This is a genomic window from Streptomyces hygroscopicus subsp. hygroscopicus (assembly GCF_001553455.1).
Taxonomy (GTDB): Bacteria; Actinomycetota; Actinomycetes; order Streptomycetales; family Streptomycetaceae; genus Streptomyces; species Streptomyces hygroscopicus.
The window spans coordinates 1-57410 of record NZ_BBOX01000139.1; the positions used below are offsets into that span (position 1 = coordinate 1).

The following is a 57410-nucleotide window of genomic DNA, read 5'->3' on the forward strand; positions in this document are numbered from 1 at the left end:
GCAGCTGGCTGGGCGACGACCCCGACGCCCCGCCGTCCACCGCCGACACCTACGCCCACGCCCGCGCCGCCTGGCACAGCGTCCCGGTGGACGGCCTCTTCCCGCGCACCCTGCGCGGCAAGGGCGAGGGCCCCGGCGGCGCCGACCGGGTCTGGACCCGGATAGCGGTCGCCCCGGACAGCAGTTGCGGCGGCGGCTTCGACCCACTGCTCACCAAGGCGCTGGCCCCGGTGGGCTGCGAGCGCCTGATGCGCGCCACGTACACCGACGCCACCAGCACCAGCGTCACCACCGTCGGGATACTGATCACCACCTCCGGCCCCACCGCGATGCGGGCGCTGCACCAGCGCTTCGTGACCGAGAAGCTCGACGAGCGCACCGATCTGATGCCCCGCCCGTACGCCGCCGAGGGCACCGCGGCGGCCGGCTTCGGCGACGACCAGCGCGCCAGCTGGCGGATCCGGATCCTCACCGACACCCCCGCCGTCGTCTACACCGTCAGCGGCTTCGCCGACGGCCGTAAGGTCACCGACCCGCAGTCGGCGGGCGAGGCCACCCAGCGGGGCGCCACCTCGGCGCCCGCCCAGTCGGGCCTCGGCAACGACGCCCGGGGCATCGCCGACGCGATCGAGGCCGGATTCCGCCGGGCCCTGTCCGCGGTCGGGGAGGTCGCGTCATGACCGGGGCGGCCGGAGTTGCCGGGTTCGCCGGAGTCGCTGGGTTCGTCGGGCTGTGGTGGTGTCTCGCTGTGGCTCTCGCCGACGTGATTGGGGCCGGGTTCCGTCGGGCTCTGTCTGCGGTCGGGGAGGTCGCGTCATGACCGGGGCAGCCGGAGTTGCCGGGTTCGCTGGGTTTGCGGGGTTGTTGTGGTGTCTCGCTGTGGCTCTCGCCGACGTGATTGGGGCCGGGTTCCGTCGGGCTCTGTCTGCGGTCGGGGAGGTCGCGTCATGACCGGGGCGGTCGGAGCTGCCGGGTTCGCCGGAGCCGCCGGGTTCGCCGGGCTGGGGCGGCGCCTCGCCGTGGCCCTCGCCGCCGCCGGGCTGACCCTGGTGCCCGCCGCGCCCGCGAACGCGGACGGCATACAGGCCCAGGAGTGGGCGCTGGACGCCCTCCACGTCCGCGAGGCATGGCAGACGACCAAGGGCTCCGGGATCACTGTCGCCGTCCTGGACACCGGCGTCGACGAGGGCCACCCCGACCTCGAGGGCCAGGTGCTGCCCGGCAAGGACCTGATCGGTTTCGGCGCCCGGCGCGGTGAGCGGGCCTGGGCCCGCCACGGCACCGCCATGGCCGGGATCATCGCCGGGCACGGCCACGGCGCCGCCGGCGGCGAGGGCGTGCTCGGTATCGCTCCCAAGGCGCGGATCCTGCCGGTGCGGGTGATCCTCGAAGACTCCGACCCCGCCCGCAAGAAGGCCCGTTCCGGCCGCGGTGGCGCGCTCGCCGCCGGTATCCGCTGGGCGGCCGACCACGGCGCCGACGTCATCAACCTCTCGCTCGGCGACGACAGCGCCTCCGCCCACCCCGAGGCCGCCGAGGACGCCGCCGTGCAGTACGCGCTGCGCAAGGGCGTGGTCGTCGTCGCCTCCGCGGGCAACGGGGGCGAGAAGGGGGACCGGGTCTCCTACCCGGCCGCCTACCCCGGTGTGATCGCCGTGACCGCCGTGGACCGCTACGGCTCCCGCGCGGCCTTCTCCACCCGCCGCTGGTACGCCACCGTCTGCGCGCCCGGGGTCGACGTGGTCATCGCCGACCCGGACAAGCGCTACTACGAGGGCTGGGGAACCAGCGCGGCCGCCGCCTTCGTCTCCGGCTCCGTCGCCCTCGTCCGCGCCGCCCACCCCGAGCTGAGCCCGCGCCAGATCCGGCAGCTCCTCACCGAGACCGCCCAGGACGTCCCGGAGGGCGGCCACAGCGATGAACTCGGCGCGGGCCTGGTGGACCCGGCGGCGGCGATCACCGCGGGGGGCAAGGTGGAGCCGGAGGCCCAGCGGCCCGCCGTGGCCGCCTCGCCACGACGCTTCTTCGGCAAGGGCCCGGACCACGCCCAGGGCGCGCACGAGGAGTCCGGCCCCAACCAACTGGCCCTGCTCGCCGGAGCCGCCGGGGCGGCCCTGGTCGTCGCCGCGGTCGCGCTGTGGCGCGGTTCGGGCCCGCTGCGGGTGCCACCGAGGGTGCGCACCCTGCTCACCGGGGGCCGCCCGCGCTGAGCCGACCCCGGACAACGGCACCCGCCGGCCGGGCCCCGGCCTCGCCGATGTCCGCCTTGACGAGGTCCGCCTCGACGATGTCCGTCGTGGCGTAGCTCGCGGTGGTGTACGAGCCGTCGCCGTGGACCCCGCTCGTCCCCGGCCGGGCGTCCAGGACGGCGACCGAGAAGTCCGCCCCGGAGCTGTTGGCCACGGGGGTGAGCGCACCGGCCGGCGCGTCGGCGAACACCGCGCTCACCCTTGGCTTCTGCCCCTCCGCTCTCTGTTCCTGCCCCTGTCCCGGCTCCTGCCTCCGCTCCCGCTCTTGCTCCTGCCTGGAGCTGTTGGCCATGAGAGGCAGCGCACCGGCGGCGCGTCGGCGAGCGCCGCGCTCACCCCTGGCTCCTGCTCCTGCCCCCGCCCCTGGCTCCTGCCCCGCCCCTGTCCCTGACCGGCCGCGTCGTCCGCTGCCCGCTCCGTGTCGCCGCCTTGGCCCCGCCCGCCGCGTCGGGGTCGCGCCGCTCTCGATACCCTCATGGCGTGGCGCTCAAGAACATTCCCGACCCAGGTTTCTCCGGCGACGACGGCTCCGCCGATCCCCGTCTGGCCGCGGCGCTCGCCGCCTGGGCCGATGACCGCTCCGCCGAACCGGAGGTGCTGGCCGCGCTCACCGGCGCCCGCCTCCTCGTCCCGGTGGTGGCGATCCTCGGCGAGGTCGAGGAGGGACCCGATGGGCTGCGCCGCGAGAAGACCAGCGACATGGCCGTGCCCACGCTGGAAGCCCCCGGGGGCCGGCGCGCGCTGCCCGCCTTCACCTCGCTCGAGACGCTGGCCCGCTGGCGCCCGGACGCCCGGCCCGTGGCCGTACCGCTGCGCCAGGCGCTGGAGGCCGCCGCGCATGAGAAGGCGGACACCCTGGTCCTGGACCTCGCTGGCCCGGTGCCGTACCAGCTGACCGGTCCCGCGCTGCTGGCCCTCGCCGAGGGGCGGACCAGCGCCGATCCACTCGCCGACCCCGCCGTCACCGAAGCCGTGCGCACCGTGCTGGCCGCCGCGCCGGAGGTGGTCCGGGCCCATCTGACCCCGGCGGCGGACGCCGACGGGATGCTCGCGCTCGCCCTGGCGCCCGAGGCACCGGCGCGGGAGACGGCGCACCGGGTGGCGGGCGCGCTGGCCGCCGATGAGGTGCTGCGGGCGCGGCTGGTGCGCGGGCTGACCCTGGCGTTGCTGCCACCGGACGCGAAGGTCCCCGGCGAACCGCTCTTCAGCCGCTGAGCGGCGGTGCCCGGCCGCCCCGGCCCGGCGCCGCCCTGCTCGGCTCGTCCCTTTCCGTTCGGCCCGGCGCCGTCCTGCTCGGTCTTGCCGCCGTGTTCCGGCTTGCCGCCCTGCTCGGCCCGGCGCTACCTGTTTGACCCGGCGCCGCCCTGTTCGGGCTTGCCGCCCTATTCGGCTCGGCGCCCCCTGCTCGGGCTCGTCCCTTCCCGTTCGGCCCGGCGCTGCCCTGCTCGGTCTTGCCGCCGTGTTCCGGCTTGCCGCCCTGTTCGGTCGTGCCGCTCTGTTCGGCCCGCCCCGCCCTGTTCGGCTTGGTGCCGCCCTGTTCGGGCTGGCCACCCTGTTCGGCCAGCCCCCGCCCTGTTCGGCCCGGCGCCCCCTGCTCGGCTCGTCCCTTTCCGTTCGGCCCGGCCCTCCTCGCGGATCCCGTTCGGACCAACAGGCGAATGGTCCCGATTCCCCCCACAATGCTTAGGCGACTGGCGGTCGGAATCTGCGTGAGGAGAGCGCCATGGAGACGAGAACGGTCGTAGCGGAGTTCATCGGGACCGCGATGCTGGTCCTCTTCGGAGTCGGTTCCCTGGTCCTGGCCGGCGACTACATCAACGCCCTCGGCATCTCGCTCGCCTTCGGCTTCACGCTGATCGCGATCGCCTACGCGTTCGGACGCGTCTCGGGCTGCCACATCAACCCGGCGGTGACCCTGGGTGTGCTGCTGGCCAAGCGCATCGACATCCGTACGGCCGTCGAGTACTGGATCGCGCAGTTCGTGGGCGCGATCGTTGGTGCGGCGGTGCTCTTCCTGGTCGCCAAGCAGGTGCCCCGGCTCCAGACGGCCGGTGCCTTCGGGAGCAACGGGTACGGCGTCCGCTCACCGGTGGGCCTGGGCGCGGGCGGGGCCTTCCTCGTCGAGGTGCTGCTCACCTTCCTGCTGGTGTTCGTCTTTCTCACGGTGACCCGCTCGGTGGTGCTGGTCGGTGTCGAACCGGTCCCGGTGGGTCTCGCCTATGCCGCGGCCAATCTGGTCGGCATCCCGCTGACCTGGGCCTCGGTCAATCCGGCGCGCAGCTTCGGCCCCGCGATCTTCGCGGGTGGTGACGCGCTGGGCCAGCTGTGGCTGTTCATCGTCGCGCCGCTGGTCGGCGGGGTGCTCGCCGCCGTGGTTCACCGGTTCACCCATCTCCGTCCGGAGGGGCAGGTCGAGCGGGAGCAGGCGCATCCGCCCCCGGAGGCCGGGCCGTGGGGACGGCTGCGCGGCGGCCACCGCCCCGAGGCGGGCGGCCCGGAGACCAAGGGCCCGGAGGCGGCCTGAGCCGCCCCGGGGCCCGGCCATGCCCCGAGGGGCGGCCGAGGACCGGGGGCCCGCCCAGGGCAGGAGGTTCACCCGAAACCCGAGCCGAAACCCGCGAAACCCGAAGCCCGAAGCCCGAAGCCCGAAGCGAAGAGCGAACGCCGAACCCCGAGGACCCGAGGACCGGGCCCGCCCTCGGGCCGGGGGCCGGCCGAGGACCGGGCCCCGCCCACAGCGGGGGGCCGGCCAAGGCCGGCCGAGGTCAGCCGAAGACCGGGCCGGTGAACTTCTCGCCGGGGCCCTGCCCCGGCTCGTCCGGCACCACCGACGCCTCGCGGAAGGCGAGCTGCAGGGACTTCAGGCCGTCCCGCAGCGGGGCGGCGTGGAAGGAGCTGATCTCCGTGGCGCTCGCCGTGACCAGCCCCGCCAGGGCGTTGATCAGCTTCCGTGCCTCGTCCAGGTCCTTGTGCTCGGGACCCTCCTCGGCCAGGCCCAGGTTGACCGCGGCGGCGCTCATCAGGTGCACCGCGACCGTGGTGATCACCTCGACCGCGGGTACGTCCGCGATGTCCCGGGTCATACGGTCGAAGTCGGGGGCCGGCGGCTGCCCGGCGTTGGCGTCGCTCATGGTGGTCGGGGCTCACTTCCTGATGGATGGTGCGCTCCAGCCTAGGCGGCGGCCCGGCGCTGTACGCACGGGGCGGGTGGGTTCCCGGGAACGCGGGGGCGGGCGAGGGTGACGACGGGGCGGGCGAGGGGACGACAGCGAGGGCCGCACGAATCGACGGCGAGGGCCGCGCGAATCGACGGCGAGGACCGCGCGACCGCGCGAATACCGGCGAAGGCCGCACGGACACAGAGGACGTCCCACCACGGACACAGAGAGACAGCCCCGCGGACACCACCGCACAGCCCCGCGGCACCACCGCACATCACCGCGCACATCACCGCGGATGAGCATCCCGCCCGGGTGCTGGTATCGTAGATAAACGACCGGCCGGTCACGTGCGTGTCCGGCCCACAAGTGGAGGCTCCGCACTCCCACCTTTCGACCCCACGGGCCGGTAGGTCATCGGTCAGGCTGCGCCCCGCGGTGATATCGCGGCGGTGCTCCCGGTCAGTGAGGAGCCCCGCCTGTGTACCGTCCGGGGCGTTTTGTGCGCCACGGCGCGGTGGTCTCAACCGATACAGACTTACGCGGCAGTCCGCCAGGCGGTCGCGTGGTGCAACCGAGGAGGATCCATCAGCGCCGAGCCCCGCATCAACGACCGGATTCGCGTCCCCGAGGTGCGACTCGTCGGTCCCAGTGGCGAGCAGGTCGGCATCGTGCCGCTTGCCAAGGCCCTGGAGCTTGCGCAGGAGTACGACCTCGACCTGGTCGAGGTGGCGGCGAACGCCCGTCCGCCGGTCTGCAAGCTCATGGACTACGGAAAGTTCAAGTACGAGTCGGCCATGAAGGCCCGTGAGGCGCGCAAGAACCAGGCGCACACGGTCATCAAGGAGATGAAGCTCCGGCCGAAGATCGACCCGCACGACTATGACACCAAAAAGGGTCACGTCGTCCGGTTCCTCAAGCAGGGCGACAAGGTCAAGATCACGATCATGTTCCGCGGCCGTGAGCAGTCCCGGCCCGAACTCGGCTACCGGCTGTTGCAGCGGCTCGCCGAGGACGTCCAGGAGCTGGGCTTCGTCGAGTCCAACCCCAAGCAGGACGGGCGAAACATGATCATGGTTCTCGGTCCGCACAAGAAGAAGACCGAGGCGATGGCCGAAGCCCGTGAGGCGCAGGCCGCCCGCAAGGCGGAGCGCCAGCAGGGCGGCAGCCCCGCTGAGGAGCCCGCCGAGGAGCCCGCCGAGGCGTGATTGAGAGGCGCGAGCCTCGATCGCCCGTCCGGGGCCGCACGGCCTTGGACACCAACCGAAACACATGACGCCTCCGGTCGCGCGGATCGCGGTCACCCCCGCGCCCGCGCCGCCCGGACAGCGCCCCGACGAGGAGAGAACGGCGACATGCCGAAGAACAAGACGCACAGCGGTGCCAGCAAGCGCTTCAAGCTCACCGGCTCCGGCAAGGTGGTGCGCCAGCGCGCCGGTCGCCGCCACCTTCTCGAGCACAAGCCGTCCACGTTGACGCGCCGCCTGGCCGGCAAGGTCGAGATGGCCCCGGCCGACGCCAAGAAGATCAAGAAGCTTCTCGGCAAGTGACGCCCCGCCCCGCTCCGGCGGGGCGAGCGTCAGACCGGGACCCATTCGTTTCCGGGCCGCGTGAGTCACCCGCGGCCCCGTACAAGGAGTTAACCAAGTGGCACGCGTCAAGCGGGCAGTCAACGCCCACAAGAAGCGCCGGGCGATCCTCGAGCAGGCCAGCGGCTACCGGGGCCAGCGCTCCCGCCTGTACCGCAAGGCCAAGGAGCAGGTCACCCACTCTCTGGTCTACAACTACAACGACCGCAAGAAGCGCAAGGGCGACTTCCGGCAGCTGTGGATCCAGCGCATCAACGCCGCTGCCCGCGCCAACGGCATGACGTACAACCGCTTCATCCAGGGCCTGAAGGCCGCCAACATCGAGGTGGACCGCAAGATCCTGGCCGACCTCGCGGTCAACGACGCCAACGCGTTCGCCGCGCTGGTCGAGGCGGCGCAGAAGGCGCTGCCGAGCGACGTCAACGCGCCGAAGGCCGCCTGACCGCCGCGTCGAGCCTCACGCCGTACCGGCGACGGACCCGCAGGTGATCGCTCACCTGCGGGTCCGCGCGTGTCGGTGCCCCTTTGGGTTTCGTCGCCGGGCGCGGGCCGGTGGCCCGGCCGTGCCCACCCGTCGCCGGGTGCGGGCCGGTGGCCGGGCCGTGCCCACCCGTTCCTCCCCGGCCCCCACCGGGTGGTGCCCCGGGCGGAACGACCGCCCACAACCTGGAGTCGAGTAGCCATGCCCTCCCCCGAGCTGACCCCCGACCTGACCTCCCTCAAATCGCCACGCGTCACCGCGGCCCGCCGGCTCGCCAAGCGCAGCTTCCGGGGGAAGGAGCGGCGGTTCATCGTCGAGGGGCCGCAGGCCGTACGGGAGGCCGTCGCGCACCTCGTCGAGGTGTACGCGACCCCGGAGGCGGCCGAGCGCCACGCCGATATCGCCGAGGCCGCCCGGAGCGCGGGAGTGCCCGTCCTGACCGCGTCCGACGCCGTGATCGCGGAGATGTCCGACACCGTCACCCCCCAGGGCATCGTCGGGCTGTGCCGCTTCCTGGACTCGCCGTTCGAGGAGATCCTGCGCGCCCGGCCGAGGCTCGTCGCCGTCCTCGCCAACGTCCGCGACCCCGGCAACGCCGGGACCGTGCTGCGGTGCGCCGACGCGGCCGGGGCGGACGCCGTGGTGCTGACGGACGCCTCCGTGGACCCCTACAACCCCAAGGCCGTGCGCGCCTCCGTCGGCTCCCTCTTCCACCTCCCGGTCGCCGTCGGGGTGCCCGTCGAGCGCGCGGTGAGCGGGCTGCGGGAGGCCGGGGCGCGGGTGCTGGCCGCGGACGGGGCGGGGGAGCGGGACCTGGACGCCGAACTGGACGACGGGCTGCTGGGCGCCCCCACCGCCTGGATCTTCGGCAATGAGGCGTGGGGGCTGCCGGAGGCTACCCGCGCACTCGCGGACGACGTGGTGCGCGTTCCGATTCACGGCAGGGCCGAGAGCCTCAACCTCGCCACGGCCGCCGCCGTGTGCCTCTATGCCTCCGCTCGTGCGCAGCGCGCTCCCGCAGGGTGCCGCTCCGTCACATCGACCTAGTAGGGTTGCCCCCTCCGGGAGGGACCGAGAGGGGGTGTGGGGATGGACGTCAGGACCTCCGGCGCCAGGGCGGCCGATGCCCATGCGCCCGGAGCGGAGCCGCCCGGCGGGGGCCACGGGCGTCGGCCATCCGGCGGGACGGGCCCCGGTGTGCCCGGCGGCGCGCCGGACGGGCTCGGGCTGCACCCCGACGACCTGCCCGACGGCCTGGTGGTGGCCGATGAGACCGGCCTGGTCACCTGCTTCAACGCGGCGGCGGCCCGGATCACCGCCACCGACCCCTCGGACGCGATCGGCCGCCGGCTCGAGGTGGCCCTGCCGTTAGAGGACCTGGACGGCCGGCGCTGGTGGGCGCTGACCGATCCTTACGGAGGGCTGGCCATCCGGGCCGGTCAGCCCGAGCGGAACCTGCTGCTGCCGGGCGGCCGCGAGGTCCTGGTCTCGGTCCGCTATGTGCGCGAGCGGCCGACCGGGCCGGTGCGCCGGGTGGTGGTCTGTCTGCGCGGCACCGAGGCCCGCCGCCGTACCGAGCGCAGCCATGCCGAGCTGATCGCGACCGTCGCCCATGAGCTGCGCTCGCCGCTGACCTCCGTGAAGGGGTTCACGGCCACGCTGCTGGCGAAATGGGAGCGCTTCACCGACGACCAGAAGCGGCTGATGCTGGAGACGGTCGACGCCGACGCCAACCGGGTCACCCGGCTGATCGCCGAGCTGCTGGACATCTCCCGGATCGACTCCGGCCGGCTGGAGGTGCGCCGCCAGCCGGTGGACCTCGCCGCCGCCGTCCGCCGCCATGTGCAGGCGCTCACCGCGGCCGGGCAGACCGCCGAGCGCTTCCTGATCAGGGTCAGGGGGCCGCTGCCCCGGCTGTGGGCCGATCCGGACAAGATCGATCAGGTGCTGGGCAATCTGCTGGAAAACGCGGTGCGCCACGGTGAGGGAACGGTCACTATTGATATCGCGCCCGCACCGGCCAAACCGGTCGCGGACAGCCCCCCTGTCGAAAGGACCGCCGTCACCGTGAGCGACGAGGGCCCCGGTATCCCGGAGGAGTCGATGAACCGCGTCTTCACCCGCTTCTGGCGGGGCAGCAAGCGCGGCGGCACCGGCCTGGGGCTCTACATCGTCAAGGGCATCGTCGAGGCGCACGGCGGGACGATCACCGTGGACCGGGCCCGCGGCGGCGGCGCGGAGTTCCGATTTACCCTGCCCGTGGGCACCCCGGCCTATCTGGCCTGACCCCCACGGGCTCCTCCCGACGGGGCGGACGCGTCGGCGCGGCGGATGCCGCGCGGCGTCCCCAGGAACAGCGCCCCCCTCGCGCCCCTTAGACTCGGGCTTTGGCACCTTGGCGTCCCCATTGGTGGTCGCAGCGGTCGCAGCGGTCGGGCCGGGGTCGCGCAGCCGGGGGCACCTCCCAGCGGTAGCTGGGGGACAATCGGAAGCACGGGAAGAGATGTCGGCACCCAATAAGTCGTACGACCCTGTCGAGGTCGAGGCACTGAAACCGGAAGAGATCGCCCGCAGGCGGGACGAGGCGCTCGCCGCCATCGCCGCCGCCGGGGATCTCGAGGCGCTGCGCGAGGTGAAGGTCGCCCACACCGGCGACCGCTCGCCGCTCGCGCTCGCCAACCGCGAGATCGGCGCCCTGCCGCCGCACGCCAAGGCGGACGCGGGCAAGCGCGTCGGCCAGGCCCGCGGCCAGGTGGGCCAGGCGCTGAAGGCCCGGCAGGAGGAGCTGGAGGCGGAGCGGGACGCCCGGGTGCTGGTCGAGGAGGCGGTGGACGTCACACTGCCCTACGACCGCGTCCCGGCCGGGGCCCGCCACCCCATCACCACGCTCTCCGAGCGCATCGAGGACGTCTTCGTCGCGATGGGCTACGAGGTCGCCGAGGGCCCCGAGGTGGAGGCCGAGTGGTTCAACTTCGACGCGCTCAACTTCCCGCCCGACCACCCGGCCCGCGAGATGCAGGACACCTTCTTCGTGCGGGGCGCGAAGGACGACGAGCCGTCCGGCGTGGTGCTGCGCACCCACACCTCGCCGGTGCAGATCCGGTCGATGATCGACCGCGAGCCGCCCATCTACGTGATCTGCCCGGGCCGCACCTTCCGCACCGATGAGCTGGACGCCACCCACACCCCCGTCTTCCACCAGGTCGAGCTGCTCGCCATCGACGAGGGCCTGACCATGGCCGACCTCAAGGGGACGCTCGACCACATGGTGCGGGCGCTGTTCGGCGAGGGGATGTCCACCCGGCTGCGGCCGAACTTCTTCCCGTTCACCGAGCCGTCCGCCGAGATGGACATGTTGTGCTACGTGTGCCGCGGCGAGTCCGTCGGCAACCCGGACCGGCCCTGCCGCACCTGCTCCAGCGAGGGCTGGATCGAGCTGGGCGGCTGCGGGATGGTCAACCCGCGGGTGCTCGTCGCCTGCGGTGTCGACCCGGAGAAGTACAGCGGGTTCGCCTTCGGCTTCGGCATCGAGCGGATGCTGATGTTCCGGCACAACGTGGAAGACATGCGAGACATGGTCGAGGGTGATGTGCGCTTCACCCGGCCCTTCGGGATGGAGATCTGATGCGGGTCCCGCTTTCTTGGCTGCGGGAGTACGTCGACCTGCCCGCCGGTGAGACCGGCCGTGACGTACAGGCCAAACTCGTCGCCGCCGGGCTCGAGGTGGAGACGGTCGAGCAGCTCGGCGCCGGCCTCAAGGGGCCCCTGGTCGTCGGACAGGTGCTGGCCATCGAGGAGCTGGAGGGGTTCAAGAAGCCCATCCGCTACTGCCAGGTCGACGTCGGCCGGGCCAACGGCACCGGCGAGCCGCAGAACATCGTCTGCGGCGCCCGGAACTTCCGGGTCGGCGACAAGGTCGTGGTCGTGCTGCCCGGCGCCGAGCTGCCCGGCGGCTTCGCGATCTCCGCGCGCAAGACCTACGGCAAGGTCTCCGAGGGCATGATCTGCTCCGCCAGCGAGCTGGGCATGTCCGACGACCACGACGGCATCATCGTGCTGCCGCCGGAGCACGAGGCCGGCAGCGACGCCATCGAGCTGCTGGAGCTGGTCGACGAGGTCCTCGACATCGCCGTCACCCCGGACCGGGGCTACTGCCTGTCGATGCGCGGGATCGCCCGCGAGACCGCGATCGCCTACGAGCTGCCGCTGCGCGACCCGGCCCTCCTCGACGTGCCCGCGCCCAACAGCCACGGCTACCCGGTGAAGGTCGCCGACCCGATCGGCTGCGACCGCTTCACCGCCCGCACCGTCACCGGGCTCGACCCCGAGGCGCACTCCCCGATCTGGCTCCAGCGCCGGCTCCAGAAGGCCGGGATGCGCCCGGTCTCGCTCGCGGTCGACATCACCAACTACGTGATGCTCGAACTCGGCCAGCCGCTGCACGCCTACGACCGCTCCCGGGTCAACGGGGCGATCGGGGTGCGCCGCGCCGAGCCGGGCGAGAAGCTCACCACCCTCGACGGCACCCAGCGGGTCCTGGACGGCGAGGACCTCGTCATCACCGACGAGAGCGGCCCCATCGGCCTCGCCGGCGTCATGGGCGGTGCCAACACCGAGATCGCGGACGCCACCGCCGACCCCGGTACCGGCCAGATGGTGGGGACCACCGAGGTCGTCATCGAGGCGGCCCACTTCGCCCCGGTCTCGGTCGCCCGCACCGCCCGCCGCCACAAGCTGTCCTCCGAGGCATCCCGGCGGTTCGAGCGCGGTGTCGACCCCCAGGCCGCCTCCGCGGCGGCGCAGCGCACCGTCGATCTGCTGGTGCTGCTCGCGGGCGGCACCGCCGAGGTGGGCGTCACCGAGATCATCGCGCCCAGCGCACCGCACACCATCACCCTGCCCGCCGACCACCCGGACAAGGTCGCGGGGGTGCACTACGGCCGGGAGACCGTGGTCCGCCGGCTGCAGCAGATCGGCTGCGACGTCTACGGGGCCGACGACCTCACCGTCACCGTCCCCAGCTGGCGGCCCGACCTCACCGACCCCAACGACCTGGCCGAGGAGGTCATCCGGCTCGAGGGGTACGAGAACCTCCCCTCGACACTGCCGCTGCCCCCCGCCGGGCGCGGGCTGACCGAGCGTCAGCGGCTGCACCGCCGGGTCGGCCGCGCGCTGGCCGGAGCCGGATACGTCGAGGCGCTGAACTACCCGTTCATCGGCGAGGAGGTCCTCGACCAGTTCGGGCTGGCCGCCGACGATCCGCGGCGCGATGTGGTGCGGCTGGTCAACCCGCTGTCGGACGCCGAGCCCGCGCTCCGCACCACCCTGCTGCCCGGACTGCTCGGCGCGCTGCGCCGCAACCACGGCCGTGGCGAGCACGACCTCGCGCTCTTCGAGACGGGGCTGGTCTTCCGCGCCACCGGTGACGAGCCGCCCGCGGCCGTCCTGCCCGTCGACCGCCGTCCCACCGACGAGCAGATCGCCGCGCTCGACGCCGCGCTGCCGCACCAGCCGCGCCGCGCCGCCGCCGTCCTCGCGGGCGACCGCGAACAGGCCGGCTGGTGGGGCCAGGGCACCCCGGTGAGCTGGGCCGACGCCGTCGAGGCGGGCCGGATCGTGGCCCGCGAGGCGGGCGTGGAGCTGATCGTCCGCCAGGACCAGCAGGACCCCTGGCACCCGGGCCGCTGCGCCGCGCTCCTCGCCGTCGTCGACGGCGAGGAGATCCTCGTCGGCAACGCCGGTGAGCTCCACCCGCGGGTCACCAAGGCCCTGGGCCTGCCCGAGCGCACCTGCGCGATGGAGATCGAGCTCGACCGCCTGGAGCGGGCCGGTACCGGCCGCGTGGAGGCCCCCCACGTGTCCACCTTCCCGGTGGCCACCCAGGACATCGCGCTGGTCGTCGGCGCGTCGGTGCCCGCGGCCGAGGTCGAGACGGCGCTGCGGGAGGGCGCGGGCGAGCTGCTGGAGTCGCTCCGGCTGTTCGACGTCTTCACCGGTGAACAGCTCGGCGAGGGCAAGAAGTCGCTGGCCTACGCGCTGCGCTTCCGCGCCCCGGACCGCACGCTGACCGCCGAGGAGATCGCCGCCTCCCGCGACGCCGCGGTGGCGGTGGCCGCCGACCGCACGGGCGCCACGCTGCGCGGAGCCTGACGGCGCCCGGCTCGCGCCGGTCCGCCGTAACCCGGCCGATGGGGCCGCACCCGCGACGCGGGGGTGCGGCCCCATCGCCGTCCCCCGGCGACCCCCGCGGCTCCCGACGCGCGCCCGCCCGCCCCTCCCGGCGGACGGCCGACAGGCGTGGAGGCGTTCGGGGCTGCCCGGGGAAGGCGGTCGTGTCCGGCTGGCGGCCGGTGGTGATGGGGTGTGGCACCGGCGCGGGGCGGCCCCTCACCGTTTCGCGGGGTCTCCGGGCGGGCAGCACGGTCGCGGGGTGGGCCGCGACCTCGGCCGTCCGGCCACCCGGTGAACGGCGGGCAGCCGATACCGTGTCCGCGGCCCGGCGGGATGTTCGGAGACCGCCCCCGCACGCGGTCACCCGATCAGGTGAGATCCGGAAGCGGCTGGTCCTTTTGGCAGAAGCTGTCGCAAGAATCGTCCCGGTCGTACGGCCCACGCGAGACCGACCGTCCAGGGGTCGGCCGACCGCCTCATTGGCCGGCGTTGGGGGCGACACATGATCGGGACATCGGCAGTCGGCGGTGCGTTCGTTCGGGGAGCGCGGAGCCTGCGGGCGGTCACCCGCGTGATCCCCTGTCTGTGGGTGCTCGGCGTCGTCTGCTGGGAGCTGCTGACCCCGCACCACACCGAACTCGTCCCGCTCCTCGCCGCGTCACCCGCCATCGCCTGCGCCAGCAGCGGCCGCCGCCGGTGCATCCTGCTGCTCGGCGGCGCGAGCCTGCTGTGCGCCCTCGCCCCGCCGACCGCCCTGGAACCCGACGGTGACGTGGAGGAGCCGGACGCGGCCCTGGTGACCTGCTGCGCCATCCTCGCGGTGGTCGTCGCCAGCTATCTCGTCAACGGCCGCAGGCTGCGGCTGGTCCGCGAACTGGAACAGCTCCGGGCGGTGGCCACCGCGGCGCAGGACGTGGTGCTGCGGCCGCTCCCGGCCCGGCTGGAGGGCATCGAGTTGGCGGGCGGCCATCTGTCGGCCAGCCGGGGCGCCGCCCTCGGCGGGGATCTGTACGAGGCGCTGGCCACCCCGTACGGCCTCCGCGTGATCATCGGTGATGTGCGCGGCCACGGCCTGTCCGCGATCGGCACCGTCGCCGCCGTCCTCGGCAGCTTCCGCGAGGCCGCCCACGAGGAGCCCCGGCTCACCGGTGTGCTGCGCCGGCTCGACCGCGCCCTGGAGCGCCATCTGCGGTACCGCGCGAGCGGCGAGGGCCCGCCGGACGGCCCCCTGGACGAGGAGTTCGTGACCGTCCTGCTGCTGGAGGTGGGTCCGGACGGCGAGGTCACCGCGGTCAACTGCGGCCACCCCTGGCCGTACCGCCTCCACGAACAGCCGGTGGGCCCGGCCACGGCCCGGCAGACCGAGGCCGGTGAGGTGCTGCCCCCGCTCGGTCTCTTCCCGCTCCCCGCCGAGCTGTCCGCCGCCCGCTGGAGCGCCCTGGAGGCCGGTGACACGCTGGTGCTGCACACCGACGGCGCCGAGGACGCACGCGATGCCCGCGGCACGTTCTTCCCCCTGCGCCGCGCCCTGTCCGAGGCCGCGGGGCCCGGACCGCTCGTCCCGGCGGCGGTCGTCGCGGGGGTGCGCTCGGCGCTGCTGGGCCACACCGGCGGACGGCTCGCCGACGACGCCGCGTTCGTCGTGCTGCGCTACGACCGCTGCCCGCTGCCCGCCCCCACGGTCCTCACCCTCCCGGCCGCCGACGCCGGCCGCGGATAGCCCGCTTCCCGGCGTTCACACCCCGTGCGAACCGCCCTCCACTACGCTGGCGCCACCGAGCGCTTCGGGAGGGCGAGATGGAGCCCAACACACTGCTCGACTCCGTGCTCGACGAGGCCGGAGTCTCCCATGCGGGACTGGCCGCGCATGTCAACGAGGCGGGCCGGGCCCGGGGTATGAAGCTGCGGTACGAACACACCGCGGTGGCCCGGTGGCTGAAGGGCCAGCGGCCCCGCGGCCAGGTGCCGGACCTCATCTGCGAGGTGCTGGGGGAGCGGCTGCACCGCGCCCTGACCCTGGACGACATCGGCCTCGGCACCCCCGGCAGCCCCCGTGGCCCCGCCACCTCGCTCTCCGGTTTCGTCGAGCGGGCCACCGCGCTGTGGCGCTCCGACGAACAGCAGCGCCCGCATGTCGTGGAGGCCCCGGCGGTCACCGGCACCCCGGCCGTCATCCCGGTGTGGGAGTGGGAGAACCCGCCCGAGGACTCCGATGTCTCCCGGCGAGGTCTGACCCGGGTCAGCATGACCGACATCGAGACGCTGCGCGCCGCCCGCGCCCACTACGAGCAGATGTACCGCAAGGCCGGCGGCGTCGCGACCCGGACCCGGGTGGTGGGGTTCCTCAACTCCGAGGCCGCGCCGCTGCTGCGCGGCGCTTACGCCGACGACACCGGCCGCCAGCTCCACCGGGCGACCGGCGGCCTGGTGGCCATCGCCGGGATCTGCGCCTACGACTCCAACGCGCACGGTCTGGCCCAGCGCTACTTCCACCAGGCGCTGCGGCTGGCCAAGGCCAGCGGCGACCGGGGCCTGGGCGCCTATGTGATAGCGCTGCTGGTCAACCAGTGCCTGTTCATGAAGGAGTACCGGCAGGCGGTCGCCTTCGCCGAATCGGCGCTGCGCGCCACGGGTTCCCGGATCACCCCCGCGCTCGCCGCCGACCTCTACGCGATGCAGGCCAAGGCGTACGCCCGGCTCGGCGACGGCGCCGGGGCGCTGTCCTGCATCCGGCGTGCCGAGACCGCCGCCGACCGGATCAGACCCGGTCAGGAGCCCGACGAGACCGGCTATGTCCAGCCGGGTCTGGTGAACGTCCAGGTGGCCGAGGCGCTGCTGAGCCTCGGCGACCTCGGCGGCGCCCGGGAGCACGCCACCGCCGCGGTCGGCACCCCCGCGCACGACCGGGGGCGGGTGCACCGGCTCGCCATGCTCACCCACATCGAGCTGCGCCAGGGCGACGCGGACCGGGCGGGCGCCACGGCGGTGGAGATGACCGAGCGGGCGCGCGGCATGGAGTCCCAGCGGTTACGCGACCGGCTGCGGGCGGTACGGGAACACCTCGCGGCCAGCGGAAGCGCCGCGACGGCCGAAGCCGCCGAACTCATCGACGGGGCACTGCGCGTTCCGCTGTGACCGCGGTTCCGCTCGCGGGTCCGCACTCTCGTCAGCGGGTGGCCCAGGATTGGCCTCCCGTCCGACGAAAGGTGGCTGACAGTGCGCTGGAAGAACCTCAAGGAGCGGACCGTGTACGAGAACCGATGGTTCCGGGTCAACCTCGCCGACGTCCGACTTCCCGACGGGCGCCATCTGGACCACTATCTGATCCGGCTCCGCCCGGTGGCCGTGGCCACCGCGGTGAACGCGGCCAACGAGGTGCTGCTGCTGTGGCGCCACCGGTTCATCACCGATGCCTGGGGCTGGGAGCTGGCCGCGGGCGTCGTCGAGGACGGTGAGGACATCGCCGACGCCGCGGCCCGGGAGATGGAGGAGGAGACCGGCTGGCGTCCCGGCCCGCTGCACCATCTGCTCTCCGTCGAGCCGTCCAACGGGCTCACCGACGCACGGCACCACATCTACTGGGCCGAGGAGGCGACGTACGTCGGGCACCCGGAGGACGACTTCGAGTCGGACCGCCGTGCATGGGTGCCGCTCAAGACGGTGCCCGACCTGGTCGCACGCGGTGAGGTGCCCGCGGCCAACATGGCGGCGGCGCTGCTGCTGCTCCACCACATCAGGCTCGGATAGGCCGGGCCGGCATCGGTCCGGGCGGGTCCGGGGCGAGCGCGCGGGCCGGGTGCCGCGGGGCAGGTGGGACTTTCGCCCGGCGTCCTACCGTCCCGCCGCCTGCCATACCGCGAGGGCCAGGGCGGACACCCCGGTCAGGGCGGCGATGGAGGGCAGCGGCCAGCGCCCGTGCTCCAGTATCCGGATCCGCCCGGTCAGTTGGTCCACGTCCTCCTCGGCCTGTTCGCCACGGTGGTCGAGCAGGGCGAGCCGGCCGTCGACGCGGGCGAAGCCCACTTCGACGGTCCGGCGCATTTCCGCGAGCTCCACGGCTAAGGCGGCGTGCTCGGGCTCGGTGGTCACGGGTTGATCCCCTTCCGGATGTAACGTCCTCGCAGTGGTGACGCTTCGAGTCAAGCGCATGGCCAGGTGGTGCGGGAGCGTGTGTGGGGATGGTGTGTGAGTCACCGGCGCACACCCCGTGCGAAAAGCGGTACTCAGCGGGTACTCACGGGGGACGGCGGCCGATGGGAGGACTGCGAGGGCGGGGCGGACCGGATGGAGAAAGGATCCGTCCACCCGCCGGACGGACCGGACAGGCCGGATGGACCGGACAGGCCGAACAGACCAGGCGGACCAGGCAGAAGGGATGGATGTGCGACTGATCGCCGCTCCGATGTGGGAATTCGGCGTCGACCAGGGAGTGCGGCAGTTCGCCGAACTCGGCGTCGCGCTGGTGCTGTCCACCCTGATCGGGCTCGAGCGGGCGGTGCAGCAGAAGAGCGCCGGACTGCGCACCCACACCCTGGTGGGTGTGGGCAGCGCGCTGTTCATGCAGGTGTCCCAGTACGGCTTCAGCGATGTGCTGCTGCGCGAACACGTCACCCTCGATCCCTCGCGGGTGGCGGCGCAGATCGTCTCCGGAATCGGCTTCATCGGCGGTGGCCTGATCTTCGTCCGGCGGGACGCCGTCCGCGGACTGACCACCGCGGCGACCGTCTGGCTGACCTGTGCGGTGGGCATGGCCTGCGGCGGTGGGCTGCCCCTGCTGGCCACCGCCGCCACCGCGGCGCACTTCCTGGTGGTCCGCGGCTATCCGCTGCTCACCCGTCGGCTGCCGGCCCTCTGGTCGTCCGAACGGGTGGAGTTGCAGCTCTCCTACCGGGTGGGTGCCGGACTGCTGCCCCGGGTGCTGGAGTTGTGCACGGCCGCCGGGTACAAGGTGCTGCGGGTCCGGGTGGACCGGGCGCCGTGGAAGGGCCGGGACCGCACCACCCGGATCGTCCGGGCCGAGGAGGAGGCCCGGCCCGCCGATACCGGCGTCGCCGAGGTGGTGCTCGCCCTCGAGGGCGCCGGGGATGTCCTCCGTCTGGTCGGGGAGATCTCCGAACTGGACGGCGTCCTCGGCGCCGACGCGGGCCACGACCTCGACGCCTCTGACTGACGAGCCGGACTGACGAGCCGGACTGACGAGCCGGGACCGGCGGGGCCAGGGCGCCGGACGAAAGCCGGTGAAAGCTCCCTCGCCCGGTCCGGGGGCCGGGTGAGGGAGCGGCCAGGGCGTGAGGTCCGCACGCCCGGAGGTGAGGGGCGGCGGCGCCGGCCGGGAGCGAGCGCGGCCTGGCTCAGTACGTGTAGAAGCCCGAGCCCGTCTTGCGGCCCATCCGGCCCGCGTCCACCATTCGCTGCAGCAGCGGGGGAGCGGCGTACAGCGGCTCCTTGTACTCGCCGTACATCGAGTCGGCGATCGCCGCGACCGTGTCCAGGCCGATCAGATCGGCCAGCTTCAGCGGGCCCATCGGATGGGCACAGCCCAGCTCCATGCCGTTGTCGATGTCCTCACGGCTGGCGATCCCGGACTCGAACATCCGGATGGCGGAGAGCAGATACGGGATGAGCAGCGCGTTGACCACGAACCCCGCGCGGTCCTGGGCGCGGATGGCGTGTTTGCCGAGGATGTCCTGGACCAGCGCCTCGGAGCGCTTGATGGTCTCGTCGCCGGTGGTGAGCGCCGGGATCAGCTCCACCAGCGCCTGCACCGGCGCCGGGTTGAAGAAGTGGATGCCGATGACCTGATCGGGACGGGAGGTGGCGACGGCCAGCTTGACCAGCGGAATGGAGGAGGTGTTGGAGGCCAGGATCGCGTCCGGGCGGGTCACCACCTGGTCGAGGACCTGGAAGATCTCCGTCTTGACCTGCTCGTTCTCGACGACCGCCTCGATCACCAGATCACGGTCGGCGAACTCCCCCAGATCGGTGGTGAAGCTCAGCCGGTCCAGCGTCGCGTCGCGCTGCTCCTCGGTGATCTTGCCGCGTTCCGCGGCCTTGCCGAGGGAGTTGGTCAGCCGGGTGCGCCCTATCTCCAGGGCCTCGCCCGTGGTCTCCGCGACCATGACGTCCAGGCCGGAGCGGGCGCACACCTCCGCGATGCCCGCGCCCATCTGGCCACAGCCCACCACTCCGACGCGTTCGATGTCGGTCACATCGTGCCTTTCGCTGGTCTAGCCGTTCCGTTGTGTCGTCCCCCTGTCGCCCCAGACGTTACCCTCCGGTTATCGGCAGGGGGCGGGCCGGGGCCGGATTCCCGGCCGTGGCCCGCCCCCTCCCCCTCTCACACGGGGCGCTCACATCGTGGTCACGAGATGTCGCCCCGCAGGATGCCGCGGCCGTTGGTGGATACGTAGACGCGTCCGTAGACCCGCGGATCACCGGTGATCGCGGCACCCGTCCAGCCCCACTGGTGGGCGTCGTCATTGATCCGGGTCCAGCTCGCCCCGGCGTCGGTGGAGCGGAAGACGCCGCGCACCCCGCCGATCTTCGCGCTGGTGTAGAGCGCCTGGTACGAGGCGCCCGGCGCCGCCTTGCCGAAGCCGATCGTGTCCGCCTGCTGGACGCCGCTCAGCTTGGTGAAGGTCGCGCCGGAGTCCGTGGAGTGCCACAGCCCGTAGGCACCGCTCGCACTGCCGCCCGCGAGCCAGATGTCGCCCTCGGCCCCCGGCAGCGCCTTGAAGCGCACCGGGCCGTCGGCCGGCAGCCCGGAGGACGCCCTGGCGGTGAAGGTGGCGCCGCCGTCGGTGGAGACGTAGAAGGTGCCCGCTTTGAAGCCGTAGAACTTCCTCGGGTTCTTGCGGTCGGACTCCACGACCGCTCCGGCCGGGATACCGCTCGACGCCGACCAGGAGGTGCCGAAACCGGTGGTGTGGTAGACGGCCGAGGTGCCCTCCGGGGCCCAGACGAAGCCGCTGCCGTCGGCCGCCGCGGCCACCGTGCCGCCGCCGGTGACCCCGGACGGCTCGCTGCCCTGCCACCAGTTGGCGCCGTTGTCGGTCGAGAAGGCGATGCGCGGGGCGGAGTCGTTGTTGCCCACCCGCACCACGGTGTTCGGGTTGGTCTCGGCGTAGTCCAGGCTGGTGGTCGTGGTGAACGTCGGCGAGGCGTACATCTTCGCCGGCACCGCGTCCGGATCGGTGTGGCGGAAGCCCCCGATGTCACCGAGCGCGCTGAGCAGCGGGGCTCCGGCGGGCGGACTCACCAGGTCGTTGACCGCCGTCTCCTCCAGGCCCTTGACCATGGGCGTGATGGTGATTTTGCCGCCCGTGTCCCAGTTCGAGAGGTTCTCCGTGCCGTAGACCGTCGCCCCCGTGCCGTACATCATCCGGTTGGAGTCGAACGGGTCGATCTCCAGCGCCTCGGTCATCCAGCCCAGCTTCGGGGTGACCTCGGGCGGCGAGGGGTTGGTGCCGAAGGTCAGCCAGGGCACGGAGGAGATGTCCTGGGTGTAGCGGAAGGACCGGTCGGGATAGCTGGTGAAGTCCCAGGCCCGGGTCCAGGTGGCACCGGAGTCGGTGGAGCGGAAGATCTGGGTGTCCGGCCACCAGGAGCTGTACCCGGTCACCATCAGCGTGCCGGGCCGTGCGCGATCCACCGTGAGCCCGCTGTAGCCGAAGTAGGTGTCGGCGTCGGCCATGGGGCTGATGTTCTTCCACTCCCCGGTCGCCGTGGTGTACCGCCACACCTGGCCCTTCTCCCCGTCGTACGGGCCGCCCTTGTCGCTGGTGGTGAGGTACAGACAGCCGTTCTTCGAGTCGAGGACGCCCTTGTGGGAGAGGTAGCCGGTGGGCTGGCCGGCCACCCGTGACCAGGTGGCGCCCGCGTCCGTCGAGCGGTAGACGGTGTTGTCCTGGTCGGCCACGCCCACGTAGATGGTCTTCGTGGCGCCGCCGGAGGTGCCGGTGCGCTCGTCGAAGGTCACCCACACCACGCCCTGGTTGTCGCTCAGATAGCCGCTGGTGTCGCTCGGGTCCTGGACGTAGCTGCCGGGGTTGGGGAAGGCCGTCACCTTCGACCAGGTGACACCGGAGTCGGTGGAGCGCCACAGGCCGTTCCCGCTCGGCGCGCCGAGGTAGAGCACGCTGTTCTTGTTGGGGTCCACCGCCAGCCGTTCCCCCATGCCGCGGCCGGGCATGTTGCCGCCGAGCTTGAAGGGGAGGGTGGTGGACCGCCAGCTGGCGCCGCGGTCGGACGAGCGCAGGACCGCGCCGTTGCCCGGGTCCCAGCTGTTGGTGTACGTACCGGCCGCCACGTACACCTTGTCCGGATCCACCGGATCGCTGGCCAGGCTGACCACCCCGGTCCAGCCCCAGTGGTCCCAGTCCAGTGAGTCCAGCAGCGGCACCCAGCGCTTGCCGGGCTGGTCCCAGCGGTACGCCCCGCCGATGTCGGTGCGGGCGTAGGCGAGGTTCTTCTCCTTGCGGTTGAAGACGATGCCGGGGACGAAGCCGCCGCCGTCCACGCGGACGTTCTTCCACGTGTAGGCGTCGGCCTGGGCCGCGCCCCGGGCGGGGGCCTGCTCGGGGCGGGCCGCCGCGGGGGAGGCGGCCGCGGTGAGCAGTCCGCCGACGAGTGCCAGCGCGGCCATGAGCGCGCCGACCGGTCTTCTGCCTTTGCTGCGCACGGGAACTTCCTCTCCGGACGTGGGGGTAGCGGGGCGTGCGGGCCGCGCGGGCGAGGCTCTTGGGAGCGCTCCCATGCGTGCGTCATCCGATGCTAGCGGCCGGACGGCCGGGCGAGAAGGGTGAAGTCAAGCGTCCTCGAGGGGTGTTGGAGGGCGGGCACCCGGATGCGCGCGGTGCATTGCCCGCCGCCCCGAAGCGCCCCATCATCAGCGCAAGTTGTCCTCGTGTCAGATCCGCCGCGACGTCATGTCCGGCGCCCGGCGCGGGGGCCGCGGACATGACGAGCGGGCCGAGGCGAGGAGTGGGCATGGGTCGGATCACGCGCAGAAGTCTTACCGTCGCGGCCGCGGGAGCGCTGGCCGCGACCGTCACGGCGGGCGAGGCGCTGGCGGACGGGCGGGGCGGTGCGCACCGGCCCCAGTTCCGCGGGATGTGGCTGGCCACCGTCGCCAACCGCGACTGGCCGTCCCGGCCCGGTCTCACCGCCGCCGAACAGCGGGCCGAACTGGTCGCCTTCCTCGACACCGCCGTGCGCCGCCGGCTCAACGCGGTGGTCTTCCAGGTGCGGCCGACGGCGGACGCGCTGTGGCCCTCCCCGTACGAGCCGTGGGCGGAGTACCTCACCGGCGTCCAGGGCCGGGACCCGGGCTGGGACCCGCTGGGCACCGCCGTGCGCGAGGCGCATCGGCGCGGTCTGGAACTGCACGCCTGGTTCAACCCCTACCGGGTCGCGGGCCACACCGACGTCTCCCGGCTGGTCCCCACGCATCCGGCCCGTATGCACCCCGAATGGGTCGTGCCCTACGGCGGCAAGCTCTACTACAACCCCGGGCTGCCCGAGGTCCGCCGCTTCGTCCAGGACGCCATGCTGGACGCGGTGGCGCGCTATGACATCGACGCCGTCCACTGGGACGACTACTTCTACCCGTATCCGGTCGCCGGCCAGGTCTTCGATGACGACGCGGCCTGGGAGCGCCATGGCGCGGGGTTCCCGGACCGGGCGGCCTGGCGGCGGAACAACATCGACCGGCTGGTGTACGAGACGGCCGTACGCGTCAAACGGCTGAAGCCGCGGGTGCGGTTCGGCATCAGCCCCTTCGCCGTGTGGCGCAACCGGGCCACCGACCCGCTCGGCTCCGCCACCACGGCGGGGGTGCAGACCTATGACGACCTCTACGCCGACACCCGCGGCTGGGTGCGGCGCGGATGGCTCGACTACATCGTTCCGCAGGTCTACTGGAACATCGGCTTCACCGCCGCCGACTATGCCGTGCTCGTCCCCTGGTGGTCAGAGGTGGTCCGGGACACCGGGGTGCACCTCTACATCGGGGAGGCGCTCTACAAGGCGGGCGATCCGGCGCAGCCCGCACCCTGGCAGGACCCCGCGGAGCTGTCCCGCCACCTCACCTTCGACCAGGGCTTTCCGCGGGTGCGCGGCAACGTCTGGTTCTCGGCGAAAGAAGTGGCCGCCGACCGCAACGGCGCCATGGCGCGCGTGGTCGCCGACCACTATCCGTATCGTGTGCGTCCGCCCCGCTGAACCGGCCCGTGGGACAGCTATCGCTGCCCGGGTCCGGAGGCCAGGTGGCGGACGACCGAGTCGGGGCCGGGCGAGAACAGGCACTCGTGGCCGTCGTCCTCGTAGCGGATGCGGTAGGGCGGCTCTCCGTGGTCCCCGAGCACTTCGATGATCTCCGCTACACGGTCGTGAATTCCGACAACCCTGCCGTGCACCAGCAGCTTGTCGCCTACGGTCGCCTCCATGTGCGTGACCTCCTGTCCGCCGGAGGGCAATGCGATCTGCTGGGGACGCTGCGATCCCTCACGGCCAGTCTAGGGCTGGTTGTCCGGGTTCGCCCCCGCCGTGGGGTGCTTCCGGTCCACCGCTTCGGGGGCGGGGTCCGGTCGTTCGGGGGCCTGGTTCGCCCGTTCGGGGTCTCGGTGCGCTCGTTCGGGGTCTCGGTGCGTTGTTCCCGGGGCCGGGGCCGGGGCCGGGGCCGGGGCGGGGACTGGGGCCGGGGCCGCTGTCCTCGGGGCTTGGCCTGCCGTTCTCGGGTCGTGGTCCGCTGTCCGTGGGTCTTGGCCCGGCGTCCTCGGGTCGTGGTCCGCTGTTCGTGGGTCTTGGCCCGCCGTTCTCGGGTCCTGGCCCGCCGCCGCCGGGTCCCGCTCCGCCGTCCTTCCGGACCCCCGCGCCCGGCCCGCCGCGGGGGTCCGCGCCGCACCCGCCGCCGGGACCCGCGCCCGCTGCGTCACCCCGATGCACACCAGCACCGCGAGGGCGGCGATGGGGGCGGCGGGGGTCAGCTTCTCGTCGAGGAGCAGCACCGACCACACCAGTGTGAGCAGCGGCTGGGCCAGCTGGAGCTGGCTGGCCCTGGCCACTCCGATGGCGGCCATCCCCCGGTACCAGACCACCAGGCCCACGAACTGCGAGCCGACCGCCAGCCACAGCAGCCCGGTCACCGCGCGGCCGCCGAGGTGGACGTCCTCGTACAGCAGCGCGAGCACCGCGCCCGGCACCGACAGCGGCAGACAGCCCACCAGCGCCCAGCCGATCACCTGCCAGCCCGGCATATGGCCCGCCAGCCGGCCGCCCTCCGTATAGCCCGCCGCGCACACCAGCAGCGCGCCGAACAGATACAGGTCGCCGGTGGTGGGTGCGCCGCCGCTCTGCTGCACCGCGAAGGCGATCACGACCGCGGCCCCGGCCAGCGCCGCCGCCCAGAACACCCGGGAGGGCCGCACCCCGGTGCGTACGGCGGAGAGGGCGGCGGTGGTGAGCGGCAGCAGGCCGACCACCACGGCCGCGTGCGCGGTGGTGGAGGTCTGTAGCGCGAGCGTGGTCAGCAGCGGGAAGCCCACGACCACTCCGGCCGCGACGACCAGCAGCCCCGGCCAGTGGCGGCGGTCCGGTACCGGGACCCGCAGGGCGGCCAGCGCGCCGCCCGCGATCAGCGCGGCGAGCACCACCCGGCAGGCGGTCACCGACCAGGGGCCGAGGCCGGTGAGCGCCCAGGCGGTGGCCGGGAAGGTGAGGGAGAAGGCGGCCACGCCGAGCGCGGCGAGCAGGGTGCCGGTCCGGGCGGCGGACGGCGCGGGGCCGTTCCCGCCCGGCGCGGGGCCGCGCCGGGACGGAGCCGGGTGGTGACGGGCCGCAGCCGGGTCGTGCCGGTCTCGCGCGGGGCCGCCGCTCACCGCTATCGCACTGTCGTGGGTAGCGCTATCCTGTCCTGTCATGCAACAGCGTAGCAGTGTGGCTGAACTGGCGGAATCGCTCCGCAAGGAGGTGAACCGCTACTCGCCGGGGGAGAAGCTGCCGTCCAGTCGTGCCCTGGTCGAGCGCTACCGGGTGAGCCCGGTGACGGTCTCCCGCGCCCTCGCCGCGCTCACCGCCGAAGGGCTGGTGACCACCCGCCCCGGAGCCGGTGCCTTCCGCGCCGACCGGCCCCGGGACCCGGCGCCACGGCCGGGCGACACCTCCTGGCAGGAGGTCGCGCTGAGCGTGGAGACGGCCGGTGAGTCGGTGCCGCGTTCGGTGGACGCCTCCGGCGTCCTGGCCACGCTCGCCGCCCCGCCGCCCGGCATCCTGGAGTTCAACAGCGGCTATCTGCACTCCTCGCTCCAGCCCGAACGGGCGCTGGCCGCCGCCCTGGCCCGGGCCGGCCGGCGGCCGGGGGCATGGGGCCGTCCGCCGGTGGAGGGGCTCCCGGAGCTGCGCGCCTGGTTCGCCCGGGAGATCGGCGGCCCGGCCGGAGTCCTCGGCGCCGCCGACGTCCTGGTCACCGCGGGCGGCCAGTCCGCGCTCACCTGCGCGCTGCGCGCGCTGGCACCACCCGGCGCGCCCGTCCTCGTCGAATCCCCCACCTACCCCGGGATACTGGCCGCCGCCCGCGCCTCCGGGCTGCGCCCCGTCCCGGTCCCGGTGGACGCCGACGGGGTCCGCCCCGATCTGCTCGCCGAGGCGCTGCGGGCGACCGGCGCCCGGGTCGTGGTCTGCCAGCCGCTGTTCCAGAACCCCACCGGCGCGGTGCTCTCCGCCGGGCGGCGCCGGGAAGTGATCGGGATCGCCCGGGAGGCGGGCGCGTTCGTGGTGGAGGACGACTTCGCGCGCCGGCTCGTCCACGAGGACGCGCCCCCGCTGCCCGCCACCCTCGCCGCCGACGACCCCGATGGAGTGGTGGTCCACGTCTGCTCGCTCACCAAGGCCACCTCGCCCAGCCTGCGGGTGGGCGCGCTCGCTGCCCGCGGCCCCGCACTGGAGCGGCTGCGCGCGATCCAGGTGGTCGACAGCTTCTTCGTGCCCCGCCCGCTCCAGGAGGCCGCGCTGGAATTCGTCGGCGCCCCGTCCTGGCCCCGCCATCTGCGCGGCGTCGCCGCCGAGCTGCACACCCGCCGCGAGGCGCTCGTCGCCGCGGTGCGGCGGGAGCTGCCCGAGCTGGAGCTGCGCCACGTTCCGCCCGGCGGCTACCACCTGTGGCTGCGGCTGCCCCAGGGCGCCGACGAGACGGCCCTGGCCTCCGCCGCGCTGCGGGCCGGGGTCGCCGTCGCCCCCGGCCGCCCGTACTTCTGCGCCGAACCGCCCGCGCCGCATGTGCGGCTGAGCTTCGCGTCGGTGGCGGGCGTGGGTGAACTGGCCGAAGGCGTACGGCGGTTGCGCACCGCGTGCGACGAGGTGCTCGCAGCAGCGTAGCGGCGGCCCCCCGCCCGCCACTTGGCCGCATGTGGTGTTGGGGGTGGCGTGGCACCTGGCCGCAGGCGGTGTCGGGGGTGGCGTGGCACTTGGCCGCACGTGGTCTTGGGTGGCGGCCTGCCACCTGGCTGCACGTGGTGCCGGGGCGACTGCGCTGGCTGGCCGCACGTGGTGCCCGGTGGCGCCCCGGACGGAAATCCGTCGCGGGTACGGCCGGCCGCTGGTAGGAATGGTCGATGATCGACGGTTATGAGATCTCCACGGACCCGGCGCGGCTCGACCCGGCCCGTATCCACCACTGGCTGTCCACCGACGCCTACTGGGCTCTGGGTCGCTCCCGGGAGAAGCAGGACCGCGCGATCTCCGGCTCGCTCAACTTCGGTGTGTACGACACCGCTTCGGGTGCCCAGGTCGCGTACGCCCGCGTCGTCACCGACCACGCCACCTTCGCCTGGCTCTGCGATGTCTACGTGGACCGGTCCGCCCGCGGCAAGGGCCTGGGCACCGCCCTGGTCAGCGCCGTCCGCGACCATCTGGCACCCGACGGTCTGCGTCGCATCCTGCTCGCCACCCACGACGCGCACGGCGTCTACGAGAAGGTCGGCTTCGAAGCGCTGGACGACCCGGCGCACTGGATGGCCCTGGTCTTCTCCCGGCAGCGGCCCGCCGGGGCGGAGTCGTGACCGCGCGGTGCCGGGATGACATTCCGCCTGACGCCGGCCGCCGTCGACCGTAGCCCCTCCCGGCCGTAGCTCCTCCCGGTCGCGTAGCCCTTCCCGGCCGGCGACTCGCCGCGCACCTCGCGCCGGTCCGACGCCGCGACCCGTTGGGCCGACGAATACCGCTATGCCGTACCGCTAACGCGGATCGTCATGCCTTGCCCCAGAGGCCGTCTGCCGCCGGTGGAAATCGGGTGACCGGGAGGCGCCTTCTGGCTAAGGTCGGGCGATGCCCGAGCTGAAGCGACTGCATGCCGACCACGCCCCGGCGGTCCTGGACTTCGAGCTGGCGAACCGCGCCTACTTCGCTGCCTCGGTCCCCGACCGCGGCGACGACTACTTCGCCCAGTTCACCGACCGGTACAACGCCTTGCTGGCTGAGCAGGAGGCCGGTATCTGCGCCTTCTACGTGCTCATCGCCGAGGACGGCTCGGTACTCGGCAGGTTCAATCTGGTCGACATCGAGGACCACACCGCGGAACTCGGCTACCGGGTCGCGCGGCAGGCCGCCGGCCGTGGCGTCGCCACCGCGACCGTCCGGGAGCTGTGCCCGCTGGCGGCGGCCCGGCACGGGCTGCGTACGCTGCGGGCGGCCGCGGCCCATCAGAATGCCGCGTCCCGGAAGGTGCTCGTCAAGGCCGGGTTCGTCCCTGTCGGCCCGGCGGACCCGGCTCACCTCGGCGGCAAGCCAGGCACCTGGTACCAGCGCGACCTGGTGCCCTGACCGCAGCGCGGGACGGCGCCGGTGGACCGGCCGCGGGACGGCGCCGGTAGACCGGCCGCGGGAAGGCCGCGGCCACCGCTGGTCACCGGCTGCCGGGAACCCCCTTCCGCGGCAGCGCTGCCGGTCCGCGCCCCCACGGCCGCCCGGACGTCCCGGCACGCGGGATGCGAGCTCTGCCGGAGCGTGCACGCGGGCGTTCACGGCGCCTCGGTGAGCTCCTCGGCCAGCAGGTCCATCAGCAGGCCGTCGTGCCACGTACCGTCGGGGCCGCGCTCGTAGGACCGCATGATGCCGACGGGCCGGAAGCCGACCTTGCGGTAGCAGCGGATCGCGGCGGCGTTGTCGGCGGCCGGGTCGATCACGATGCGGTGGTGGCCCAGGTCGGTGATCAGATGGCGGGCCAGGGTCCGCACGGCGTCGGTGCCCAGCCCCCGCCCGTGCACCGCCGGGTCCAGGTAGATGTCGATGCTCGCGTGCCGGTAGTCCGGCTCGGTCTCGGCCGACCACTGGATCATGCCGATCACCGCGCCCTTGTACTCCACGGTCAGCGGCTCGCTGCCGGGGTCGGCCAGGTCCTCGCGTACCGCCGCCACCAGGTCGTCGCCGCCCCGCCAGCGCGCGTACACCTCGGGTTTCGCGCGGATCGCGGCCAGGGCGGAGACATCGGAGGGATCGGTGGGGCGCAGCACCACCCGTGCGCCCCGCAGAGTCGTCGGCATGGACGGGACGATCTCAGGAAGTGGCGGCGGTGACCAGAGCGCGTCTTTCTGTCCGGTCTCCTTTCGGATCTGGCCAGGGCCCTTTCGGGAAAGGGCCGAGCACCGGATATCTTGATGTCGAGCAATGTTGCAGACGGACGTGGAGCGGAGCACCCGGTGACTGACTCGACCATCATCTATACGCACACGGACGAGGCCCCTGCCCTCGCGACGTACTCGTTCCTGCCGGTGATCGAGGCCTACGCCTCCACGGCCGGGGTCACCGTGGAGAGCCGGGACATCTCGCTGGCCGGGCGGATCATCGCCCAGTTCCCGGAGTACCTGGAGGAGGGGCAGCGCATCCCGGACGCCCTCGCCGAGCTCGGTGATCTTGCCAAGACCCCTGAGGCCAACATCATCAAGCTGCCGAACATCTCGGCCTCGATCCCGCAGCTGAAGGCCGCGATCGCCGAGCTTCAGCAGCAGGGCTACGCGCTGCCGGACTACCCGGACGACCCGAAGACCGACGAGGAGCGGGAGATCCGCGCCCGTTACGACAAGGTCAAGGGCTCCGCCGTGAACCCGGTGCTGCGCGAGGGCAACTCCGACCGCCGCGCCCCCGCCTCGGTGAAGAACTACGCCAAGGCGCACCCGCACCGGATGGGCGCCTGGACGGCCGATTCCAAGACCAACGTGTCCCACATGGACGCCGACGACTTCCGCTCCACCGAGAAGTCCGTGGTGATCCCGCAGGACGGCGCGCTGCGCATCGAGCTGGCGGGCGACGACGGCTCCACCACCGTGCTGCGCGAGTCGGTGCCGGTGCTCGCGGGCGAGGTCGTGGACGCCTCGGTGATGCGCGTCGCGGCGCTGCGCGAGTTCCTCTCGGCGCAGGTCGCCCGCGCCAAGGCCGAGGGCGTGCTGTTCTCGCTGCACATGAAGGCCACGATGATGAAGGTCTCCGACCCGATCATCTTCGGCCACGCCGTACGGGCCTTCTTCCCCAAGACCTTCGCCGAGCACGGTGAGGCCCTCGCCGCCGCCGGTCTGACCCCGAACGACGGTCTGGGCGGCATCCTCAAGGGCCTGGAGTCGCTGCCCGAGGGCGCGGCGATCAAGGCGTCCTTCGACGCCGAGCTGGCCGAGGGCCCGGAACTGGCCATGGTCGACTCCGACCGCGGCATCACCAACCTGCATGTGCCGTCCGACGTCATCGTCGACGCCTCCATGCCGGCCATGATCCGCACCTCCGGCCACATGTGGGGCCCGGACGGCGAGGAGCACGACACCCTCGCGGTCATCCCGGACAGCAGCTACGCCGGGATCTACCAGGCCGTGATCGAGGACTGCCGCGCCCACGGCGCCTTCGACCCGGCCACGATGGGCTCGGTGCCCAACGTCGGTCTGATGGCGCAGAAGGCCGAGGAGTACGGCAGCCACGACAAGACCTTCGAGATCCCCACCACGGGCACCGTCCGCGTCCTGGACGAGGCGGGCAACGCGGTCATCGAGCAGGTCGTCGGCGCCGGTGACATCTTCCGGATGTGCCAGACCAAGGACGTGCCGATCCGGGACTGGGTCAAGCTGGCCGTCACCCGCGCCCGCGCCACCGGCGACCCGGCCGTCTTCTGGCTCGACGAGGGCCGCGCGCACGACGCCAACCTCATCGAGAAGGTCAAGGCGTACCTGCCCGAGCACGACACCGAGGGTCTGGACATCAAGATCCTCTCGCCGGTCGAGGCGATCAAGCTCTCCCTGGAGCGGATCCGCCGCGGTGAGAACACGATCTCGGTCACCGGCAATGTGCTGCGTGACTACCTGACCGACCTGTTCCCGATCCTGGAGCTGGGCACCAGCGCCAAGATGCTCTCGGTCGTCCCGCTGATCAACGGCGGCGGTCTGTTCGAGACCGGTGCGGGCGGCTCGGCGCCCAAGCACGTCCAGCAGCTGGTCAAGGAGAACTACCTGCGCTGGGACAGCCTGGGTGAGTTCCTCGCCCTGGCGGTCAGCTTCGAGCACCTCGCACAGAAGACCGGCAACGCGCGGGCCCAGGTCCTCGCCGACACCCTCGACCGGGCGACCGGCACCTTCCTCGCCGAGAACAAGTCACCCAGCCGCCGCGTCGGTGGCATCGACAACCGCGGCAGCCACTTCTACCTGGCCCTGTACTGGGCCCAGGAGCTGGCCAAGCAGACCGACGACGCCGACCTGGCCAAGGCGTTCGCCCAGCTCGCCGAGGTGCTCGCCGCCCAGGAGCAGAAGATCGTCGACGAGCTGATCGCCGTCCAGGGCTCCCCGGCCGACATCGGCGGCTACTACCAGCCCGACCCGGCCAAGGCCGCGGCCGTCATGCGCCCGTCCGCGACCTTCAACCAGGCCCTCGCCACCCTCGGCTGACGCCCGACCGCACCGCGGAACCACCGAACCGCCCCGCCCGGACCCGTCCGGCCGGGGCGGTTTCGCGTGCGCCACCGTGGCCGGGACGTCACGGCCACGGTGCGGTCGGGTGGCGGGAGGCTCGCCGGGTCCCCGGCCACCCGGCTGTGACTGAGCGTTTCAGTTGGCCCCATCGGCCATGTAGCGCGCTCAGCTCGCGAGGCTCTGCCCAGGGCAGCGTCCAGCGGCACATCCATATATCCGGAAGGTGGATCTTTGCGGAGACTGCGGCCTGGGAGGACGTACGTGGGCTGACCTGCGGCAGCGTTTCAGACCGAGCGGATGGGGCCACGTCACGCAGGGACGCCGAGCGGCGGGTGCTCGAGCACGCGGGGCTTGTACTCGACCAGCTGGATGCGGCCGTCGAAGGTGCGGTGCTCGATCATCTCGAGGGCAACGTCCGGATAGCCGTCGTAGATGCGTTCTTCGCCCGTGGCCCCGGTGATCACGGGGAACATCACGACGCGGAAGCGGTCGACGAGTCCGGCTCGTAGCAGGGACCGGCACAGGCTGAGGCTGCCGATCGTGCTGAGGAGCCCCGAGCCACTCGACTTCATGGCGCGGACCGCTTCGACGGCGTCGTCGCGGACGAGCGTGGAGTTGGCCCACGTCAGTGGCTCCTTGAGCGAGGAGGAGAACACCACCTTGGGCGCTTGCGTGAGCTCGTCGACGGACGCCTCTTCTTCGGGCCTGAACTCGTCTTGGCCGTTCGGGACCTCGCCTGCGGCGAAGCCCGACATCAGGCGGTAGGTGTTCGCTCCCATCAGGTGGGTGGCATCGGGCTGCTCGCCGAGCCATGCGAGGTACTCCGGGCCATCGAGGCCCCAGAACCCGGGCCATCCCTCTCCCGATGCGTGGCCGTCGAGGGAGGTGATGAAGTCGACGAGAAGCTCCGACATGGCCGTGTCCTTTCCTAGGGGTCACGAGCTTGGACCGGCCGGGAGCCACAAACTCATCGGCCGCGAGAAACGCCCCGACCCACCTGTCACGCTCAGCCGGGCCAAGTACAACGCTCAGGGGCCAACTGAAACGCTCAGTCACACCGGCCACGGCCACCCGACCGAAAACTCATTGCATAAAGCTGCGATCATACGTATAGTCATGCCGTACTCAAGGGAGGATGGCGATGGCGATACGAGCTGCGGTGGCGGGGGCGAGCGGATACGCGGGCGGGGAGCTGCTGCGCCTGCTGCTCGCCCACCCGGAGGTGGAGATCGGCACCCTGACCGGCAACTCCAACGCCGGGCAGCCCCTCGCCCAGCTCCAGCCGCACCTGCTGCCGCTGGCCGGGCGCATCCTGGAGGCCACCACCGCCGAGGCGCTGGCCGGGCATGACGTGGTCTTCCTGGCGCTCCCGCACGGGCAGTCCGCCGCCGTGGCCGAGCAGCTCGGCGACCAGGTGCTGGTCATCGACTGCGGCGCCGACTTCCGGCTGAAGGACGCGGCGGACTGGGAGAAGTTCTACGGTTCCCCGCACGCCGGCACCTGGCCCTACGGCCTCCCCGAGCTGCCCGGGGCCCGCACCGCGCTGGCCGGGTCCCGGCGCGTCGCGGTGCCGGGCTGCTACCCCACCGCCGTCTCGCTCGCGCTCTTCCCGGCGTACGCGGCCGGGCTGCTGGAGCCCGAGGCGGTGATCGTCGCCGCCTCCGGGACCTCGGGCGCGGGCAAGGTGCCCAAGCCGCATCTGCTCGGCAGCGAGGTCATGGGCGCCATGAGCCCGTACGGCGTCGGCGGCGGCCACCGGCACACCCCCGAGATGATCCAGAACCTGTCGGCCGCGGCGGGGGAGCGGGTCTCGGTCTCCTTCACCCCGACCCTCGCCCCGATGCCCCGCGGCATCCTCGCCACCTGCAGCGCCAGGACCAGGCCCGGGGTGACCGGGGAGAGCCTGCGGGCCGCGTACGAGAAGGCGCTGCGGGAGGAGCCGTTCGTCACCCTCCTCCCCGAGGGCCAGTGGCCCTCCACCGCCGCCGTGTACGGATCCAACGCCGCGCTGCTCCAGGTCGCCCATGACGAGGCGGCCGGCCGCGCCGTCGTGATCAGCGCCATCGACAACCTCACCAAGGGCACCGCGGGTGGCGCGGTGCAGAGCATGAACATCGCCCTCGGCCTCCCCGAGGAGCTGGGACTTTCCACGATCGGAGTCGCTCCATGAGCGTTACGGCAGCCCAGGGCTTCACGGCCTCCGGCGTCGCGGCAGGGATCAAGGAGAACGGAAACCCCGACCTCGCACTCGTGGTGAACACCGGCCCGCGCCTCGCCGCCGCGGCCGTCTTCACCTCCAACCGGGTCAAGGCCGCCCCCGTCCTGTGGTCCGAGCAGGTCGTCAAGGGCGGTCAGGTCTCCGCCGTCGTCCTCAACTCCGGTGGCGCCAACGCCTGCACCGGCCCGCTGGGTTTCCAGGACACCCACGCCACCGCCGAGAAGGTCGCCGACGCCCTCGGCCACAGCGCGGGCGAGGTCGTCGTCGCCTCCACCGGCCTCATCGGCGTCCGGCTGCCCATGGACGCGGTGCTGTCCGGGGTGGACAAGGCCGCCGGGGCGCTTTCCGCGCACGGCGGCGAGAAGGCCGCGATCGCCATCAAGACCACCGACACCGTCCACAAGACGGCCGTCGCGACCAGCCCCGCCGGCTGGACCGTCGGCGGCATGGCCAAGGGCGCCGGGATGCTGGCCCCGGGCCTGGCCACCATGCTCGTCGTCCTCACCACCGACGCCGATGTGGACGCCCCCGGGCTGGACACCGCGCTGCGCGCCGCCACCCGCACCACCTTCGACCGGATCGACTCCGACGGCTGCATGTCCACCAACGACATGGTGCTGCTGATGGCCTCCGGCGCCTCCGGTGTCACGCCCGACGCCGCGGAGTTCGCCGAGGCGGTCCGCACCGTCTGCGCCGACCTCGCCCGCCAGCTGATCGGGGACGCCGAGGGCGCCTCCAAGGACATCCGGATCGAGGTCGTGGGCGCGGCCACCGAGGACGACGCCGTGGAGGTGGGCCGCTCCATCGCCCGCAACAACCTCTTCAAGTGCGCCGTCCACGGCGAGGACCCCAACTGGGGCCGGGTGCTCTCGGCGATCGGCACCACCTCCGCCGCCTTCGAACCGGACCAGCTCAACGTCGCGATCAACGACGTCTGGGTGTGCAAGAACGGCTCGGTGGGTGAGGACCGCGAACTGGTCGACATGCGCTACCGCGAGGTCCGGGTCACCGCGGACCTCGCGGCGGGCGGTGAGTCCGCGGTGATATGGACCAACGACCTGACGGCCGACTACGTCCACGAGAACAGCGCGTACTCCTCTTGACGGTCCCGCTTGGCTGTCCCGGGTCCCCGCCGTCGCCGACGAGGGCTCCCGCTTCACCGGCGACCGACGGCCGCTCGGACGCATCCGAGCCAGGTCGCACGTCGCCTCCACCGGCCAGCACCGCCCGCCCGGCGGCTGAATCGAAAGTCTTCCGGAAGTCGGATATGACGGTCCATCACCCGAACGCGGGACAACAATCCGCCCGTAAACACACCGCCCTGCCCAAGGCCCGCATCCTCATCGAGGCGCTGCCCTGGCTGACCCGTCACCACGGCAAGACCGTGGTGATCAAATTCGGCGGCAACGCCATGGTCGACGACGACCTGAAGGCCGCCTTCGCCCAGGACGTCGTCTTCCTGCGCCACGCGGGCCTGCGCCCCGTCGTCGTCCACGGCGGCGGCCCCCAGATCAGCGCACAGCTGGACCGGCACGGTCTGGTGAGCGAGTTCAAGGCCGGGCTGAGGGTCACCACCGACGAGGCCATGGACGTCGTGCGGATGGTGCTGGCCGGACAGGTCCAGCGGGAACTGGTCGGGCTGCTCAACCGGCACGGCCCGCTGGCCGTCGGCATGACCGGCGAGGACGCCCATCTGATGTCCGCCACCAAGCACTTCGCCGAGATCGAGGGCGAGCGGGTGGACATCGGCCGGGTCGGCCAGATCACCGAGATCGACACCGGCGCGGTCCAGGCGCTGCTGGACGACGGCCGGATTCCGGTCGTCTCCTCCATCGCCCGCAGCGCCGACGACGGCCACGTCTACAACGTCAACGCCGACACCGCCGCCGCCGCGCTCGCCGTCGCGCTGGGCGCCGAGACGCTGATGGTGCTCACCGACGTCGAGGGCCTCTACGCCGACTGGCCCGACAGCGACGAGGTGATCAGCAAGCTCACCGCGAGCCAGCTGGAGAAGCTGCTGCCGGAGCTGGCCAGCGGCATGGTGCCGAAGATGGAGGGCTGTCTGTACGCGGTGCGCCACGGGGTCACCAACGCCCGCGTCCTGGACGGCCGGGTACAGCACTCCATCCTGCTGGAGATCTTCACCGACGAGGGCATCGGCACCATGGTCCTGCCGGACGGGGCCGTGATCAACGAGGACGACGACACCGAGGGGAAGCAGAGTTGAGCAACGCTGAGCTGAAGCGGCGCTGGCAGGGGGCGCTGATGGACAACTACGGCACCCCCCGCGTCCCGCTCACCCACGGCGAGGGCGCCAAGGTCTGGGACGCGGACGGCAAGGAGTACCTCGACTTCGTCGGCGGTATCGCCGTCAACTCCCTCGGCCACGCCCACCCCGCCGTCGTACGGGCCGTGTCCGACCAGATCGCCACCCTCGGCCACGTCTCCAACCTCTTCGTCGCCGAGCCCCCGGTGGCGCTCGCCGAACGCCTGCTCCAGCTCTTCGGCCGCTCCGGACGCGTGTACTTCGCCAACTCCGGCGCGGAGGCGGTCGAGGCCGCCTTCAAGATCGGGCGGCGCACCGGGCGCACCCACATGGTGGCCACCACCGGCGGCTTCCACGGCCGCACCATGGGCGCCCTCGCGCTGACCGGACAGCCCGCCAAGCAGGAACCCTTCCTCCCGCTGCCCGGCGACGTCACCCATGTGCCCTACGGGGACGCGGAGGCGCTGCGCGCGGCCGTCACCACCGACACCGCCCTCGTCATCCTGGAGCCCATCCAGGGCGAGAACGGCGTCATCGTGCCCCCGGCCGGCTATCTGGCGGCGGCGCGCGAGATCACCCGGGCCACCGGCACCCTGCTGGTGCTCGACGAGATCCAGACCGGCATCGGGCGGACCGGCCACTGGTTCGAGCACCAGGCGCAGGGCGTCGAGCCCGACGTCGTCACCCTCGCCAAGGGGCTCGGCGCCGGGCTGCCGATCGGTGCCACCGTCGCCTTCGGGCCCGCGGCCGAGCTGCTGACCCCGGGCCAGCACGGATCCACCTTCGGCGGAAACCCGGTCGCCTGCGCCGCCGGCCTGGCCGTCCTCGACACCCTCGCCGCCGACGGCGTCCTGGACCGGGTCAAGCGGGCGGGGGAGCGGCTGCGTGACGGAATCGAGTCGCTCGACCACTCTCTGGTCGCCCGGGTCCGCGGCGCCGGGCTGCTGCTCGGTATCGTGCTCACAGAGTCCCTCGCGCCGCGGGTGCAGCAGGCGGCTCAGGACGCGGGACTCCTGGTGAACGCGGTCGCGCCGGACGTGGTCCGGCTCGCCCCGCCGCTCGTCATCGGCGACGACGAGGTGGACACCTTCCTCCGGGAGCTGCCCGGCGTCCTGGACGCGGCGTACGAGGGCGACGGGGAACGACGAGCCGGAGACTGACGACACCGATGACCGAGGCGCAGCACACCGACGCACAGGACGCCGCGAACCACGGCCCGGCCGTGCCGCAGACCCGCACCGCACGCCACCGCCGGATCGTGGACATCCTCAACCGGCAGCCCGTGCGCTCCCAGAGCCAGCTCGCCAAGCTGCTCGCCGACGACGGGCTCTCCGTCACCCAGGCGACGCTCTCCCGGGACCTGGACGAGCTGGGCGCGGTGAAGATCCGCAACACCGGCGGTGAGCTGATCTACGCGGTGCCGAGCGAGGGCGGCGACCGTACGCCGCGCGCCCCGCTCGGCGAATCGGCGAGCGAGGCGCGGATGGCCCGGCTGGCGGGCGAGCTGCTGATCTCGGCGGAGGCGTCGGCCAACCTGGTGGTGCTGCGCACTCCGCCGGGCGCCGCCCAGTTCCTGGCCTCGGCCATCGACTCGGCGGAGCTGCACGACATCCTCGGCACCATCGCGGGCGACGACACGCTGTTGCTGATCAGCCGCGACCCGGCGGGCGGCCAGCCGCTCGCCGACCACCTGCTGCGGCTGGCCCAGAAGGAGCGTTAGCGCCGTTCCATCCGGTCTCCGGCGCACCTCCGCGATGTCCACGGAGATCCGCCGGAGCCCGGGCGGAACCCGTTGGAACCCGTCAGAAACCGAGGCGGAACCTGACAGAGCCCGTCGGGACCCGTCAGAAGCCGAGACCGTCGGAACGCGTCGAACCGGCTGGAGCCCGTCGGAACCTGTCGGAGCCCGTCAGAAACCGAGACCCGCGCCGAACGCACCGAGCTCGCCGGAGCCCGTCGGAACCGGACAGCGGGGCGCCACGAGCCGCGCCGACCCTCCTCCCCGGAGCGTCGGCGCGGCGCATGTGTTCCCGCGCCGGGACGGCGGTCCGCTACGCGGCGGGGCGGCGGCGGGCCCGGTACGACATCCAGGCCGCGACCAGCGCGCCCGAGACGTTGTGCCAGACGGAGAACACGGCGGCCGGGAGCGCGGCCAGCGGGCTGAAGTGGGCGGCGGCCAGGGAGGCGGCCAGCCCGGAGTTCTGCATGCCGACCTCGAAGGCCATGGCCCGGCTGGCGGGCGCGCCCAGCCGGGCCACCTTGCCCGCCCCGTAGCCCAGCGCCAGGCCGAGCCCGTTGTGGAGCACCACGGCGAGCAGCACCAGCGCCGCCGCCGACTTGATGGCGTCCGCGCTGGCCGCCACCACGACCGCGACGATCACACCGATCGTGACGGCCGACAGCCAGGGCAGCAGCCCCAGCACCCGGTGGAGGTACCGCCCGGCGAACAGCCGCACGACCAGGCCCGCGAGCACCGGCAGCAGCACGGTCTTGAGGATGTCGGTGACCATCGACCCCGCGTCCACCGGCAGGAACTCCCCGGCCAGCAGCAGCGTCAGCGGCGGGGTGACCAGCGGTGCGAGCACCGTGGAGACGGTGGCGACCGACACCGAGAGCGCCACGTCGCCGCGCGCCAGATAGGTCACCACATTGGACGCCGTACCGCTCGGTGCACAGCCGACCAGGATGACCCCGGCCGCCAGCTGCGGAGAGAGACCGAGCGCGTTGGCGATCAGCCAGCCCAGCCCCGGCATGATCACGTAGTGCGCGATCAGCCCGAGGGCCACCGCCCACGGCCGCTTGATGACGCCGGAGAAGTCCTGCGGGGTCATGGTCAGCCCCATGCAGAACATGATCACGCCGAGCAGATAGGGCACGTTCGGAGCCCAGCCGCTGAAGGTGCCGGGTGTGCTGAGGCCCGCCGCGCCGGCGGCGAGCACCAGGATGGGGAAGACGGTGACGGCACGCCGGGCCGCCCGGTCGGCGGGAGCGGACTCCGACGACGCGGCGGACGCCTGTGCCGCCGCTGTCGTCGGGGAGTCCGCCGAGGAGCTCTTCGATTCGGATCGCACCGCGTGATGGAACGCTTCCGGAGGCACCTTCCGCAACACTGTCTCGTTATGTGGTCACTGCAGCCACTATGCGGACCGGCCCGCGCCGGGCGGGCGGCACGGAGCGGGCGGCACGGAGCGGGCGGCGGTGCGGAGCCGACCGGCTACGCCGAGCGAAGGGGTGGCAGGGGCAGCGGAAGCCCCGGCAGCCCGTCGATGCTGCTGGCGATGTGCTCCTTCTTGTGGAAATAGCGGTCCAGCGACTCGTCGTCCTCCCGCTGGAAGCGCCTGGCGTGCAGCGGGCGGTCCTCGCGGTAGTCCAGATACGGGACCGCGTAACCGCAGGTGTCCCGGATCAGCTCGGCCGTCACCACGATGATCGCCCGGAGCCCGTGGGCGTCGACGTCGATGCCGGGGAAGTGCTCCAGCAACTCGGGGAAGCGCGGATCGTCCCGGAACACCGGCTCGCCCCGGCCGTGCACCCGCACGATGTTCGGCGGGCCGGTGAAGGCGCACCACATCAGGGTGATCCTGCCGTTCTCCCGCAGATGGGCGACGGTCTCCGCGTTGCTCCCCGCGAAGTCCAGATACGCCACGGTCAGTTCGTCCAGTACGGCGAAGGAGCCGGTCAGCCCCTTCGGGGAGAGATTCACCGTGCCGTCCCCGGCCAGCGGGGCGGTGGCGGTGAAGAAGATCTTCTGTTCTTCGATGAAGGTGCGAAGTCTGCCGTCTATGCGTTCGTACACCTTTCCCATGCGGCTCATTATCCCCGCGGGTGGCCGCCGAAGCGATGGTTCCACGGGCGTATGGCCTCCAAGAAAGCCCCCGCGCGCACGTCCGCGACCCGGCCCGTACCGGCCGAGGCGGTCGGCGGCCACGCATGAGCGCCGCGAAGCTCAGTCGTTCGGCGTGTGGTCGTCGCGGAAACACCGGGAGGTGACGTCGACAGAGATCAGCGGTTCATGGCCGTCCTGGCCCTTCATCCAGGTGACCTCGAGATGGGTGTGTGTCGTCACGTGCACCGCCACGATCTCCAGGTTCCGGTTCTTGCTGCTGTCCGGCCCCTGCCGCACCACCTTCCACCCTTTTTTCGGCAGTTGGTCCGCAAGGCGGTCCATCCCCTTACCGAGGGCGTTGTTGTCCACGCCGTACAGCGACCACGGATGGGCCACGACCCGGTAGCGCGGTGTGTCGTCACCACCGGTCTCGCAGAAGTTGGTCATGGGCCCGGGTTCGGTCACCTGGCCTTTGACCCGCAGCATCTCCAGGACCCTGCTGGACAGCGAGCCGACTTCGTCCTCGACCTCCCGCTTGTCCCGCACCACGGGCTCGTAGCCGAGCTTGTTCGCGTCGTTATCCACCGAAGAACATCCCACCATCGGTAGCAGGGCACATGGCAGCAGCAGAGCCATCCGGGTACGACGTCGACCGATGCGTGTCACCAATGGGCTTCCCTATGCAGTTTGACATCGTCGTATCTCCCGACAATGACCTTGGCTTGGTTTTCCAGGCTGACGGACGGTCTATTGTTCTCCTCGGCCCAGAAACCGCCGTGACTGGGGGAGTCGCTTTCCATGAGATTCGCGCCGAACGCCTCGTCCGTGGGAATGACTCCGTTATCGCCCAGCCCGCCGAGCCGTCCCCCCTCCCTGACCCATTTGTCGTCGCCGCCGCCGGCCATGGCCCATACGTGCTTCGGATTGAGACCGAGATCCGCGGCACGGTCCACCTGCATCCCGGGACTGCCCACGGCGATGATGTCGTCGGCGACGCGATAATCACTGGGATATTTGGTTGTGTCGCCGATGACTGTGCTGCCATAGCTGTGGCCGATGAGGGTCGTATGCGAGGTGTCCCCGGTGGCCGAGCGGTGGGCCGCCTCCGTACCGTCCATGAAATGCCGGAGTGTGGGCGCGGCCTTCCGCGCATATGAGTCGTCCCTTGCCTCGGGGTCGATGTCTCCCGCTTCACCGGGCTTGGCCGAGCGTGGTGCGTCGTAGTCGAACCAGGTGATGGTCGATGTGGATTCCCCAGGGGCCAGTTTGTTGCTCTGCCGCCACAGACGATCGCTCTTGTCGATTTCGTCGTCGATATTCCCCAGTACCGTTTTGGTGCCTGGAACGAACACCGCCGTGTGGTCGGCGGTGTCCGGGTTGCCGTTGGCGATGATGACCCTTCCGTCCTTGTTCGCGAAGGGATCGAAGCCGAGTAAATACGCTTTCGGCAGGCCGTCGGTCCCCGTCTGCTCGAAGCGCCGCTGAATGATGTCTATACCGGATATCGCGTTGTCCAGCCTCTTCTTGCGGTCGTTCCACTGGGTCCACTCCACCGTATCCACTTTCCCCACCGGAGACCCGGTCTCGGGGTCGTAGAGCACCTTGCTCTTCGTGGGCTCGTGCGCCAGCAGCTGTGTACGTTCTTCCGTGACACGGGCGCGGGACTCCGCGAGGACGGTACGGTTCGCCTCGTCGCGGACCTCGGCGGGGAGCCCGTCCAGATCCCCCACACTGGCGGGGTGCAGAGAAAGGTACGCGTCCTGTTCTTCCGGTGAGAGGCCCCGCCACCAGGCGGCGTTCGTTATCGGATCGCCGTGTTTGGGAGGGGGCTTGATGTCGTCCAGATAGCTTTTCGCGGCCGTGCGGACACCGGTGGTGTCCTTCTGGACGTCGATCCAGTCCTTGGCCGAGACGGTCAAGTCGTCATCCGCCTTGAGCTGCCGCAGCTTTGGGGCCCACAACTCGTCGGCCTCGGTGGCTTCTTCCACCGCTTCGGCTATCCGGTTGGCGTACTCGACGGCCCTGCCGAAGTAGGGGTTGGGGTGTTGTGCCGCCGCCTGCCGGTCCAGCGCGTCGGCGAGGGACGACGGGTCGGCCGGGTCGAGGGGACTGCCGCCCCGGTCACCCCCGGCGCTGCCGGTCACTTTCCCACCCTCCGGCACCTTGCCGTCGACCTTCTCACCGCCTGCCGGGTAACTGACCGAGCCGTCCGCGTTCACCGTCATCTTGTCTGCGCGGGCGTCCTCGACGGCGGCCTCGAGCTTCTTCTTGGCGGCTTGCATCTCGGCGAACAGCGCCGTGAGGGCCGTGGTGAGCAGCCCGCACTCCACCTGGACGTAGTGGAAGTTCTGCCACAGTTCCCGCAGTTGCTCGAGGGCCGCGCTCGCGGCCTCGCCCTCGAGGTCGGCCTGCATTCTGCCCGCGATCCGTTGTTCCAGGATGTCCTTGGCCCCGCTCACCAGGTCCCTGGTGGCTCGGTACCCGACCGCCGCATCCTCGAACTCGGACGGCTGGAGGGCCTTTAACGTTGCGTAGTCCATCGCTTCGGATCACCGGGCCCGGCTCTGGCCACCCGCCCGGGGGGTGTCTTTGTAGCGCTTCTCCAGTTCCTCGAACGCGCCCTGGACGGCCTTGTCGTTCTTGTAGTGGTTCTGGCCCGACTTCTCCAGCCGCCCCTTGAGCGCGTCGCATCTACCGGTCACATCGTCCAGGTACCGCTTCCAGGACTGATAGACCTCTCGCTGAGCGGCGACGCACTGCGAGCCTGGGGCGACGGTAGGGCCAATTACGGGGATCACGGCCAACGGGTCGAAGCCCTCGGGGCTCTTCTGCCCCCGTTCCAGCTCTGTCAGTGCGGTCTTGACGATTTCCTTCAGCGTTCCGACTCCGCTCGCCGCCGCGCTCCATGCTTTCTTGTCGGACCGGAGGCCACCCGCATTACCACCGCTGTTCCAGCCGTCAGCGCTCGCGAGTCTCGTGCTCACGTCCGCGGACGCATCCGCTTTGGCTTGTGCCCATTCCTGTTCGAAGGACGTCACGGCCCTCCCCCCCCGTCTGTGATGGAAACAACGCGGAGTATAGGGAGGCCGGGGCGCGGCCGCCTGAGTATTCCTACTCAGAGCACCGTTGTTCGAGGAAAAACTGCGGCGAACGGTGACGTCGTGGGCCTCCCACAGCGCGGCAGGCTCTCCTCTCCCGGCGCGGAGCCTGCGCACGGGCCCGGCCAGCCGCGCGTCGTCCGGTCGGGCGGCGAGCGTGGTGCCCAGATGCGCCACTGCCGCGCGGATGGCGCGGTCCCAGTTCAAGCCGTTGGACAACGGCCCGGCCGTCGAATGCGGCCGTCACGCTCGGCGCGGTCTGCCCGCCGAAGGCGCCAAAGGAGCTGGTCGACGGGCACGAGGTGCAGAAGGTGGTTGAGCTCTGAGGGGGCGGCCGGACTGCTCGCTGGGGTGGAATGACGCGCGTGGTCGGCGGCGGGCGGCGGGGGACGGAGCCGGAGTCAGACGCACAGGCCCGCCATATGGCGGGTGAAACCGCTTGTGTGCCAGGTGGAGCCGTCGGCGGTGACGACGAACGCCTCGGCGTCGGGGAGCCGCCCCAGCCAGGGGCGGGCGCGTCCGGAGCCCATCGCGCAGGCCGCCGTGGCCCAGGCGTCCGCGTCGGCCAGGCTGGTGGCGACCACGGTGACCGAGGCCAGGCCCTCCGCCGGGGGCAGGCCGGTGCGCGGGTCCAGGATGTGGCAGCCGCGCTCGGCCGGGCCCGAGGTCGCCACGGCCAGTTCGCCGGATGCCTCCACGACCGCCGCCAGTTCGCCCCGGCGCAGCGGATCGGCGATCCCCACCCGCCAGGGGCCGCCGTGCACCTGGACGTCGCCGCCGCCGTTCACGCACACCGACCCGGCGCCCGCGGAGACCAGCATCCGGGCGGCGCGTTCCACGGCCCAGCCCTTGACCAGGCCCGTCGGATCGGGCCGCCGGCCGGCGTAGTGGGCGCTGAACCAGCCGCCGCTGCGGTGCTCGGCCTCCTCGCACATCCGTAGCACCTCGCGGACCTCCGGATCGCACCGCGACAGCGTCAGCTCACCGCGCCCCAGCCGGCTGATCTGACTGTCCGGGCGATAGGTGGAGAACAGCTCGTCCACCCGGTGCAGCCCGGCCACGGCCCCGTCCAGCGCGGCCCGGACCCGGGGCCGGTCGGCGGGTGCGACCTCCCGTACGTCGAAGGAGAAGACCGTGCCCATGACGTGCTCGGCATGGCGCAGCGGCTCGGGCGCGTCGCTCCCATACGGCTCGTCCGTCATCGGGCACCCGCCTTGTCGAGAGCGCTCTGCAGGGACTTGGCATACCCTTCGCTCGTGTAGGTGGCACCGGAGACCGTATCCACCTTCGCCGCGGCCACCGCCTGCTGGTTGAGCTTCGGGACGGAGTCCTTGGCGATCTGCGCGCTGCGCGGCCCGGAGTCCGGCGTCCTGACCGCCTGCGCCGCGGTGATCTTCCCGCCGCTGACGGTGAGGCTCACCTGGACCGGGCCGTACTGCGTCTGGACGGCATCACCGACGACCGTACGGGCGCCCGCCCCGGCCCCGGCTCCCGCGCCGCCCCCGGCTCCCGTACCGCCCGGGGCTTCCGCGCCGCCCGTGCCCGGCTGCGCCGTGGCCGCGACCGGGGGCGCCTGCCCCGGCTGGTTCCGCGCCACGGACTGGCCGTCCCCCGGACCGGGCTGCTTCAGTGCGAGCAGCAGCACCACACCGGAGACGGTGGCGGCCGTGCCCACGGCGATGCGGCGCAGCGGATGCTTCCTCTTCATGGCTTCACCTCGGTCACAGCTCAACGGACTCGTCACAGCGCAACGGACCCGGTCAGGACAGACGGGCTCGGTCACCGCTTAACAAACTCGGTCATGGGCAGACGGACTCGGTCACAGCTCGAAGGACTCGTGGTGGATCCGGCGATCCGGAACCCCCGCCTCACGCAGCGCCCCGTACGCGTGCTCGGCCAGTCCCGGCGGGCCGCACAGATAGACGTCGTGGTCCTCGATGTCCGGAAGCACCTGGCGCAGCCGCTCCGCGGTGATCTCCGGCCGGGCGCCGTCCGGCCCGTTCACGGCGTACAGCAGCCGGGCCCCGCGCTCGGTCGCGATCTGCTTCAGCTCCTCCCACAGCGCCAGATCCTCGACGCTGCGGGCCCGGTACAGCAGGGTCAGATCGCCGCCCTTGCCGGGCAGCGTCTCGAACAGGGCCCGGATCGGGGTGATCCCGGCCCCGCCCGCGATCATCAGCACCTTGCCGCGGCTGCGCCGCGCCGCGGTCATCGCCCCGTACGGGCCCTCCGCCCACACCCGCGTCCCCGGCTCGAGCGAGGCCAGTCCGGTGCTGTGGCCGCCCACCGCCTTGACGGTGATGCGCAGCAGCTCCGGCCGGGGCGGCGCGGAGAGCGAGTACGGATGGGAGCCCCAGCGCATCCCCGGCGCCAGGAACCGCCACCGGAAGAACTGGCCCGCCTGGGCCCCGATCCGGTGCAGTTTGCGCCCCTTGATCAGCACCGACACCACCCCGGGCGCCTCCGGTACGACGGCCGCCACCCGCATCCGGTGCCGCAGGTTCAGCCGCAGCGGCACCAGCAGCCGGTACCAGAGCGCCAGCGCGGTGACCGTGCCGTACAGCGCGTACCAGGCGGTCTCCGCGGTCTCGTGCCCGACGAACTCCGCGCCGGTCGCGAGCTGGTGCCAGAACGTCAGGAAGACGGCGGCATAGGTGAACAGATGCAGGTAGTACCACACCTCGTACGGCAGCCGGCGGCGCACCGTCCCCGCCGAGACCAGCCCGATCACCACCAGGACCGCGGTGCCGACCGCCGCCTCGGCCATGTCCGGGTAGTCCATGACCACGGTCACGCCCTGGTCGACGAACCCGGTGCCCGCCTGCTCCGCGTACCCCGCGACGATCAGCCCGACATGCGCCACGATCAGGCACAGCGCGTACCGTCCGCTCATCGCGTGCCACCGCGCCACCCGGTCCGACCCCACGCGCCGCTCCAGCGCCGGAACGCGCGCCATCTGTAGGACGACGAGGGCGAGGACGTACCCGCCGAGCAGCCCGCTGAGCCGGCCGGCGTGGGTGAGCCACTGCGCGGTGCCGTCGACGTTCGGAGTGTTCCGCCACCACAGCGACAGCACCGCCGCCGCGCCCGCCCAGCTCAGCAGGGCCAACGGTACGGCGGGTGAACGGCGGGGCCGGATCCGGCGCATGGCCTGCCGCCGCCCGGCCCGGCTGTTCAATAGCGTCGTCACGGCCTGTCCCCTTCCCTTGGGCTCCGGCGCAAGGGGGTACGGCTGGGGGCGCGCGATGACTCAATGGCCGCCGGGATTCACACGTTGGGGTTCCGGGAGGTGCTGCCACAGCCCCGCCGGCGGTCAGCCGTCGTCGCGACGCGACCGGGCGCGACGTCAGCGCCGTCGGCGCGTTGCGGGCACCTGCAGGTCGCTCACCACCGGCAGGTGGTCAGAGGCCGCCGGGTCCGCCGTGCGGAGCTGGGCGGTGAGCGGGCGGATGTCGCGGGAGGCGAGAAGGTAGTCGAGGCGGGCGTGCGGGGTGACGGCGTCGTAGGTGAAGCCGTCGCCGGTGCCGACGCGCGGCCACGCGTCGTCGAGCACGCCGGTCAGGGTCCGGATCTCCGGGGCCTCGGGCACGGCGTTCAGGTCGCCGACCAGGACGGTGCGCTCGGGGGAAGACCCGAGGAGTTCGACGATCCGGGCGGACTGCTGCTCGCGCTCCCGGTTGTCGTCGTGCTGCAGATGCGTCACGGCGAAGGTGACGCGCGTGCCGCGCAGCTCCAGCGTGGCCCGGAGCAGACCGCGCTGCTCGTGGCCGGGGAAGAGCGGAAGGCGGGTGTTGCTCCACGACAGGATCGGCCGGCGGGAGAGCACGGCGGTGCCGTACTGACGGCGCGGCCGGCCGGGCTCCTCCGGGGCCAGGTCGAGGTTGGCGCCGAAGGCGTGCTGCATGCCCAGCCGTTCGCCCAGCCAGCCCGGCTGGTCGACGAAGCCGCTGCGCCGCCAGTACCGGTCGACCTCCTGCAAGCCGACGACGTCCGCCTCCATGGCCTCGATCACCCGCGCGACGCGTTCCAGGTCCAGCACGTCGGCGGGGCTCGCGCCGTGGTGGATGTTGAACGTGGCGACGCGCAGCCGCTCCGGGTCCGCGGCGGCGGCCACCCCGGGCGCCCCGGCAGCGGTGGCGGCGGTGGCGGCGAGGCCGACCGCCGCGGCGAGGAATCGGCGGCGGCCGGGGACGGTGCTCAGGGGATCCATGGCGGTCAGTGTGGGTGTTCCGGTTCCGAACGTCGTTCTCCCGCGCCGTGAACGGCCCCGGTCGGGCGGGAGTCGTCTCGGACGGATGCCGTACGGCCCGTACGGCCGTTACGGCCCTTACGGCCGGTCGGTGCGCGGCACAGGCCACGAGGGCAGTCCAGGGGCCCTGTCTGTCGTTGAGCGCATCTTGGCACACCACTGCCACGGGTTGTCGTTGCGACGACGCGGACCGATCTCATCGATGGTCAAACTTGATCGGGTAGGACACCGTTGAGCGCGGTTCGGGGTGCTTCTTGTCGCCCTTCCCCTCCGTCTTGTCCTTCTTGCCTTCCTTCTCGCTCTGGAAGTGGACGGGGTACCGGTCCTTCTGGTCCGATGAGGGCGAGTCGCCGTCCTTGGTGTTGCCGTCACCGTGGTTGTTGATCCACAGGACCCCCACCACGATCGCTCCGAGCACCATCATCTGTTTCTTCTGCATGGGCCCCGACTCCCCTTCGGTCCACAGCCGCGCTCCCCGCGTCAACCATGGTGACATCACCGCACCGGCGGGGACGAGCCGTCCGGCACGGTGACGGCCGCGTCGTCAGGCGAACACGAGCAGGTCGCGCCGGGGGGCCCTGGGGTCCCGCACATGCGCTCGTTCGCGGGCCGCTTTGACGAAACATACGGCACAGTGCATACTTATGCCTAAGAACGCATGGACCGTGAGGAGGGACCCGTGACCGAGCGCGTCGTACTCGCCTACTCAGGCGGCCTGGACACCTCCGTCGCCATTGGCTGGATCGCCGAGGAGACGGGTGCCGAGGTCATCGCCGTCGCCGTGGACGTCGGCCAGGGCGGCGAGGACCTGGACGTCATCCGCAAGCGCGCGCTCGCCTGCGGGGCGGTCGAGGCGGAGGTCGCGGACGCGAAGGACGAGTTCGCCGAGGAGTACTGCCTTCCGGCGATCAAGGCCAACGCGCTGTACATGGACCGCTACCCGCTGGTGTCGGCGCTGTCGCGGCCCGTCATCGTGAAGCACCTGGTCGCGGCGGCCCGTAAGCACGGCGCCGGGACCGTCGCCCACGGCTGCACCGGCAAGGGCAACGACCAGGTGCGGTTCGAGGCGGGCATCTCCTCCCTCACACCCGATCTGACCTGCATCGCGCCGGTCCGGGACTACGCGATGACCCGGGACAGGGCGATCGCCTTCTGCGAGGCCAAGGGCCTGCCGATCGCGACCACCAGGAAGTCCCCGTACTCGATCGACCAGAACGTCTTCGGGCGGGCCGTGGAGACCGGCTTCCTCGAGGACATCTGGAACGCGCCGATCGAGGACGTGTACGAGTACACCTCCGACCCGGCCACCCCGCGCGAGGCCGACGAGGTGATCATCACCTTCGAGAAGGGCGTGCCCGTCGCGATCGACGGCGAGCCGGTCACCGTGCTGCAGGCCGTCCAGCGGCTCAACGAGCGGGCGGGCGCCCAGGGCGTCGGCCGGATCGACATGGTCGAGGACCGGCTGGTGGGCATCAAGTCCCGGGAGGTCTACGAGGCCCCCGGCGCCATCGCGCTGATCACCGCCCACCAGGAGCTGGAGAGCGTCACCGTCGAGCGCGAACTGGCCCGCTACAAGCGGCAGGTCGAGCAGCGGTGGGGCGAGCTGGTCTACGACGGTCTGTGGTTCTCGCCGCTCAAGCGGGCGCTGGACGGTTTCATCGCCGAGGCGAACGAGCAGGTGTCCGGCGAAATCCGGATGACCCTGCACGGCGGCCGGGCCGTGGTCACCGGGCGGAAGTCGCGGCAGTCGCTGTACGACTTCAACCTGGCGACCTACGACACCGGTGACACCTTCGACCAGTCGCTCTCGAAGGGCTTCATCGAGATCTTCGGGATGTCCAGCAAGATCGCCGCCAAGCGGGACCTTCGGCAGTAGCCTGCGTACCATCACGGATCCACTCCGCCTTCCTGCCCCGGGCCGGAAGGCGGTCGCACACCGACAGCACCACACCCACAGCACCACCGCACACGGCACCACCGCCACACCACCACACCCGAGCACCACTCGCACAGCATCACCCCACAGCCGACAGGAGCAACAGCGTGAGCAACGGCAACAGCGGCGACGTCCGGCTCTGGGGCGGCCGCTTCGCCGACGGGCCGTCCGAGGCACTGGAGAAGCTCAGCGCCTCCGTGCACTTCGACTGGCGCCTGGCGCCGTACGACATCGCCGGATCCCGCGCCCACGCCCGGGTGCTGCACTCGGCGGGGCTGCTCACCGCCGATGAGCTGGAGCGGATGCTGGCGGGGCTGGACCGGCTGGAGGCCGATGTCGCCTCCGGCGACTTCACCGGCACCATCGCCGACGAGGACGTGCACACCGCCCTGGAGCGCGGTCTGCTGGAGCGGCTGGGCCCGGACCTCGGCGGCAAGCTGCGGGCCGGACGGTCCCGCAACGACCAGATCGCCACCCTCTTCCGGATGTACCTGCGCGACCACGCCCGGATCATCGGCGGGCTGATCGCCGACCTCCAGCAGGCCCTGGTGGGGCTCGCCGAGGCGCACCCGGACGTCGCGATGCCCGGCCGTACGCACCTTCAGCACGCCCAGCCGGTGCTCTTCGCGCACCACGTCCTCGCCCACGTCCAGGCGCTGTCGCGGGACGCGGAGCGGTTGCGGCAGTGGGACGAGCGCACCGCCGTCTCGCCGTACGGCTCGGGCGCGCTGGCCGGGTCCTCGCTGGGGCTCGACCCGCAGGCGGTCGCGGCCGACCTCGGTTTCGAGCGGGGCTCGTCCGCCAACTCGCTCGACGGCACGGCCTCCCGTGACTTCGTCGCCGAATTCGCCTTCATCACCGCGATGATCGGCGTCGATCTGTCCCGGATCGCCGAGGAGATCATCATCTGGAACACGAAGGAGTTCTCCTTCGTGACGCTCCACGACGCCTTCTCCACCGGCTCGTCGATCATGCCGCAGAAGAAGAACCCGGACATCGCGGAGCTCGCCCGCGGCAAGTCCGGCCGGCTGATCGGCAACCTCACCGGACTGCTGGCCACGCTCAAGGCCCTTCCGCTCGCCTACAACCGCGATCTCCAGGAGGACAAGGAGCCGGTCTTCGACTCCTGCGACCAGCTGGAGGTCCTGCTCCCGGCCTTCACCGGGATGATGGCCACGCTGACCGTCAACCGCGAGCGGATGGAGGAGCTGGCCCCGGCCGGGTTCTCGCTGGCCACCGACATCGCCGAATGGCTGGTGCGGCAGGGCGTGCCGTTCCGGGTGGCGCACGAGGTCGCGGGCGAGTGCGTCAAGGAGTGCGAGCGGACGGGCATCGAGCTCGACCAGCTCACCGACGAGCAGTTCGCCAAGATCTCCCCGCATCTGACGCCCGAGGTCCGCTCCGTGCTCGACGTGCCGGGCGCGCTGGCCGCGCGCAGCGGCCGCGGCGGCACCGCCCCCGTGGCGGTGCGGGCCCAGCTCGCGGAGGTCAAGGAGGACCTGGCTGCTCAGTACGAGTGGGCCAACGCCAAGCGCTGAAGGGAGAGGTGGGGACGGCGCCATGGGTTTCGGACGTCTCGCGGAGATCGCGGCTTCTGAGGCGGGGACGGCCCGGATCGGGCTCGGCCTGGCCGCGGTCGGCCGTCCCGCCTACATCAACCTGGGCCGGGACCGGGACCTCCCGGCCGAGCGCCCGGTCGAGGTGATGCGGCGGCGCAGCCATGAGCTGCTGGACGCCGCGTACGCCGCCGGGGTGCGCTATCTGGACGCGGCGCGCTCCTACGGCCGGGCCGAGGAGTTCCTCGCCGACTGGCTGCGCGACCGCCCGGACGCCGCGCGGCACGTGGTGGTGGGCTCCAAATGGGGCTACACCTATGTGGCCGACTGGCGTACGGACGCCGAGACCCATGAGGTCAAGGACCACGGCGTCGAGACCTTCGAACGGCAGCGCGGGCTGACCGACGCGCTGCTCGGCGACCGGCTGGACCTGTACCAGATCCACTCGGTGACGCCCGAGAGCCCGGCCCTCACCGACCGCGAGCTGCACACGCGGCTGGCGGCGCTGGCCGCCGAGGGCGTGACGGTCGGCGTCTCCACCAGCGGCCCGCGCCAGGCCGAGGCGATCCGCGCCGCGCTGGCCGTGGAGGTCGACGGCCGGCCGCTGTTCCGCACCGTCCAGTCCACCTACAACCTGCTGGAGCCGTCGGCCGGGGCGGCGCTGGCCGAGGCCCATGAGGCGGGCCGGGCGGTCATCGTCAAGGAGGCCGTGGCCAACGGCCGGCTCACCGAGGCCGCCGCCGAGCGGCTGCCGGAGCCCCTCCGCCGGGTGGCCGAGGAGACGGGGGCCACGCCCGACGCCGTCGCCCTCGCCGCGGTCCTGCACCGCCCGTGGGTGACCGTCGTCCTCTCCGGCGCGGCCACGACGGCCCAGCTGCGCTCCAATCTGGCCGCCGTCGGCCTTGGCCTGGACGAACGTCGACTGGCCGGGCTGGAGCGGCTGGCGGAACCCGCCGAAGACTACTGGCGCCACCGCTCCCAGCTGCCCTGGGCCTGACCCCCGCCGGTCCGCCGGTTCCGCCCGCGCGTGCCGGTTCCGACGATGCCGGCCGTCCGCTGGTGCGCCAGGTTCCGGCGACGCCTGCCGGTCCGCCGGTCTCGCCCGTGCGTGCCGGTTCCGCCCGTGCGTGCCGGTTCCGGCGATGTCTGTCGTCTGCTGGTCTCGTTCGCGCTGCTGGTTCCGGCGATGCCTGCCGTCTGCCGGTCTCGCCCGCGCGTGCCGGTTTCGCCCGCGCCTGCCGGGTCCGCCGACGCCTGCCGGTCCGCCGGTCCCGTCCCGCGCCCGCCGGTTCCGGCGATGCCTGCTCTCGTTCGGGTCTGCTAGTTCCGGCGATGCCTGCCGTCTGCTGCTCTCGTTCGCGCCTGCCGGTCCGCTGGTCTCGCCCGCGCGTGCCGGTTCCGTCCGCGCCCGCTGGTTCCGCCGACGCCTGCCGTCCGTCGGTCCCGCCCGCGTCTGCTGGGCTCGTTCGCCCCGTCCATGCCTCTGCCGGATCTGCCGGGTCTGTCCATGCTTACTGGGCCCGTTGGCCCCGCCCTACACCCGCCACGCCCGTCAGCCCCGGCCACGCCCGCCACGGCTCGCCCACGCCCGCCGGGTCCGGTTCCGTCCCCACACCGGTCGGCGCTCGGTTTCGGTTGTGCGGCGGCCCGCCGGGCGGGCGGGGCGAGCCCACGCGGCGCCCTGGCTGATCGGCGCCGTCCGCCCCGCCGGACGGGCATGGGAACGTCCCGAGGACGTACGGACGTACGGGAGAAGGGGAGGCGCGGGGCTGGAGCCGGGCTAGAGCGCGTTCAGGAACGAGCGGACCGCGCGGGCGTACTCCCGCGGCGCGTCGTCGTGGATCCAGTGACCGCACCCGGCGAATTCGCGGAGCCTGGTGTTGGGGCGGCGGTCGGCCATCTCATGGGCGTGGCCCGGCGGCAGCAGCGGGCTGTGCTCGCCGCGCATCAGCAGTGCGGGGCAGGAGGAGCCCAGCCAGTCGTCCCAGAAGTCACCGCACATGGCCTGCTGCGACGCCATCATGTGGCTGGGCTCGAACAGTAGCCGCCAGCCGCCCGTTTGGGGGTCAGGCTCGGCGCTGTCGAGGAAGTACGAGGCGTCCGGGATGCCCCGGGACTCGATGGCCGCCCGCAGCTTCTCCCGGTCCACGGCCCAGGTCGGCCAGTTGGAGACGTCGAGCACCGGGTGGCTGACCACCGGACGGTCCGTCACCGCGCCGATGTCCTCGACGACGAGCGCGCTCACCAGATCCGGATGGCGGGCGGCGAGGGCGTACCCGCCGACCGCGCCGGTGGAGTGGGCGACGACCGGGACCGGGCCCAGCCGCAGCTCCCGCAGCAGCGCGGCGGCGTCGGCCACGTACTCGTCCAGGGTGAAGGGGCCACCGCCGCCGGTCAGCCCGTGCCCCCGCTGGTCGAGGGCTATCACCCGCCATTCGGGGGCGAGGGCGGCGGCCAGGGGCGCGTACATCCTGCCCCGGCCGAAGTGGCCGTGCAGGGCCAGGACCGGGGCGCCCGGTCCGCCGAAGTCGGTCAGGGCGAACCGCCGACCGCGCAGGGTGACGAAGTCGGGGGAGGGCACGGTCTTCGTGGTCACCCGCCGCACCATAGCGGCCGACTCCGATGGTGGCCACCGTAGCGGAATCTGATCTTCCGCTGAGTTGCCGATCCGCGGTCGTCTCCCGCGGCACCGCCTCGCCGGGCCCGCCCTGGCCCGCCGGGCCAGGGCGGGCCGCCCGGACACCCGACCGCGGCGGCCCGGACCGCCGCACCGCAAGAGCGTCCGTCAGGCGGCCGACTTCGCCTTCGTGGCGTAGATGTCCACGTACTCCTGCCCGGACAGCCGCATGACCTCGCTCATCACCTCGTCGGTCACGGCCCGCAGCACATAGCGGTCGCGGTCCATGCCCTCGTAGCGGGTGAACTCCAGCGGCTCGCCGAAGCGGACCGCCACCCGGCCCGGCCGCGGCAGCCCCTTGCCGCCCGGCTGGATCCGGTCGGTCCCGATCATCGCGAACGGCACCACGGGCGCGCCGGTCATCAGCGCCAGGCGGGCGATACCGGTGCGGCCGCGGTAGAGGCGGCCGTCGGGGGAGCGGGTGCCCTCGGGGTAGATGCCGAAGACCTTGCCCTCCTCCAGCACCCGGCGCCCCGTCATCAGCGCCGCGACGCCGCCGCGTCCGCCGTCCCGGTCCACCGGGATCATGCCGACGCCGGTGAAGAACCAGGCCATCAGCCGGCCCTTGAAGCCCTTGCCCGTGACGTACTCGTCCTTGCCGATGAAGAAGACCTGACGGTCACAGACCAGCGGCAGGATCATCGAGTCGATGAAGGTCAGATGGTTCCCGGCGAGGATCACCGGGCCCGAGCCCGGAATGCCCTCGGCCCCCTCGACCCGTGGGCGGAACATCAGGCGCATCAGCGGACCGAGTACTGCCTTCAGAAACGCGAATCGGGACACGGGCCCTCCGGTCGGGGTCAAGGTCTGGGGCGCGTCGCCGCGGGGTCCGTCAACCGCGTACCGCACAGCAGCGCCGATGAGGACGATACTCGCCGGTTGCGCTCCGGCGCACACCAGGTTCACCCACCTGATACGCGGTGTTGACGCACGTTCCCCCCGCGTTTCGGCCGACGTCTCCCGCAGGAAAGCCGACCACGCCTACCATCAGCCCGTCCTGTGACCGGATTTGACAGGTGTTGAACACCACATCAAGGAGTGCTCATGGAGCGGGAGCAACAGCCCGGGCGGCGCGCCCTCCTGGGGGCCGCGGCCCTCGGCGCGGGAGCGATGGCGCTGGGCGGTGCGGGCACGGCGGCGGCCGCGGGCACGGAGGCGGCGCCGGGCGCGGCCTCGGGGGCGTCCGGCCGGAGCCGTGAGCTGCCGGTGCCCACCGTCATCGGCCACCGGGGCGCCAGCGGCTACCGGCCCGAGCACACCCTCGGCTCGTACCAGCTCGCCCTGGACATGGGCGCGGACATCATCGAACAGGACCTGGTCCCCACCAAGGACGGCCACCTGGTCTGCCGCCACGAGAACGACATCACGGCCACCACGGACGTCGCCTCGCACCCGGAGTTCGCCGACCGCAAGACCACCAAGACGGTCGACGGCACCAAGCTCACCGGCTGGTTCACCGAGGACTTCACCCTCGCCGAGCTGAAGACGCTGCGCGCCAAGGAGCGCATCCCGGGCACCCGCCAGCACAACACCCTCTACGACGGCCGCTGGGAGGTGCCCACGTTCGAGGAGGTGCTCCAGTGGGCCGACCGCGAGGGCCGCAGGCGCGGCCGCCGCGTCTGGCTGTACGTGGAGACCAAGCACCCCACCTACTTCCGCAAGCTCGGGCTCGGCCTCGAGGAGCCGCTGGCCAAGCTGCTGCGCCGGTACGGCCGCCACACGAAGGACGCGGCGCTGTTCCTCCAGTCCTTCGAGCCGGGCAGCATCCAGCGGCTGCGCAGGCTGGTCGGCACCCCGGCGGTCGTGCTGCTGTCCACCCTCGACAGCAGGCCCTGGGACTTCGTCGAGGCGGGCGACCCGCGTACGGTGCGGGACCTGGTCACGCCGGAGGGGCTCGCGTGGATCGCGGGCTACGCCGAAGGCATCGGTCCGGATCTGTCGGTCATCATCCCCCGGACCTCCGACGGCAAGCTGGGCACGCCGACCGGAGTGGTGAAGGACGCCCACGCGGCGGGGCTGGTCCTGCACCCGTACACGGTGCGCAACGAGAACAGCTTCCTCCCGGCCGACTACCGCCGCGGTACCGACCCGAACGCCTACGGTGACGCTTTCGGAGTGTTCAAGGCATACTTCGCGACCGGAATTGACGGAATCTTCTCCGACAACCCGGACACCGCGCTTCTCGCGGCGGCGGACTTCCGTAAGTAACGCGCACCATCCGCGGGGAGCGGCCACACCAGGCGGCGGGGGCGCGAAGGGCGGCGGGGGCGCGCGGGCGTCAAGGCGCGGCCCCGCCGCCTCCCCGGTCGGGTGAGAGAAGCGTCACCCGGCAACCATCCCCCGACCGGGCCTCGTCCCGCCCGGCATGGACCTTGTGAAGCAGCTCGGCCCGCTGCTCGCCGCCGAGGCGGCGGCCGAGGCGTACGGCGTCGGCGTCGAACCCGCCGAACTCGAACAGGCCGTCTGGTTACGGCTGCTGGAACGCACCCGCGACACCGGACCGCCGCCCCACCCCGCCCGCTGGCTGCGCTGCGCCGTACGGGCCGAGGTGCGCGGGGCCAGGCGCCGGGCGCGCCGCGAGGTGCCGTACGACCCGGTGTCCGGCGGCCCGCCCAGCGGTCCCGAGTCCCACCCTGCCGAACACGCCGTGCTGGCCGCGGAGGCCCGCCGGACGCTGCGTGCGGCGGTGCGCCGGCTGCCCGGCCGCTGCCCCGCGCTGCTCGCGGCGATGCTCTCCCGGTCCGATCCCACGTACCGCGAGATCGCCGGGCAGTTGGGAATGTCACAGGGGAGTCTGGGGCCGGTTCGTTCCCGATGTCTGGGTTGCCTGCGCAGAATGCTCACGGCGGAGGTTGCGGCTCCTGAACCGTGGGGAAAGGAGCGGTAGACAACCGGCGCCTCGGAGGCGGATGCCGACCACGCGGCGCCTCCACCCAGGCCATGAACCCCGGTCGCACTCCTACCCTCAACGCGACCGGGGAACCAAGAAAAGGGGAGGCATGCGCACATGGGCATGAGCGTGACCATCTCCGCGGCGACCGCGGACGACGCCGAGCAGATCCTGAAGCTGCAGTATCTGTGCTACCAGGGCGAGGCGGAGCTCTACGGGGACTACACGATCGAACCGCTGACGCAGTCGCTCGACGACCTGCGCGCCGAACTGAGCGAGGGCTGCGTGCTCGTCGCCCGGCTCGGCGAGGAGGTCGTCGGTTCCGTCCGCGGGGTCGTCGACGACAAGGGGACCGCCGCCATTGCCAAGCTGATCGTCCACCCGCGGATGCAGCGGCACGGCCTGGGCGGCCGGCTGCTCGCCGCGATCGAGGAGCGGCTGGCCGAGGAGCGGGCCGCCAAGCGGTACCGCCTGTTCACCGGCCACCGCAGCGAGGGCAATCTACGGCTGTACCGCCGTTACGGCTACGCCCAGGTGGGCACCGAGGAGGTCAACCGCCGGCTGAGCCTGGTCACCCTGGAGAAGGACGCCACCGCCACCGCCACCGCGTACGCCACCAGCGCCTAGACCGCGGCCTGACGCACACCGGCCGGCGCGGTGAGCGGTCAGTCCCGGCGGGCCCTGCGCAGCCACAGCAGACCCGTGACCGGCAGGAAGACCGGGATGAACAGATAGCCCATCCCGTAGTCGGACCACACCGTCTGGTCGGGGAAGGCCGAGGGGTCGGCAAGGGTCCAGGTGCCCACCGCCAGCACCCCCAGCAACTCCGCCGCGCAGCACACGAGCGCCGCCTTGCGCGCCCCCTCGCCGCCGCGCACCAGCGAGACCGTGATGAACGCGTACACCACGGCGGAGACCGCCGAGAGGATGTAGGCGAGCGGGGCCTCGTGGTACTGGGCGATCAGCTGGTAGACCGAGCGGGACGCGGCGGCCACGGTGAACACCCCGTAGAGCATCACCAGCAGCCGCCCGGGGCCCTGGCCCAGCCCGGTGCGCGCCGTCGCCGCCGGCTCCGTCCCGCCGGCTGCGGGGTTCCCGCCCGCCGGGTTTGAT

Annotated in this window: 52 protein-coding genes and 2 pseudogenes; 31 read left to right on the top strand and 23 right to left on the bottom strand. The window is 72.4% G+C overall.

Going from position 1 to position 57410, the window contains the following annotated elements:
- Window positions 1-680: hypothetical protein (locus tag AXW62_RS16565; RefSeq protein WP_060945213.1), on the top strand; the 680-nt coding region annotated here is incomplete at its 5' end.
- Window positions 681-947: 267 nt separating this feature from the next.
- The gene (gene mycP, locus AXW62_RS16570; protein ID WP_060945214.1) at window positions 948-2210 is read left to right on the top strand and encodes a type VII secretion-associated serine protease mycosin; all 1263 of its coding nucleotides are present in this window, start codon (window positions 948-950) and stop codon (window positions 2208-2210) included.
- Here the strand turns inward: mycP and AXW62_RS16575 are convergent.
- Complete coding sequence (locus AXW62_RS16575; protein WP_060945215.1) at window positions 2188-2448, bottom strand: hypothetical protein; 261 nt, start codon at window positions 2446-2448, stop codon at window positions 2188-2190. The two genes, mycP and AXW62_RS16575, sit on opposite strands and share 23 nt — an antisense overlap.
- A gap of 281 nt (window positions 2449-2729) precedes the next feature.
- Here AXW62_RS16575 and AXW62_RS16580 point away from each other — a divergent pair, with 281 nt between their 5' ends.
- Both AXW62_RS16580 and AXW62_RS16585 read left to right on the top strand, forming a co-directional pair.
- Complete coding sequence (locus tag AXW62_RS16580) at window positions 2730-3464, top strand: SseB family protein (protein ID WP_060945216.1); 735 nt, start codon at window positions 2730-2732, stop codon at window positions 3462-3464.
- Between the two features lie 508 nt (window positions 3465-3972).
- Window positions 3973-4773: an MIP/aquaporin family protein gene (locus AXW62_RS16585; protein ID WP_060945217.1), complete on the top strand. Its 801-nt coding sequence runs from the start codon at window positions 3973-3975 to the stop codon at window positions 4771-4773.
- Between the two features lie 241 nt (window positions 4774-5014).
- On the opposite strand, the gene AXW62_RS16590 is transcribed toward AXW62_RS16585, so the two are convergent.
- Window positions 5015-5380, bottom strand: a complete 366-nt coding sequence (locus tag AXW62_RS16590) for a DUF1844 domain-containing protein (protein WP_060945218.1) — start codon at window positions 5378-5380, stop codon at window positions 5015-5017.
- Between the two features lie 557 nt (window positions 5381-5937).
- On the opposite strand from AXW62_RS16590, the gene infC reads away from it, so the two are divergent.
- From infC to AXW62_RS16640, 10 genes are all read left to right on the top strand, one after another.
- On the top strand, window positions 5938-6615 hold the full coding sequence (gene infC / locus AXW62_RS16595; RefSeq protein WP_078961815.1) for a translation initiation factor IF-3: 678 nt from the start codon (window positions 5938-5940) through the stop codon (window positions 6613-6615).
- A 147-nt stretch (window positions 6616-6762) separates the two neighbouring features.
- Window positions 6763-6957 carry a 50S ribosomal protein L35 gene (gene rpmI, locus AXW62_RS16600; RefSeq protein WP_020867203.1) on the top strand — a complete coding sequence of 65 codons (195 nt, stop codon included), beginning with the start codon at window positions 6763-6765 and terminating at the stop codon, window positions 6955-6957.
- Window positions 6958-7054: 97 nt separating this feature from the next.
- Window positions 7055-7438, top strand: a complete 384-nt coding sequence (rplT, locus tag AXW62_RS16605) for a 50S ribosomal protein L20 (RefSeq protein WP_009713826.1) — start codon at window positions 7055-7057, stop codon at window positions 7436-7438.
- Window positions 7439-7678: 240 nt separating this feature from the next.
- Window positions 7679-8524 (top strand): TrmH family RNA methyltransferase, encoded by an 846-nt coding sequence (locus AXW62_RS16610; RefSeq protein WP_030827047.1) that lies wholly within the window; start codon window positions 7679-7681, stop codon window positions 8522-8524.
- A gap of 42 nt (window positions 8525-8566) precedes the next feature.
- Window positions 8567-9763: a sensor histidine kinase gene (locus AXW62_RS16615; RefSeq protein ID WP_060945219.1), complete on the top strand. Its 1197-nt coding sequence runs from the start codon at window positions 8567-8569 to the stop codon at window positions 9761-9763.
- Window positions 9764-9980: 217 nt separating this feature from the next.
- The gene (gene pheS, locus AXW62_RS16620; protein ID WP_030827043.1) at window positions 9981-11102 is read left to right on the top strand and encodes a phenylalanine--tRNA ligase subunit alpha; all 1122 of its coding nucleotides are present in this window, start codon (window positions 9981-9983) and stop codon (window positions 11100-11102) included.
- Window positions 11102-13627: a phenylalanine--tRNA ligase subunit beta gene (gene pheT, locus AXW62_RS16625; protein WP_060945220.1), complete on the top strand. Its 2526-nt coding sequence runs from the start codon at window positions 11102-11104 to the stop codon at window positions 13625-13627. Before pheS ends, pheT begins: the two co-directional genes overlap by 1 nt.
- A 592-nt stretch (window positions 13628-14219) precedes the next feature.
- The gene (locus AXW62_RS16630; RefSeq protein ID WP_252368628.1) at window positions 14220-15368 is read left to right on the top strand and encodes a PP2C family protein-serine/threonine phosphatase; all 1149 of its coding nucleotides are present in this window, start codon (window positions 14220-14222) and stop codon (window positions 15366-15368) included.
- A 77-nt stretch (window positions 15369-15445) separates the two neighbouring features.
- Window positions 15446-16783 (top strand): NsdA family TPR-like regulatory protein, encoded by a 1338-nt coding sequence (locus AXW62_RS16635; RefSeq protein WP_060945222.1) that lies wholly within the window; start codon window positions 15446-15448, stop codon window positions 16781-16783.
- Between the two features lie 81 nt (window positions 16784-16864).
- Window positions 16865-17395, top strand: coding sequence for an NUDIX hydrolase (locus AXW62_RS16640; protein WP_060945223.1), 531 nt, complete (start codon window positions 16865-16867; stop codon window positions 17393-17395).
- An 84-nt stretch (window positions 17396-17479) separates the two neighbouring features.
- Here AXW62_RS16640 and AXW62_RS16645 read toward each other — a convergent pair whose 3' ends face one another.
- Entirely contained in the window at window positions 17480-17737 is a 258-nt protein-coding gene (locus AXW62_RS16645) for a hypothetical protein (protein ID WP_030827029.1), read from the bottom strand.
- A gap of 286 nt (window positions 17738-18023) precedes the next feature.
- Here AXW62_RS16645 and AXW62_RS16650 point away from each other — a divergent pair, with 286 nt between their 5' ends.
- Complete coding sequence (locus tag AXW62_RS16650; protein WP_060945224.1) at window positions 18024-18818, top strand: MgtC/SapB family protein; 795 nt, start codon at window positions 18024-18026, stop codon at window positions 18816-18818.
- Window positions 18819-18999: 181 nt separating this feature from the next.
- Here the strand turns inward: AXW62_RS16650 and AXW62_RS16655 are convergent, their stop codons facing one another.
- Window positions 19000-19857: a 3-hydroxybutyryl-CoA dehydrogenase gene (locus tag AXW62_RS16655; protein WP_060945225.1), complete on the bottom strand. Its 858-nt coding sequence runs from the start codon at window positions 19855-19857 to the stop codon at window positions 19000-19002.
- Between the two features lie 152 nt (window positions 19858-20009).
- The gene (locus tag AXW62_RS16660) at window positions 20010-22328 is read right to left on the bottom strand and encodes a WD40/YVTN/BNR-like repeat-containing protein (RefSeq protein ID WP_359896905.1); all 2319 of its coding nucleotides are present in this window, start codon (window positions 22326-22328) and stop codon (window positions 20010-20012) included.
- Between the two features lie 308 nt (window positions 22329-22636).
- On the opposite strand from AXW62_RS16660, the gene AXW62_RS16665 reads away from it, so the two are divergent.
- Complete coding sequence (locus AXW62_RS16665) at window positions 22637-23869, top strand: glycoside hydrolase family 10-like protein (RefSeq protein WP_060945226.1); 1233 nt, start codon at window positions 22637-22639, stop codon at window positions 23867-23869.
- 17 nt (window positions 23870-23886) lie between these two features.
- On the opposite strand, the gene AXW62_RS16670 is transcribed toward AXW62_RS16665, so the two are convergent.
- Window positions 23887-24093 (bottom strand): DUF1918 domain-containing protein, encoded by a 207-nt coding sequence (locus AXW62_RS16670; protein ID WP_030827014.1) that lies wholly within the window; start codon window positions 24091-24093, stop codon window positions 23887-23889.
- A gap of 474 nt (window positions 24094-24567) precedes the next feature.
- Window positions 24568-25566, bottom strand: a pseudogene (locus tag AXW62_RS16675) (DMT family transporter); the annotation flags it as partial.
- Here AXW62_RS16675 and AXW62_RS16680 point away from each other — a divergent pair.
- The 3 genes from AXW62_RS16680 to AXW62_RS16690 all read left to right on the top strand — a co-directional run bounded on the left by AXW62_RS16680 (window position 25565) and on the right by AXW62_RS16690 (window position 28462).
- Entirely contained in the window at window positions 25565-27019 is a 1455-nt protein-coding gene (locus tag AXW62_RS16680) for an aminotransferase-like domain-containing protein (protein ID WP_060945227.1), read from the top strand. The pseudogene AXW62_RS16675 and the gene AXW62_RS16680 sit on opposite strands and share 2 nt — an antisense overlap.
- 236 nt (window positions 27020-27255) lie before the next feature.
- A complete protein-coding gene (locus tag AXW62_RS16685) occupies window positions 27256-27702 on the top strand; it encodes a GNAT family N-acetyltransferase (protein ID WP_060945228.1) in 447 nt (148 codons plus the stop codon).
- Window positions 27703-27967: 265 nt separating this feature from the next.
- Window positions 27968-28462 carry a GNAT family N-acetyltransferase gene (locus tag AXW62_RS16690; RefSeq protein WP_060945229.1) on the top strand — a complete coding sequence of 165 codons (495 nt, stop codon included), beginning with the start codon at window positions 27968-27970 and terminating at the stop codon, window positions 28460-28462.
- A 197-nt stretch (window positions 28463-28659) separates the two neighbouring features.
- Here AXW62_RS16690 and AXW62_RS16695 read toward each other — a convergent pair whose 3' ends face one another.
- Window positions 28660-29181 (bottom strand): GNAT family N-acetyltransferase, encoded by a 522-nt coding sequence (locus AXW62_RS16695; protein ID WP_060945230.1) that lies wholly within the window; start codon window positions 29179-29181, stop codon window positions 28660-28662.
- Window positions 29182-29337: 156 nt separating this feature from the next.
- Between AXW62_RS16695 and AXW62_RS16700 the strand changes: the two genes are divergently transcribed.
- Window positions 29338-31557: an NADP-dependent isocitrate dehydrogenase gene (locus AXW62_RS16700; protein ID WP_060945231.1), complete on the top strand. Its 2220-nt coding sequence runs from the start codon at window positions 29338-29340 to the stop codon at window positions 31555-31557.
- A 332-nt stretch (window positions 31558-31889) separates the two neighbouring features.
- Here the strand turns inward: AXW62_RS16700 and AXW62_RS16705 are convergent, their stop codons facing one another.
- Entirely contained in the window at window positions 31890-32495 is a 606-nt protein-coding gene (locus AXW62_RS16705; protein WP_060945232.1) for a dihydrofolate reductase family protein, read from the bottom strand.
- 227 nt (window positions 32496-32722) lie between these two features.
- On the opposite strand from AXW62_RS16705, the gene argC reads away from it, so the two are divergent.
- The 5 genes from argC (at window position 32723) to AXW62_RS16730 (ending at window position 37785) form a co-directional block, all read left to right on the top strand.
- Window positions 32723-33751: an N-acetyl-gamma-glutamyl-phosphate reductase gene (gene argC, locus AXW62_RS16710; protein ID WP_060945233.1), complete on the top strand. Its 1029-nt coding sequence runs from the start codon at window positions 32723-32725 to the stop codon at window positions 33749-33751.
- Window positions 33748-34902: a bifunctional glutamate N-acetyltransferase/amino-acid acetyltransferase ArgJ gene (gene argJ / locus AXW62_RS16715; RefSeq protein ID WP_060945234.1), complete on the top strand. Its 1155-nt coding sequence runs from the start codon at window positions 33748-33750 to the stop codon at window positions 34900-34902. The genes argC and argJ overlap by 4 nt, the downstream gene beginning before the upstream one ends.
- Window positions 34903-35066: 164 nt before the next feature.
- A complete protein-coding gene (gene argB / locus AXW62_RS16720; protein ID WP_037645496.1) occupies window positions 35067-36026 on the top strand; it encodes an acetylglutamate kinase in 960 nt (319 codons plus the stop codon).
- Window positions 36023-37225 (top strand): acetylornithine transaminase, encoded by a 1203-nt coding sequence (locus AXW62_RS16725; protein ID WP_060945235.1) that lies wholly within the window; start codon window positions 36023-36025, stop codon window positions 37223-37225. The genes argB and AXW62_RS16725 overlap by 4 nt, the downstream gene beginning before the upstream one ends.
- 8 nt (window positions 37226-37233) lie before the next feature.
- Window positions 37234-37785 carry an arginine repressor gene (locus tag AXW62_RS16730; protein ID WP_030826936.1) on the top strand — a complete coding sequence of 184 codons (552 nt, stop codon included), beginning with the start codon at window positions 37234-37236 and terminating at the stop codon, window positions 37783-37785.
- Between the two features lie 331 nt (window positions 37786-38116).
- Here AXW62_RS16730 and AXW62_RS16735 read toward each other — a convergent pair whose 3' ends face one another.
- The 11 genes and pseudogenes from AXW62_RS16735 to AXW62_RS16780 all read right to left on the bottom strand — a co-directional run bounded on the left by AXW62_RS16735 (window position 38117) and on the right by AXW62_RS16780 (window position 47677).
- Window positions 38117-39136 carry a bile acid:sodium symporter family protein gene (locus AXW62_RS16735; RefSeq protein WP_060945256.1) on the bottom strand — a complete coding sequence of 340 codons (1020 nt, stop codon included), beginning with the start codon at window positions 39134-39136 and terminating at the stop codon, window positions 38117-38119.
- Between the two features lie 143 nt (window positions 39137-39279).
- Window positions 39280-39870, bottom strand: coding sequence for a pyridoxamine 5'-phosphate oxidase family protein (locus AXW62_RS16740; RefSeq protein WP_060945236.1), 591 nt, complete (start codon window positions 39868-39870; stop codon window positions 39280-39282).
- 141 nt (window positions 39871-40011) lie between these two features.
- The gene (locus AXW62_RS16745) at window positions 40012-40476 is read right to left on the bottom strand and encodes a hypothetical protein (protein WP_060945237.1); all 465 of its coding nucleotides are present in this window, start codon (window positions 40474-40476) and stop codon (window positions 40012-40014) included.
- A gap of 77 nt (window positions 40477-40553) precedes the next feature.
- On the bottom strand, window positions 40554-42431 hold the full coding sequence (locus AXW62_RS16750; protein WP_060945238.1) for an alpha/beta hydrolase: 1878 nt from the start codon (window positions 42429-42431) through the stop codon (window positions 40554-40556).
- Between the two features lie 9 nt (window positions 42432-42440).
- Entirely contained in the window at window positions 42441-42929 is a 489-nt protein-coding gene (locus AXW62_RS47145; protein WP_063817007.1) for a hypothetical protein, read from the bottom strand.
- 114 nt (window positions 42930-43043) lie between these two features.
- Window positions 43044-43208: pseudogene (locus AXW62_RS47150) on the bottom strand (MmyB family transcriptional regulator); the annotation flags it as partial.
- A gap of 182 nt (window positions 43209-43390) precedes the next feature.
- The gene (locus tag AXW62_RS16760) at window positions 43391-44191 is read right to left on the bottom strand and encodes an FAD:protein FMN transferase (RefSeq protein ID WP_252368629.1); all 801 of its coding nucleotides are present in this window, start codon (window positions 44189-44191) and stop codon (window positions 43391-43393) included.
- The gene (locus AXW62_RS16765) at window positions 44188-44697 is read right to left on the bottom strand and encodes an FMN-binding protein (protein WP_060945240.1); all 510 of its coding nucleotides are present in this window, start codon (window positions 44695-44697) and stop codon (window positions 44188-44190) included. Before AXW62_RS16765 ends, AXW62_RS16760 begins: the two co-directional genes overlap by 4 nt.
- A 111-nt stretch (window positions 44698-44808) precedes the next feature.
- The gene (locus AXW62_RS16770) at window positions 44809-46137 is read right to left on the bottom strand and encodes a ferredoxin reductase family protein (RefSeq protein WP_060945258.1); all 1329 of its coding nucleotides are present in this window, start codon (window positions 46135-46137) and stop codon (window positions 44809-44811) included.
- Window positions 46138-46335: 198 nt separating this feature from the next.
- Complete coding sequence (locus tag AXW62_RS16775) at window positions 46336-47199, bottom strand: endonuclease/exonuclease/phosphatase family protein (RefSeq protein ID WP_060945241.1); 864 nt, start codon at window positions 47197-47199, stop codon at window positions 46336-46338.
- Window positions 47200-47434: 235 nt separating this feature from the next.
- Complete coding sequence (locus AXW62_RS16780) at window positions 47435-47677, bottom strand: hypothetical protein (RefSeq protein WP_060945242.1); 243 nt, start codon at window positions 47675-47677, stop codon at window positions 47435-47437.
- Window positions 47678-47917: 240 nt separating this feature from the next.
- On the opposite strand from AXW62_RS16780, the gene AXW62_RS16785 reads away from it, so the two are divergent.
- From AXW62_RS16785 to AXW62_RS16795, 3 genes are all read left to right on the top strand, one after another.
- Window positions 47918-49114, top strand: a complete 1197-nt coding sequence (locus AXW62_RS16785) for an argininosuccinate synthase (protein ID WP_060945243.1) — start codon at window positions 47918-47920, stop codon at window positions 49112-49114.
- 167 nt (window positions 49115-49281) lie between these two features.
- Complete coding sequence (gene argH, locus AXW62_RS16790; RefSeq protein ID WP_030826904.1) at window positions 49282-50712, top strand: argininosuccinate lyase; 1431 nt, start codon at window positions 49282-49284, stop codon at window positions 50710-50712.
- A 22-nt stretch (window positions 50713-50734) separates the two neighbouring features.
- Window positions 50735-51727, top strand: a complete 993-nt coding sequence (locus AXW62_RS16795; protein ID WP_060945244.1) for an aldo/keto reductase — start codon at window positions 50735-50737, stop codon at window positions 51725-51727.
- A gap of 783 nt (window positions 51728-52510) precedes the next feature.
- Here the strand turns inward: AXW62_RS16795 and AXW62_RS16800 are convergent.
- Together AXW62_RS16800 and AXW62_RS16805 are read right to left on the bottom strand one after the other, a co-directional pair.
- Complete coding sequence (locus AXW62_RS16800) at window positions 52511-53338, bottom strand: alpha/beta fold hydrolase (protein WP_060945245.1); 828 nt, start codon at window positions 53336-53338, stop codon at window positions 52511-52513.
- A gap of 177 nt (window positions 53339-53515) precedes the next feature.
- Entirely contained in the window at window positions 53516-54190 is a 675-nt protein-coding gene (locus AXW62_RS16805; RefSeq protein ID WP_030826896.1) for a lysophospholipid acyltransferase family protein, read from the bottom strand.
- 261 nt (window positions 54191-54451) lie between these two features.
- Between AXW62_RS16805 and AXW62_RS16810 the strand changes: the two genes are divergently transcribed.
- The 3 genes from AXW62_RS16810 (at window position 54452) to AXW62_RS16820 (ending at window position 56924) form a co-directional block, all read left to right on the top strand.
- Window positions 54452-55615, top strand: coding sequence for a glycerophosphodiester phosphodiesterase (locus AXW62_RS16810; RefSeq protein ID WP_060945246.1), 1164 nt, complete (start codon window positions 54452-54454; stop codon window positions 55613-55615).
- 157 nt (window positions 55616-55772) lie between these two features.
- Window positions 55773-56294: a sigma-70 RNA polymerase sigma factor region 4 domain-containing protein gene (locus AXW62_RS16815; RefSeq protein ID WP_030826889.1), complete on the top strand. Its 522-nt coding sequence runs from the start codon at window positions 55773-55775 to the stop codon at window positions 56292-56294.
- Window positions 56295-56414: 120 nt separating this feature from the next.
- Window positions 56415-56924, top strand: a complete 510-nt coding sequence (locus AXW62_RS16820) for a GNAT family N-acetyltransferase (RefSeq protein WP_060945247.1) — start codon at window positions 56415-56417, stop codon at window positions 56922-56924.
- A gap of 38 nt (window positions 56925-56962) precedes the next feature.
- Here the strand turns inward: AXW62_RS16820 and AXW62_RS16825 are convergent, their stop codons facing one another.
- Entirely contained in the window at window positions 56963-57343 is a 381-nt protein-coding gene (locus AXW62_RS16825; protein WP_102885124.1) for a hypothetical protein, read from the bottom strand.
- Between the last annotated feature and the right edge of the window lie 67 nt (window positions 57344-57410).

Coding starts and splice junctions, on each gene's coding strand:
- mycP (WP_060945214.1), top strand. CDS start 948: ATGACCGGGGCGGTCGGAGCTGCCGGGTTCGCCGGAGCCGCCGGGTTC.
- AXW62_RS16585 (WP_060945217.1), top strand. CDS start 3,973: ATGGAGACGAGAACGGTCGTAGCGGAGTTCATCGGGACCGCGATGCTG.
- AXW62_RS16590 (WP_060945218.1), bottom strand. CDS start 5,380: ATGAGCGACGCCAACGCCGGGCAGCCGCCGGCCCCCGACTTCGACCGT.
- rpmI (WP_020867203.1), top strand. CDS start 6,763: ATGCCGAAGAACAAGACGCACAGCGGTGCCAGCAAGCGCTTCAAGCTC.
- AXW62_RS16610 (WP_030827047.1), top strand. CDS start 7,679: ATGCCCTCCCCCGAGCTGACCCCCGACCTGACCTCCCTCAAATCGCCA.
- AXW62_RS16615 (WP_060945219.1), top strand. CDS start 8,567: ATGGACGTCAGGACCTCCGGCGCCAGGGCGGCCGATGCCCATGCGCCC.
- pheS (WP_030827043.1), top strand. CDS start 9,981: ATGTCGGCACCCAATAAGTCGTACGACCCTGTCGAGGTCGAGGCACTG.
- pheT (WP_060945220.1), top strand. CDS start 11,102: ATGCGGGTCCCGCTTTCTTGGCTGCGGGAGTACGTCGACCTGCCCGCC.
- AXW62_RS16635 (WP_060945222.1), top strand. CDS start 15,446: ATGGAGCCCAACACACTGCTCGACTCCGTGCTCGACGAGGCCGGAGTC.
- AXW62_RS16650 (WP_060945224.1), top strand. CDS start 18,024: ATGGATGTGCGACTGATCGCCGCTCCGATGTGGGAATTCGGCGTCGAC.
- AXW62_RS16665 (WP_060945226.1), top strand. CDS start 22,637: ATGGGTCGGATCACGCGCAGAAGTCTTACCGTCGCGGCCGCGGGAGCG.
- AXW62_RS16670 (WP_030827014.1), bottom strand. CDS start 24,093: ATGGAGGCGACCGTAGGCGACAAGCTGCTGGTGCACGGCAGGGTTGTC.
- AXW62_RS16680 (WP_060945227.1), top strand. CDS start 25,565: ATGCAACAGCGTAGCAGTGTGGCTGAACTGGCGGAATCGCTCCGCAAG.
- AXW62_RS16685 (WP_060945228.1), top strand. CDS start 27,256: ATGATCGACGGTTATGAGATCTCCACGGACCCGGCGCGGCTCGACCCG.
- AXW62_RS16690 (WP_060945229.1), top strand. CDS start 27,968: ATGCCCGAGCTGAAGCGACTGCATGCCGACCACGCCCCGGCGGTCCTG.
- AXW62_RS16695 (WP_060945230.1), bottom strand. CDS start 29,181: ATGCCGACGACTCTGCGGGGCGCACGGGTGGTGCTGCGCCCCACCGAT.
- AXW62_RS16705 (WP_060945232.1), bottom strand. CDS start 32,495: ATGTCGGAGCTTCTCGTCGACTTCATCACCTCCCTCGACGGCCACGCA.
- argC (WP_060945233.1), top strand. CDS start 32,723: ATGGCGATACGAGCTGCGGTGGCGGGGGCGAGCGGATACGCGGGCGGG.
- argJ (WP_060945234.1), top strand. CDS start 33,748: ATGAGCGTTACGGCAGCCCAGGGCTTCACGGCCTCCGGCGTCGCGGCA.
- argB (WP_037645496.1), top strand. CDS start 35,067: ATGACGGTCCATCACCCGAACGCGGGACAACAATCCGCCCGTAAACAC.
- AXW62_RS16730 (WP_030826936.1), top strand. CDS start 37,234: ATGACCGAGGCGCAGCACACCGACGCACAGGACGCCGCGAACCACGGC.
- AXW62_RS16740 (WP_060945236.1), bottom strand. CDS start 39,870: ATGGGAAAGGTGTACGAACGCATAGACGGCAGACTTCGCACCTTCATC.
- AXW62_RS16750 (WP_060945238.1), bottom strand. CDS start 42,431: ATGGACTACGCAACGTTAAAGGCCCTCCAGCCGTCCGAGTTCGAGGAT.
- AXW62_RS16760 (WP_252368629.1), bottom strand. CDS start 44,191: ATGACGGACGAGCCGTATGGGAGCGACGCGCCCGAGCCGCTGCGCCAT.
- AXW62_RS16765 (WP_060945240.1), bottom strand. CDS start 44,697: ATGAAGAGGAAGCATCCGCTGCGCCGCATCGCCGTGGGCACGGCCGCC.
- AXW62_RS16770 (WP_060945258.1), bottom strand. CDS start 46,137: ATGCGCCGGATCCGGCCCCGCCGTTCACCCGCCGTACCGTTGGCCCTG.
- AXW62_RS16775 (WP_060945241.1), bottom strand. CDS start 47,199: ATGGATCCCCTGAGCACCGTCCCCGGCCGCCGCCGATTCCTCGCCGCG.
- AXW62_RS16780 (WP_060945242.1), bottom strand. CDS start 47,677: ATGCAGAAGAAACAGATGATGGTGCTCGGAGCGATCGTGGTGGGGGTC.
- AXW62_RS16795 (WP_060945244.1), top strand. CDS start 50,735: ATGGGTTTCGGACGTCTCGCGGAGATCGCGGCTTCTGAGGCGGGGACG.
- AXW62_RS16800 (WP_060945245.1), bottom strand. CDS start 53,338: ATGGTGCGGCGGGTGACCACGAAGACCGTGCCCTCCCCCGACTTCGTC.
- AXW62_RS16810 (WP_060945246.1), top strand. CDS start 54,452: ATGGAGCGGGAGCAACAGCCCGGGCGGCGCGCCCTCCTGGGGGCCGCG.
- AXW62_RS16815 (WP_030826889.1), top strand. CDS start 55,773: ATGGACCTTGTGAAGCAGCTCGGCCCGCTGCTCGCCGCCGAGGCGGCG.
- AXW62_RS16820 (WP_060945247.1), top strand. CDS start 56,415: ATGGGCATGAGCGTGACCATCTCCGCGGCGACCGCGGACGACGCCGAG.